Annotated in this window: 46 protein-coding genes and 1 pseudogene (1 of these 47 only partly in view); 18 read left to right on the top strand and 29 right to left on the bottom strand. The window is 59.8% G+C overall.

From position 1 onward, the window contains the following. Positions 1-98 precede the first annotated feature (98 nt). The gene (locus tag CKW20_RS11910) at positions 99-1,628 is read left to right on the top strand and encodes an FAD-dependent oxidoreductase (protein ID WP_095053082.1); all 1,530 of its coding nucleotides are present in this window, start codon (positions 99-101) and stop codon (positions 1,626-1,628) included. Positions 1,629-1,741: 113 nt separating this feature from the next. Here CKW20_RS11910 and hemB read toward each other — a convergent pair whose 3' ends face one another. Both hemB and CKW20_RS11900 read right to left on the bottom strand, forming a co-directional pair. After that, complete coding sequence (gene hemB / locus CKW20_RS11905; RefSeq protein ID WP_030131534.1) at positions 1,742-2,716, bottom strand: porphobilinogen synthase; 975 nt, start codon at positions 2,714-2,716, stop codon at positions 1,742-1,744. A gap of 218 nt (positions 2,717-2,934) precedes the next feature. Continuing rightward, positions 2,935-3,642, bottom strand: coding sequence for a glutathione binding-like protein (locus CKW20_RS11900; protein ID WP_095053081.1), 708 nt, complete (start codon positions 3,640-3,642; stop codon positions 2,935-2,937). A gap of 294 nt (positions 3,643-3,936) precedes the next feature. Here CKW20_RS11900 and CKW20_RS11895 point away from each other — a divergent pair, with 294 nt between their 5' ends. Next, complete coding sequence (locus CKW20_RS11895) at positions 3,937-4,611, top strand: histidine phosphatase family protein (protein ID WP_095053316.1); 675 nt, start codon at positions 3,937-3,939, stop codon at positions 4,609-4,611. A 91-nt stretch (positions 4,612-4,702) separates the two neighbouring features. On the opposite strand, the gene mnmH is transcribed toward CKW20_RS11895, so the two are convergent. Together mnmH and selD are read right to left on the bottom strand one after the other, a co-directional pair. Next, positions 4,703-5,806, bottom strand: a complete 1,104-nt coding sequence (gene mnmH, locus CKW20_RS11890; RefSeq protein WP_095053080.1) for a tRNA 2-selenouridine(34) synthase MnmH — start codon at positions 5,804-5,806, stop codon at positions 4,703-4,705. Continuing rightward, positions 5,806-6,840, bottom strand: a complete 1,035-nt coding sequence (gene selD, locus CKW20_RS11885) for a selenide, water dikinase SelD (RefSeq protein ID WP_095053079.1) — start codon at positions 6,838-6,840, stop codon at positions 5,806-5,808. Before selD ends, mnmH begins: the two co-directional genes overlap by 1 nt. A gap of 471 nt (positions 6,841-7,311) precedes the next feature. Between selD and CKW20_RS11880 the strand changes: the two genes are divergently transcribed. The 3 genes from CKW20_RS11880 (at position 7,312) to CKW20_RS11870 (ending at position 9,860) form a co-directional block, all read left to right on the top strand. Next, entirely contained in the window at positions 7,312-8,268 is a 957-nt protein-coding gene (locus tag CKW20_RS11880; RefSeq protein WP_095053078.1) for a nucleoside-specific channel-forming protein Tsx, read from the top strand. A 23-nt stretch (positions 8,269-8,291) separates the two neighbouring features. Beyond that, positions 8,292-9,326, top strand: coding sequence for a purine nucleoside permease (locus CKW20_RS11875; protein WP_095053077.1), 1,035 nt, complete (start codon positions 8,292-8,294; stop codon positions 9,324-9,326). Between the two features lie 306 nt (positions 9,327-9,632). Next, entirely contained in the window at positions 9,633-9,860 is a 228-nt protein-coding gene (locus CKW20_RS11870) for a DUF6555 family protein (RefSeq protein ID WP_095053076.1), read from the top strand. Positions 9,861-9,929: 69 nt separating this feature from the next. Here the strand turns inward: CKW20_RS11870 and CKW20_RS11865 are convergent, their stop codons facing one another. The 8 genes and pseudogenes from CKW20_RS11865 to CKW20_RS11835 form a co-directional block, all read right to left on the bottom strand. Then, a complete protein-coding gene (locus tag CKW20_RS11865) occupies positions 9,930-10,094 on the bottom strand; it encodes a metallothionein (protein ID WP_095053075.1) in 165 nt (54 codons plus the stop codon). 340 nt (positions 10,095-10,434) lie between these two features. Next, entirely contained in the window at positions 10,435-11,190 is a 756-nt protein-coding gene (locus tag CKW20_RS30170; protein ID WP_371857428.1) for a methyl-accepting chemotaxis protein, read from the bottom strand. Positions 11,191-11,292: 102 nt separating this feature from the next. Beyond that, positions 11,293-12,111, bottom strand: a pseudogene (locus CKW20_RS30165) (cache domain-containing protein); the annotation flags it as partial. Positions 12,112-12,295: 184 nt separating this feature from the next. Beyond that, on the bottom strand, positions 12,296-13,612 hold the full coding sequence (locus CKW20_RS11855) for a Na+/H+ antiporter family protein (RefSeq protein ID WP_095053073.1): 1,317 nt from the start codon (positions 13,610-13,612) through the stop codon (positions 12,296-12,298). A gap of 499 nt (positions 13,613-14,111) precedes the next feature. Next, positions 14,112-15,425, bottom strand: a complete 1,314-nt coding sequence (locus CKW20_RS11850; RefSeq protein WP_095053072.1) for a sensor histidine kinase — start codon at positions 15,423-15,425, stop codon at positions 14,112-14,114. Next, entirely contained in the window at positions 15,422-16,090 is a 669-nt protein-coding gene (locus CKW20_RS11845) for a response regulator transcription factor (RefSeq protein WP_095053071.1), read from the bottom strand. The genes CKW20_RS11850 and CKW20_RS11845 overlap by 4 nt, the downstream gene beginning before the upstream one ends. A gap of 3 nt (positions 16,091-16,093) precedes the next feature. Continuing rightward, positions 16,094-16,414 (bottom strand): PepSY domain-containing protein, encoded by a 321-nt coding sequence (locus tag CKW20_RS11840; RefSeq protein WP_095053070.1) that lies wholly within the window; start codon positions 16,412-16,414, stop codon positions 16,094-16,096. Then, positions 16,414-16,722 carry a PepSY domain-containing protein gene (locus tag CKW20_RS11835; protein ID WP_095053069.1) on the bottom strand — a complete coding sequence of 103 codons (309 nt, stop codon included), beginning with the start codon at positions 16,720-16,722 and terminating at the stop codon, positions 16,414-16,416. Before CKW20_RS11835 ends, CKW20_RS11840 begins: the two co-directional genes overlap by 1 nt. Before the next feature lie 297 nt (positions 16,723-17,019). Between CKW20_RS11835 and queD the strand changes: the two genes are divergently transcribed. From queD to codA, 4 genes are all read left to right on the top strand, one after another. After that, a complete protein-coding gene (gene queD / locus CKW20_RS11830) occupies positions 17,020-17,376 on the top strand; it encodes a 6-carboxytetrahydropterin synthase QueD (RefSeq protein ID WP_017736453.1) in 357 nt (118 codons plus the stop codon). A gap of 195 nt (positions 17,377-17,571) precedes the next feature. Next, positions 17,572-18,402, top strand: a complete 831-nt coding sequence (locus tag CKW20_RS11825; RefSeq protein ID WP_095053068.1) for an alpha/beta fold hydrolase — start codon at positions 17,572-17,574, stop codon at positions 18,400-18,402. A 181-nt stretch (positions 18,403-18,583) separates the two neighbouring features. Next, on the top strand, positions 18,584-19,855 hold the full coding sequence (gene codB, locus CKW20_RS11820) for a cytosine permease (protein ID WP_095053067.1): 1,272 nt from the start codon (positions 18,584-18,586) through the stop codon (positions 19,853-19,855). 13 nt (positions 19,856-19,868) lie between these two features. Then, positions 19,869-21,113, top strand: a complete 1,245-nt coding sequence (codA, locus tag CKW20_RS11815; protein WP_095053066.1) for a cytosine deaminase — start codon at positions 19,869-19,871, stop codon at positions 21,111-21,113. 97 nt (positions 21,114-21,210) lie between these two features. Here the strand turns inward: codA and CKW20_RS11810 are convergent, their stop codons facing one another. Continuing rightward, positions 21,211-22,203: a diaminopimelate epimerase gene (locus tag CKW20_RS11810; protein ID WP_095053065.1), complete on the bottom strand. Its 993-nt coding sequence runs from the start codon at positions 22,201-22,203 to the stop codon at positions 21,211-21,213. 168 nt (positions 22,204-22,371) lie between these two features. Here CKW20_RS11810 and CKW20_RS11805 point away from each other — a divergent pair, with 168 nt between their 5' ends. Continuing rightward, a complete protein-coding gene (locus CKW20_RS11805; RefSeq protein ID WP_095053064.1) occupies positions 22,372-23,523 on the top strand; it encodes an MFS transporter in 1,152 nt (383 codons plus the stop codon). Between the two features lie 94 nt (positions 23,524-23,617). Here CKW20_RS11805 and CKW20_RS11800 read toward each other — a convergent pair whose 3' ends face one another. The 3 genes from CKW20_RS11800 to CKW20_RS11790 all read right to left on the bottom strand — a co-directional run bounded on the left by CKW20_RS11800 (position 23,618) and on the right by CKW20_RS11790 (position 27,654). Next, complete coding sequence (locus CKW20_RS11800) at positions 23,618-26,041, bottom strand: TonB-dependent receptor (RefSeq protein ID WP_095053315.1); 2,424 nt, start codon at positions 26,039-26,041, stop codon at positions 23,618-23,620. A gap of 97 nt (positions 26,042-26,138) precedes the next feature. Then, positions 26,139-27,113, bottom strand: coding sequence for a FecR family protein (locus CKW20_RS11795; RefSeq protein ID WP_095053063.1), 975 nt, complete (start codon positions 27,111-27,113; stop codon positions 26,139-26,141). A 40-nt stretch (positions 27,114-27,153) separates the two neighbouring features. Next, the gene (locus tag CKW20_RS11790) at positions 27,154-27,654 is read right to left on the bottom strand and encodes a sigma-70 family RNA polymerase sigma factor (protein WP_038982346.1); all 501 of its coding nucleotides are present in this window, start codon (positions 27,652-27,654) and stop codon (positions 27,154-27,156) included. Positions 27,655-27,940: 286 nt separating this feature from the next. Between CKW20_RS11790 and CKW20_RS11785 the strand changes: the two genes are divergently transcribed. Together CKW20_RS11785 and CKW20_RS11780 are read left to right on the top strand one after the other, a co-directional pair. Continuing rightward, complete coding sequence (locus CKW20_RS11785; protein WP_095053062.1) at positions 27,941-29,068, top strand: HlyD family secretion protein; 1,128 nt, start codon at positions 27,941-27,943, stop codon at positions 29,066-29,068. Next, positions 29,065-30,657 (top strand): DHA2 family efflux MFS transporter permease subunit, encoded by a 1,593-nt coding sequence (locus tag CKW20_RS11780; protein WP_095053061.1) that lies wholly within the window; start codon positions 29,065-29,067, stop codon positions 30,655-30,657. The genes CKW20_RS11785 and CKW20_RS11780 overlap by 4 nt, the downstream gene beginning before the upstream one ends. A 159-nt stretch (positions 30,658-30,816) precedes the next feature. On the opposite strand, the gene CKW20_RS11775 is transcribed toward CKW20_RS11780, so the two are convergent. The 7 genes from CKW20_RS11775 to CKW20_RS11745 form a co-directional block, all read right to left on the bottom strand. Next, positions 30,817-31,146, bottom strand: coding sequence for a hypothetical protein (locus CKW20_RS11775; protein WP_095053314.1), 330 nt, complete (start codon positions 31,144-31,146; stop codon positions 30,817-30,819). A 356-nt stretch (positions 31,147-31,502) separates the two neighbouring features. After that, complete coding sequence (locus CKW20_RS11770) at positions 31,503-31,913, bottom strand: hypothetical protein (RefSeq protein ID WP_095053060.1); 411 nt, start codon at positions 31,911-31,913, stop codon at positions 31,503-31,505. A gap of 7 nt (positions 31,914-31,920) precedes the next feature. After that, a complete protein-coding gene (locus CKW20_RS11765) occupies positions 31,921-36,681 on the bottom strand; it encodes an RHS repeat-associated core domain-containing protein (RefSeq protein ID WP_095053059.1) in 4,761 nt (1,586 codons plus the stop codon). Positions 36,682-36,947: 266 nt separating this feature from the next. After that, positions 36,948-37,388 carry a carboxymuconolactone decarboxylase family protein gene (locus CKW20_RS11760; RefSeq protein WP_095053058.1) on the bottom strand — a complete coding sequence of 147 codons (441 nt, stop codon included), beginning with the start codon at positions 37,386-37,388 and terminating at the stop codon, positions 36,948-36,950. Between the two features lie 456 nt (positions 37,389-37,844). Then, positions 37,845-39,287, bottom strand: a complete 1,443-nt coding sequence (locus CKW20_RS11755) for a mechanosensitive ion channel family protein (RefSeq protein ID WP_095053057.1) — start codon at positions 39,285-39,287, stop codon at positions 37,845-37,847. 194 nt (positions 39,288-39,481) lie between these two features. Continuing rightward, positions 39,482-40,108 (bottom strand): isochorismate family cysteine hydrolase YcaC, encoded by a 627-nt coding sequence (gene ycaC / locus CKW20_RS11750; RefSeq protein WP_095053056.1) that lies wholly within the window; start codon positions 40,106-40,108, stop codon positions 39,482-39,484. Positions 40,109-40,235: 127 nt separating this feature from the next. After that, the gene (locus tag CKW20_RS11745) at positions 40,236-41,102 is read right to left on the bottom strand and encodes a pirin family protein (protein ID WP_095053055.1); all 867 of its coding nucleotides are present in this window, start codon (positions 41,100-41,102) and stop codon (positions 40,236-40,238) included. 108 nt (positions 41,103-41,210) lie between these two features. Between CKW20_RS11745 and CKW20_RS11740 the strand changes: the two genes are divergently transcribed. Then, positions 41,211-42,116 carry a LysR substrate-binding domain-containing protein gene (locus CKW20_RS11740; RefSeq protein WP_218227998.1) on the top strand — a complete coding sequence of 302 codons (906 nt, stop codon included), beginning with the start codon at positions 41,211-41,213 and terminating at the stop codon, positions 42,114-42,116. Between the two features lie 27 nt (positions 42,117-42,143). Here CKW20_RS11740 and CKW20_RS11735 read toward each other — a convergent pair whose 3' ends face one another. From CKW20_RS11735 to CKW20_RS11715, 5 genes are all read right to left on the bottom strand, one after another. Next, complete coding sequence (locus CKW20_RS11735) at positions 42,144-45,383, bottom strand: transporter substrate-binding domain-containing protein (RefSeq protein ID WP_095053053.1); 3,240 nt, start codon at positions 45,381-45,383, stop codon at positions 42,144-42,146. Further along, positions 45,384-46,010: a response regulator transcription factor gene (locus tag CKW20_RS11730; protein ID WP_095053052.1), complete on the bottom strand. Its 627-nt coding sequence runs from the start codon at positions 46,008-46,010 to the stop codon at positions 45,384-45,386. 54 nt (positions 46,011-46,064) lie between these two features. Further along, the gene (locus tag CKW20_RS11725) at positions 46,065-46,523 is read right to left on the bottom strand and encodes a response regulator (protein ID WP_141228938.1); all 459 of its coding nucleotides are present in this window, start codon (positions 46,521-46,523) and stop codon (positions 46,065-46,067) included. Positions 46,524-46,682: 159 nt separating this feature from the next. Beyond that, on the bottom strand, positions 46,683-48,020 hold the full coding sequence (locus CKW20_RS11720) for a lysine N(6)-hydroxylase/L-ornithine N(5)-oxygenase family protein (protein WP_095053051.1): 1,338 nt from the start codon (positions 48,018-48,020) through the stop codon (positions 46,683-46,685). A gap of 143 nt (positions 48,021-48,163) precedes the next feature. Next, on the bottom strand, positions 48,164-48,646 hold the full coding sequence (locus tag CKW20_RS11715) for a sigma-70 family RNA polymerase sigma factor (protein ID WP_095053050.1): 483 nt from the start codon (positions 48,644-48,646) through the stop codon (positions 48,164-48,166). Between the two features lie 334 nt (positions 48,647-48,980). Here CKW20_RS11715 and CKW20_RS11710 point away from each other — a divergent pair, with 334 nt between their 5' ends. Genes CKW20_RS11710 through CKW20_RS11700 form a run of 3 tightly spaced genes read left to right on the top strand, consistent with a single transcriptional unit; the run spans position 48,981 to position 53,529 of the window. Further along, positions 48,981-50,153 (top strand): efflux RND transporter periplasmic adaptor subunit, encoded by a 1,173-nt coding sequence (locus CKW20_RS11710; RefSeq protein WP_095053049.1) that lies wholly within the window; start codon positions 48,981-48,983, stop codon positions 50,151-50,153. Beyond that, complete coding sequence (locus CKW20_RS11705; protein ID WP_095053048.1) at positions 50,154-52,127, top strand: MacB family efflux pump subunit; 1,974 nt, start codon at positions 50,154-50,156, stop codon at positions 52,125-52,127. A 7-nt stretch (positions 52,128-52,134) separates the two neighbouring features. Then, positions 52,135-53,529 carry an efflux transporter outer membrane subunit gene (locus tag CKW20_RS11700; RefSeq protein ID WP_095053047.1) on the top strand — a complete coding sequence of 465 codons (1,395 nt, stop codon included), beginning with the start codon at positions 52,135-52,137 and terminating at the stop codon, positions 53,527-53,529. A gap of 164 nt (positions 53,530-53,693) precedes the next feature. Here CKW20_RS11700 and CKW20_RS11695 read toward each other — a convergent pair whose 3' ends face one another. Then, on the bottom strand, positions 53,694-55,322 hold the full coding sequence (locus CKW20_RS11695) for a PvdJ/PvdD/PvdP-like protein (RefSeq protein WP_095053046.1): 1,629 nt from the start codon (positions 55,320-55,322) through the stop codon (positions 53,694-53,696). Between the two features lie 283 nt (positions 55,323-55,605). Here CKW20_RS11695 and pvdM point away from each other — a divergent pair, with 283 nt between their 5' ends. Then, positions 55,606-56,976 carry a pyoverdine-tailoring dipeptidase-like protein PvdM gene (pvdM, locus tag CKW20_RS11690; RefSeq protein ID WP_095053045.1) on the top strand — a complete coding sequence of 457 codons (1,371 nt, stop codon included), beginning with the start codon at positions 55,606-55,608 and terminating at the stop codon, positions 56,974-56,976. Continuing rightward, positions 56,973-57,671 carry the 5' portion of an aminotransferase class V-fold PLP-dependent enzyme gene (locus CKW20_RS11685; protein ID WP_095053044.1) on the top strand. The gene runs 582 nt beyond the window's last position, so 699 of the gene's 1,281 nt are visible here — the first part of the coding sequence; the start codon lies at positions 56,973-56,975; its stop codon lies off the right edge, out of view. The genes pvdM and CKW20_RS11685 overlap by 4 nt, the downstream gene beginning before the upstream one ends.

Genomic DNA, 57,671 nt, shown 5'->3' with positions numbered 1-57,671 from the left:
GACCCGGAGCACGCTGTAGCGGCATTCCGTTAGGCAGCCGGCCGGCCGGTGCATCCGGGCTGAACCATACTTGATCCACACACCGAGGAGGACAGCTCATGAACCGTAGCGATGTGCTGATCATCGGCGCCGGCCCGACCGGATTGGTACTGGCGCTGTGGCTGAGCAAACTGGGAATTCGGGTGCGCATTATCGACAAGACGTCGGAACCTGGCACTACTTCACGCGCGCTGGCAGTACAGGCGCGAACGCTTGAACTGTATCGCCAGCTCGACCTCAGCGACACCGTTGTGCAAAACGGCCATAAAGTGGCCGCGGCGAATTTCTGGGTCAAGGGCGAACCCGTTGCACGCCTGCCGCTGAGCACCATTGGCGAAGGTCTGACGCCCTACGCGTTTCTGGAAATGTATCCGCAAGACGAGCACGAACGCCTGCTGATCGAACGCCTGAAGGCCTTCGGTATTACGGTGGAGCGCAATACCGAACTGGAAAATTTTGAAGAAACCGGTGATGGCATCACCACCCGGCTGCGCTTGCCCGATGGCCAGCAGGAAACCTGCCAGGCCTGTTACCTCGCCGGCTGCGATGGCGCCCGCTCGATTGTGCGCAAAACCCTGGACACTGGTTTTCCGGGTGGTACCTACCAGCAGATTTTCTACGTGGCGGATGTGCAGGCTCGCGGCCCGACGTTCAACGGTGAATTACATGTGGACCTTGATGAAGCCGACTTCCTCGCCGTATTCCCCTTGGCCGGTGAAGGTCGCGCCCGACTGATCGGCACCGTTCGCGACGAACGCGCCGAGCGTGCCGAAACCCTTCAGTTTGCAGACGTCAGCAGCCGGGCCATCGAGCATTTAAAGGTGCAGATCGATCAGGTGAACTGGTTCTCGACGTACCGTGTGCATCACCGGGTAGCGGATCACTTTCGCACGGGGCGCGCGTTTCTGTTGGGTGACGCCGCCCATGTCCACAGCCCGGCGGGGGGCCAGGGCATGAACACAGGGATTGGCGACGCGATCAATCTGGCCTGGAAACTCGCCGCGGTGCTCCGCGGTGGCGCCACGAGCAAACTGCTCGACAGCTATGAAACCGAACGCATCGCTTTTGCCCGACGATTGGTGGCGACAACCGACCGGGTCTTCAATTTCGTCACCGCCGAAGGACGAGTGGCCGACTTGCTGCGCATGCGCGTGGCGCCATTTCTGATCCCGAAAATGACATCGCTGGAGGCGGTTCGGGAATTCATGTTTCGCACGGTGTCGCAGACCACCCTCAACTATCGCGGCATGCCATTGAGCGAGGGGGTCGCCGGCGACGTTCACGGCGGTGATCGCCTGCCCTGGGCCCACGATGGTGAAGGGGACAATTTCGAGTCACTGAAAAACCTGACCTGGCAGGTGCATGTGTATGGCGACACCAGCGACGAGATGATCGCCTGGTGCACCGAGCATCATCTGTCGTTGCAGGTGTTCGACTGGCGGCCTGTATTTGAAACAGCAGGGCTGGCGCGCAACGGGTTTTACCTGCTGCGGCCGGATACCTATGTCGCGATTGCCGAGTACAGCGCCGATCCGAAGGTGATCGAGCGGTATTTCCGGGACCGTGGGATTCGGCCTTTCTTCAGCTGAACCCAAGATTAACGAGGCTGATTGTTCCCACGCTCTGCGTGGGAATCAAGCGTGACGCAGAGCGTCACAGGAGGCGTTCCCACGCGGAGCATGGGAACGATCTTTCAAAACAGTTAGATCCCGGCCAGGGCCAGGTCCATCGCGAAGTAGGTGAAGATCAAATCCGCCCCGGCCCGTTTGATCGCCCCCAGGCTCTCACGCACCACTCGGTCTTCATCGATTGCCCCGGCTTGGGCGGCGAATTTGATCATCGCGTACTCGCCACTCACCTGATACGCCGACAGTGGCAGACGCGAGGCTTCGCGGATGTCGCGGATGATGTCCAGGTACGCACCGGCCGGTTTGACCATCAGCGCGTCGGCGCCTTCCTGCTCATCCATCAGCGACTCACGCACCGCTTCGCGGCGGTTCATCGGGTTCATCTGATAGCTTTTGCGGTCGCCCTTCAGCGCACTGCCGCCGGCCTCGCGAAACGGACCATAAAGCGCCGAAGCGAATTTGGTCGAATAGGCCATGATCGCGGTCTGGCTGAAACCCGCTTCATCGAGCGCCCGGCGAATGGCCTGGACCTGCCCGTCCATGGCCGCCGACGGTGCGATCACATCAGCGCCGGCCCGAGCGGCCGCCACGGCTTGTTTGCCGAGGTTGATCAGGGTCTGGTCGTTGTCGACTTCGTGGTGGTGCAGCACGCCGCAATGGCCGTGGTCGGTGTACTCGCAGAAACAGGTGTCGGACATCACGATCATTTCCGGCACGGCGTCTTTGGCGATACGCGACATGCGTGACACCAGGCCGTTGTCGCTCCAGGTATCGCTGCCGCTGCTGTCCAGATGATGGGACACGCCAAACGTCATCACCGATCTGATCCCGGCCCGAGCGTAACGCTCGATCTCGCCGGCCAATTTCGACTCGGGAATGCGCATCACCCCGGGCATGCTCTTGATCGGCACGAAATCGTCGATTTCTTCCTCGACGAAAATCGGCAGCACCAGGTCGTTCAAGCTGAACTCGGTTTCCTGGAACAGGCTGCGCAGGCTCGCATTGCGGCGCAGACGGCGTGGACGTGCTTCGGGGAACTGACTGGGCATGGGTCTTCCTGAAAAACGGTGAATGAGACAAAAGTCGTAGGGGGCGAAGCTTATGCGCTGCAAGGCGCGGGGCACAAATCTCGATCGCTCAAGACTGCGTTACCGCAGCGGCAACAATCGGCCGCAACCCGCACAGAACCCCGTGGGAGCGGCGGTGCGGCGATCCGACTTGCCCGCGATAGCGGTATGTCAGTGACATCTCATTGGTGATGACGGATTCAAAGGGGTTGTTTGGGAATTTCCAGCCCGCGAATCACCGCCGGCCTCGCCAGAAAACGTTCCAGCACGCGGGTGACATTGGGGAAATTCTGGATACCCACCAGGTCACCGGCCTCATAGAAGCCGATCAGGTTGCGCACCCACGGAAAGGTCGCGATGTCGGCGATGGTGTAGCGCTCGCCCATGATCCAGTCGCGCCCTTGCAGACGGCCATCAAGAACCTTGAGCAAGCGCTTGCTTTCGTCGACGTAGCGATCACGGGGACGCTTGTCTTCGTAGTCCTTGCCAGCGAATTTGTTGAAGAAACCGAGCTGGCCGAACATCGGCCCGATACCGCCCATCTGAAACATCAGCCATTGAATGGTCTCGTAACGCGCCGCCGATTCCTGCGCCAACAGCTGCCCGCTCTTGTCGGCAAGGTAAATCAGAATCGCCCCTGACTCGAACAGTGCCAACGGCTGATCTCCCGGACCGTGAGGGTCGAGGATCGCCGGAATCTTGTTGTTGGGGTTCAGCGACAGAAATTCGGGGGACAACTGATCGTTGGTGTCGAAGCCCACACGATGCGGCTCGTAGGGCATCCCGATCTCTTCGAGCATGATCGAAACCTTGACGCCATTGGGTGTTGGCAAGGAATAGAGCTGGATCCACTCCGGGTATTGGGCCGGCCATTTTTGAGTGATGGGGAATGCAGACAAATCGGTCATAAGGGGCATCCACGAGAAAATCGAAGTGAAGATCATAATGGGGACGGGGCGCATATGTGTACCGCGTCCATAAATCCGCAACATCCTGTCGATAACCTTTCTTCCAATCCGTTCAAGGTTGCCGCTAAAGTGCCAGGCACTTCGCTCGGATCGAACCAAAGGGCTTCAGAGGACTCTGAGCATTGCCCTATAGGAAATGGAGCGAGTCAACGACATGGAAAACACCCGTAGCCATAAGCTCACGGTGTCAAGGTTTGTCAGCCTTAACCGAATGCGCTGAAGATGACCTATTCGATGATGAATCCACTGAAATTCGCCCAACGCTTCAAACATCGCGCCTATGTCTTACTGCCTGCCTTGTTGGCGGCCTGCGCCGTGTTTTTTTCGTTGGAGTCCAGCGAAAGCCGTGCCCAACCGGCGGACGGAACCCAGACGCTGGTGTTTTTACGCCACGCAGAAAAACCCGTCGGTGGCCTGGGTCAGCTCAATTGTCAGGGGCTGAACCGCGCCATCGACCTGGCCACCTTGTTGCCGGAAAAATTCGGCAAGGCCAACTACGTGTTTGCTGCCAATCCGACGCGCAATGTCGAGGAAGGCGAATTTGATAATTCCTACAGTTACATCCGCCCCCTGATGACCATCAGCCCCAGCGCAATCAAGCTCGGCTTGCCGGTGAACATCGAATTCTCGGCCAACGACACCAGTGACCTGGCGGATGAGCTGCTCCACGACAAGTATCACAACTCGGTCATTTATACGGCCTGGTCCCACGGCTACCTGCCCGAACTGATCAATAAAGTCGCCGGGGAAGCCGTCGGCAAGAAACAGAACATCACCGATGACTGGGCATCCAGCGACTACGACTCGCTGTACGTGCTCACGCTGACCTGGCACAACGGCAAGGCCAGCCTGCAGAGCCGCAGCTACAAACAAGGGCTGGATAACGGTCAGGAGACCTGTCCGACGTAAGCAGTCGGGCGCGCCTGTCAGGGCCTCTTCGCGGGCAAGCCTCGCTCCTGTAGGAGCGAGGCTTGCCCGCGAAGAGGCCAGTACCCCCCACCTAACCCCGCTGATTACCTCGCGCTCGCAGGTACTCAAGCACCGCACCCCGCTCCCCGACAAACTCGATTCGCGCCCCCTTCTTCTCCCGCTGAAACGCATACATCGGGTCGTAATACTCACGCAGCAACCCTTCGATCCAGCCCCGATGCAAATCCACCGCACCGCTGTTCGCCTGTTCTGCCAGTGCGTCTTCCATCAAGGTCAACATCCGCCGATGGCGTTCGCCACCCAGACGTTTCTGGACATTGTTCAGGCTCGCCAGCATCCGCTCGGAAAACAGCGCGAAGCCTTCATCGCCATGCACTTCGATGAACTCGGCGCACAAGTCCACCACGTAATCGCGCAAAATGCGCTCGACCCGCCCTTCCAGGCTATCTTCCAGCCAAACCATCGGAAACTGCTGCATGCCCTGATATAGCTGCAGCGGCAAGGCGCAACTGCCGATCGCGCGGCTCTCGTCTTCCAGCACGAACTGTTCGATACCACGGGCGCGCTTTTTCAACACGTCCACCGCCAGGCAGTTTTCAAAGTCGATGTTGGAGGGTTGGCCGGTGGCGCGTTTGCCGAAGCTGGAGCCGCGATGATGGGCATGCCCTTCCAGGTCCAGCCCGTTGCTCAATTGCGTGAGCACCTCGGTCTTGCCGATGCCGGTCATGCCGCCCAGCAAGACGAAATCACATTGGGTAATGGCTTGATCGAGCGTATCGAGCAGGAAGGTGCGCATGGCCTTGTAGCCGCCGCCGACTCGCGGATAGTCAATACCGGCTTCGTCCTTGAGCCACTGCTGAACGATCTGCGAACGCAGCCCGCCACGAAAACAATACAAATACCCATCCGGATGAGCCCGGGCAAAATCGGCCCAGGCCTGGATGCGCTCAGCCTTGATCTCGCCAGACACCAATTGATGTCCCAGGGTGATGGCCGCTTGCTGACCTTGCTGCTTGTAGCAAGTGCCGATCCGTTGCCGCTCGAGATCATTCATCAGCGGCAGATTGACCACGCCGGGGAATGAGCCCTTGAGGAATTCGACCGGCGCGCGAGTATCCATCATCGGCCGGTCGTTGAGAAAGATGTCGCGGTAATCGGTGAAGTCGATGGACATCAAAACACCTCTACCGCGTTAGTCTGTCGCTCAACCAGTTCGCCGATCGGCTCAAGGGTCAAGCCGAGTTCGGCTGCCACCACCAAAAACTGTTCATTGCCCTCAGGCGTGACCGCAATCAGCAGGCCACCGCTGGTCTGCGGATCGCAGAGCACACGTTTGTGCATTTCCTGAAGCCGCCCCAGTTTGCTGGCGTAACTGTCGAAATTGCGCAGCGTGCCGCCCGGCACGCAGCCCTGATCGAGGTAATACTCGACACCCGGCAGGAGCGGCACTCGGTCATATTCGATGCAGGCAGTCACGTTGCTGCCGTCGGCCATCTCCACCAAGTGCCCGAGCAGGCCAAAACCGGTGACGTCGGTCATTGCGGTCACGCCGTCGAGTTTGCCGAAACGGCTGCCGGGTTTGTTCAAGGTGCACATCCAGTCACGAGCCAGGCCAATGTCGGCATTGCGCAACTTGCCCTTCTTCTCGGCCGTGGTGAGGATACCGATGCCCAAGGGTTTGGTGAGGTACAGCAAGCAACCGGCAGTGGCGGTGTCATTGCGCTTCATGTGGCGCTTTTCCACCAGCCCGGTCACGGCCAGGCCGAAGATCGGCTCTGGTGCATCGATGGAATGGCCACCGGCCAACGGGATTCCCGCTTCATCGCAGACCGAACGCCCGCCGCGAATCACTTCCCGGGCAATCTCCGGCGCCAGCACATTGACCGGCCAGCCGAGAATTGCAATCGCCATCAACGGATCGCCGCCCATGGCGTAAATGTCACTGATGGCGTTGGTGGCGGCGATGCGGCCGAAATCGAACGGATCGTCGACGATCGGCATGAAAAAGTCAGTGGTCGAGACCACGCCGCGTTCTTCGTCGATGGCATATACCGCCGCGTCATCGCGCGAGGCGTTGCCGACCCAGAGTTTCGGGTCCAGGTTCTGCGCGCCGCTGCCGGCCAGAATCACCTCCAGCACCTGGGGTGAAATCTTGCAGCCACAGCCTGCGCCATGGCTGTATTGGGTCAGACGAATCGGCTCGCTCATCGGGTGTGCACCTTGTGAAGTCAATGCCGAGGATTCTACAGCAACCCTTTGGCGAGAGGGCTTGCCCTAATGCCTGTCAGTTAAGCGCCCCCTGTAGGAGCGAGCTTGCTCGCGAAGACGCAGGCGCAGTCAATATTGATGTCGCCTGACACACCGCTTTCGCGAGCAAGCTCGCTCCTACAGGGTTCCGTGTCTTAGCTGACTGGCATTGGGGGCTTGCCCCCGTTAGGCCAATCGACACCATTTTGGTGCATATCCCCGCCAGATCCCCCTTCGCCCTGAAACTACTCTTTCTGCTCATCCCTCCAAATCCTTGACCAAAAGGACAGAAAAACCAGCAATTCCCACTATTTTTCAGTGCATTAAACAAACTGGTATGTCTTATGCAAACGTTTGCTAGTCGCCGATACCGGCCTGTTCGCCACCTACCCGCACCACCGGGTTTTTGATCCGTACGAAAAGGGACTTTTAATGCATTGCACTTCCCGTCGCGTGACTTGCTCGCGCACTTTTGCTGTTTCCTTGCTGCTGGCCAGCGTTACAGGACTACTCAGCAGCCATGTTCTGGCCCAACCGGCCACCGCCGAAGAATCTGCCCAGGGCGAAGCTCTCAGCCCTGAAGCCAGCCCGCCGAAAAAAGGCGCCTACCTGTCGGACTGGTTCAACCAGGACCTGACTATCATCGGCAGCAAAGACATCAGTTTCGGCCCGCAACCGGCCGACGATATCTACCTGGAATATGAATACTTCGGCCGCAAGGGGCCGTTCGAGTTGTACGGCTACATCGATATTCCGAAGATCTTCGACATCGGCAACAGCCATGACAAAGGCGTGTGGGACCACGGTTCGCCAGTGTTCATGGAGCACGAACCGCGGATTTCCATCGACTACCTGGCCGGCCGCAGCCTGGCCATCGGGCCGTTCAAGGAGTGGTATGTAGCGTTCGACTGGATCTACGACCACGGCAGCAACAGCGCCAACCGCGCCAACACGCTGTACAGCGGCCTCGGTACCGACATCGACACCCATTCGCGGGTCAACCTGTCGGCCAACTTCTACGGTCGCTATCAGTGGGAAAACTACGGCGCCAGCAATGAGTATTCGTGGGACGGCTACCGCGCCCAGCTCAAATACATCGTGCCCATCAGCAGTTTCAGCAACGGCGCTTCGTTGACCTACATCGGTTTCACCAACTTCGACTTCGGCTCCGACCTGCACAAGGACAACCCGGCCCGCACCGCCAACGCCACCGTGGCCACCAACGTGTTGCTCTACGCCTTCACTCACTTGCGTTTCACCCTGGTCGGCCGTTACTTCCACAACGGCGGCAACTGGGAGGATGGCAGTGAATTGAATTTCGGCGACGGTGACTTTCGCGCCCGTTCCAACGGCTGGGGCTACTACGCCGGTGTCGGTTATCAGTTCTAAGGCTTATTGAATCTGGAGGTTTTATGAATGCAATGACGCGTATTTCCCTGTCTGTCGGTTTTGCGGTAGGCACCCTGCTCTCTTGCGCTACATGGGCGACTGAAGCGCCGATCCAGCCGAAAGTAATGCTGATCACCATGTTCGCCCCCGAGGCGCAGAACTGGATCGATCGTCTGGAGCTCAAGCAAGAAGTCCGCGTGCCGGGTCTGTCCGCCGAGTACCCGAACATTCGATGCAACACCCGACAGGTGTGCCTGATGGTCACCGGCATGGGCCAGACCAATGCCGCGGCTTCTACCCTGGCCCTGGCCCTGTCGCCGAAATTCGACCTGCGCAAAAGTTACTTCCTGATCGCCGGGATTGCCGGCATCAGCCCGCACCATGGCACCATCGGCACCACCGCGTGGGCACACTATCTGGTGGAGTTCGGCACCCAATGGGAGCTGGATTCCCGGGACGCACCGAAAGACTGGCCGACCGGTTATCTGGGCATCAACACCCAAGGCCCGAACGAAAAGCCACCGCTGGATTACAAGACCGAAGTCTTCGAGCTCAATCCGAAGTTGCAGGCCAAGGCGTTCGCCCTGAGCCACAAGGTCCAGCTGAGCGAAAGCAAGGAATCGGCGGCATGGCGTTTGAAGTATCCATCCGCGCCGGCCAATCAGCCGCCCGTGGTGACCCAATGCGACACGCTGGCGGGCAATACCTGGTTTTCCGGGACGCGGTTGAGTGAACGGGCGGAAGTCTGGACCAAGCTGCTGACCAATAACGAAGGGGTCTATTGCACAACTCAGCAGGAAGACAATTCCACCTATGAAGCGCTGCTGCGCGCCAGCCGCGAGGGGCTGGTGGATGTCCGGCGCCTGGCAGTGGTGCGCGCAGGCTCTGACTTCGACCGGCCGGCGCCGGGACAGAGTGAGGTGGATAACCTGCTCAAATACGCCGATCAAGGTGGGTTTGTGCCGGCGCTGGAGAATCTGTACCGCACGGGGAACCCGCTGGTGCAGGAAATTTTGCAGAACTGGTCGGCTTGGGAGAAAGGCGTGCCTGAGGTCTGAGTTCGGCTGGAGGACGCCTTCGCGGGCAAGCCTGCTCCTACAGAGGTCTCACAAATCATGTGAGCGGCGCAAATCAACTGGGAGCGAGCCTGCTCGCGATAGGGCCAGAACATTCAACATAAATGCCGACTGTGATGGTTCCGCCGGCGCACCTTGGGCCATAGACTAGGATCATTGGGGGTCAGGAAGGCTCCATGATAACGAAGCGTCCGGCTGTCGCCAGTCACTGTCACCGTCCGACAAACCGACTGAATTTTCCCCGCGCCTCGCGATCCTTCTATAACTACAGGGAGGAATACAGGCTTTATGAACAATGCAAAACTTTTCGTTATTGAATACACCCTTCATGGCCAGCCCAAGTCTTTCATTATCCGCCTGGACAAAATGGACAATGCAGAGGCTTGGCACTGGGCAAGTTGCGACGCAGGGATCGGCCGGATCCCGCGTTTTGGCCGTGAGCGGGTGCAAAAGACCAGCAAACCGCTGGCGGAAAAATTCGGCATCGAGAATGTGACCTGGCGACCGGCCAGTTGAGCGTCAAAAAGGAGGGGAAAGATTCAAACCGAAGTGGAGCCTGGACGGCTCCACTTTTGGGTTGAACAGTCAGTGTTGAGCACACTTGCAGCCTTTGGTGGAGCATTCTTCGCCATGTTCGTGGTGCTTGGCGCAGGCTTCACAGCAATAGTGCTTGCCGTGACGCGCGATCGGATGTTCGCCCAGTTTGCAGGAACATTTGGGGCAGTCGCAGATACTTTCACTGTCGATCATGAGTCTGACTCCATTGTTGTGGTCGTCAAGGTGCCGCGGGTGCGCGCCACCTGAAGCAAATGACCGCCCGTTCCGGATACGGGTTCAAACCAACGCTTGGACGGTGCTTGCTTACTAATGAGGGTAGTCGCGATGCTGCTATTCAGGGACGAACACTGCCCTGTGGCGTGGGGGGAAGCACAGCACCTGTAGGAGCGAGGCTTGCCCGCGAAGAACGATGACGCGTAATACCTGAAAAACCGCGGCGCATTCTTCGCGGGCAAGCCTCGCTCCTACAGGTTCTGCGTCCTGATTTACCGGCATTGGGGGGCAAGCCCCCACGCCACACGAGCACTATCAATCAAATACGGAATTGCCCGACCAGTTGCCCCAGGCGTTGACCAAGGTCGGCCAGGCTGCGTGAGGTCTGGGCGCCAAGTTGGGTTTCGTCGGCGACGTTGTCCACAGCCACGGCAATCTGATGCACGCTGCGGTTGATTTCTTCGGCCACGGCGGTTTGCTCTTCGGCGGCGCTGGCGATCTGGGCGTTCATCGCGTTGATGGTGCCGATCAATTGGGCCATGGCGTCCAGCGATGCCCCCGCTTCATTGGCCTGGGCCGACGTGCCGTCGCCGGCCTCGCTGGAGCGGCGCATGGCTTCGACTGCCGATTGGGTGCCGGCCTGCAAGCGGTCGATCATGCCCTGGATTTCCTGGGTGCTGATTTGCGTGCGACTGGCCAATGCACGCACTTCGTCGGCGACCACCGCAAAACCACGCCCGGCCTCACCGGCGCGGGCCGCTTCAATGGCGGCGTTGAGCGCCAGAAGGTTGGTCTGCTCGGCAATCGAACGGATCACCCCGAGCACGCTGACAATCGACGACACGTCTTTTTGCAGGCTGTCGAGGGACACGCCGCTGCTGCGAATGTCGTTCACCAGCGCATGAATTTTCACGATACTGCCAGCTACCACGCGCTTGGCGGCCTGGCCTTCTTCGTCGGTCTGCTGGGCAGCGACCGCCGCGTTTTGTGCGCTTTTGGCCACTTCCTGAGCCGCCGCTGACATTTCGTTGATCGCCGTGGCTACCTGATCGGTCTCGTGACGTTGGCGTTCCATGGCCTGATCCGAGCGTTGGGCCTGATCGGAGACCTGATTCACCAGCCCGGTCAGTTGCGAGGTCATTTCAGTGATCTGGCGTACCAAGCCATGAATTTTGTCGACGAAACGGTTGAACGAGCCGGCCAATTCGCCGAGTTCATCCTGGCTGGTGATGGTCAGGCGCCGAGTCAGGTCGCCCTCGCCCGCCGCGATATCGTCGAGATTGGCTTTCATCAGGTGCAGCGGACGCAGGATGGTGTTGGCCAGCAGCATCCCGGCGGCGGCAATCACCAACAGCACCACCACGGCAATCCCGACGATGCTCAGCACCACGCCTTGCATGCGTTCCTGGACCTTGGCCTCGACCACCGCCACTTGGGCTTCGATGCCGTCAAGGTTGACCGAGGTGCCGACCGCCATGTCCCACTTGGGCAGGTATTCGGTGTAGCCGAGCTTGGGCACCAGCACTTGGGTGTTGCCGGGCAACGTCGAGCTGTATTGCAGGTAGTGGGTCCCGTCCTTGGCGACTTTCACCAGGTCGCGATTGACGTAGACCCCGTTCGGGTCGCGGTTGTCCTTGAAGCTCTGGCCCACGCCTTCGGGGCTGCTGGCCTTGAACAGGCGCACGGTGTTGGAGTCGTAGCCGAAGAAGTAGCCGTCCTTGCCATAGGTGATGCTCGACAGCAACTTGATCACTTGCGCCCGCGCCGCGTCATCGCCGGGGGCGGCCGCGTCGTAGAGCGGTTTGATCGTGGTCATGGCCACGGCGACGTAACTTTGCAGGGTCGCCTTGGCATCGCTGAGCAGGCGCTGACGGGTTTCCTCGACTTCCTTGCGAGCCTGCTCCTGCAGAATGAACAACGTGGTCAGGCTGATGACCAGCGCAAAGAGCAGCACCGGGAGGACGGCAAGGGACAGGACTTTAGCCTTCAGGCTCATGCGCATGACGTTCACTCTTTTGATTTTGTTGGCGTGGTTAAAGGCTTTAACGGCAGGCCAATTCAAAAGTTGAACGCGGTCATTGTGGGAGCGTGGCTTGCCCGCGATTCAGGCGCCGCGGTTTATCAGGCACACCGCGTAATCGTTCATCGCGGGCAAGCCACGCTCCCACAGGTAAATGTGGTTACAACACCATCGCTGCTACCCAGCCAAACGCCAGCAACGGCAGGTTGTAGTGCAGGAAGGTCGGGACCACGGTGTCCCAGATGTGGTGATGTTGACCGTCGATGTTCAGACCGGAGGTCGGGCCCAGGGTCGAGTCCGAGGCGGGTGACCCGGCATCGCCCAACGCGCCGGCGGTGCCGACGATGCAAACGATGGCGATCGGGCTGAAGCCCAGTTGCACGCACAACGGCACGAAAATCACCGTCAGAATCGGTACGGTGGAAAACGACGAGCCGATGCCCATGGTCACCAACAGGCCCACCAGCAACATCAGCAGCGCACCGATAGCTTTGCTATGGCCGATCCACAAAGCCGAAGTCTCGACCAGTGTTTGCACCTGTCCGGTGGCTTTGATCACTTCACCAAACCCTGACGCGGTGATCATGATGAAGCCGATCATCGCCATCATCTTCATGCCTTCGGTGAAGAGGTCATCGGTTTCACGCCATTTAACGATCCCCGATAGCGAAAAGATCAGGAATCCCGCCAGCGCCCCGATAATCATCGAGTCCAGCAGTAGCTGAATAATGAATGCCGCGGCAATCGCCAGGCCGGCCACCAGCAGGCTCATTGGGTTGTACTGCACCGCGACCTGTTCGACTTTCTCGATCTTCTCCAGGTCGTAAACGCGCTTCTTGCGATAGCTGATGAACGCTGCCGCCAGGCCAAATACCATGCCCAACGCTGGAATACCCATAGCATGGGTGACATTGATGCCACTGATGTCCACGCCACTACGGGCGACGTTGGCCAGCAGGATTTCATTGAGGAAGATGTTGCCGAAGCCCACAGGCAGGAACATGTACGGCGTGATCAGACCGAACGTAATGACACAGGCGATCAATCGACGGTCCAGTTGCAGTTTGGTCAGCACATATAACAGTGGCGGCACCAGCAACGGGATAAAGGCGATATGAATCGGCAAAATGTTCTGGGAGGCGATGGCCACCACCCACAGCAGGCCGATCAGCAGCCATTTGACATTTCCGCCACCGTTGGCGTGCTGGCGATCGACCATGGCCAGGGCTTTGTCGGCCAGCGCATGGGCCAGGCCGGACTTGGCGATGGCCACGGCGAACGCGCCGAGCAAAGCGTAGGACAACGCAACCGTCGCGCCGCCGCCGAGGCCGCTGTTGAAAGCTTTCAGCGTCGCGTCGATGCCCAGGCCACCGGTCAGACCGCCCACCAACGCGCCGACAATCAGCGCGATTACCACATGCACGCGGGACAGGCTGAGTATCAGCATGATGCCGACCGCGGCAATTACTGCATTCATTGTTGTTACCTCAAAAGCAGCGCGGTGAGACAATCACCGCCAAACGGAATGAGTCCGGCCGGCAGTCTGTATGAGCGCCGCCAGCGGATGGAGAAAAGGGTTTTATTAGAGGGCGCGCACTGTGCCGGACCGCTGCTGCCTTGTCAAAGCCAACACCCCGTTTAGACCGGGGACATGGTTTACATCTGTGACGAGGGAGCTTGTCGGAACGCCGCATCGCCCCGTTCGGCTGCGAAGCAGTCGCAAAACCAGAGATCAATAACAACGTGGCGACCATTCGGGATGTGACCGAGTCGCTGTCGGGCAGGCCAACGAATCGGCACGGGTGAGTCAGTCGCTTAACAGCTTGGCGAATCAGCAACAGAGCTTGATGGATCAGTTTCGGGGCTGATTCAACGCATGATCGTTCCCACGCTCCGCGTTCCGCTTTGGGATGTGACGCAGAGCGTCACGGGATGCATTCCCACGCAGAGCGTGGGAACGATCGACTGGAGGGAAATCAGCGTTTGGGCAACTCGATCGTGACTTTCAACCCGCCCCACTCGCTTTCCTGCAACTTCAACATCCCGCCCCACGTATCGACGATGTCGCGCACGATGCCCAATCCCAAGCCATGCCCATCGGTCTGTTCATCGAGCCGTGTGCCACGACTGAACACCTGAGCGCGCTGGTCTTCGGGAATCCCCGGTCCATCGTCTTCCACGCTCAACTCAAACCTTTCTGCCGTTTCGACCACGCTTAACCGAACCTCGGCATCCGCCCACTTACAGGCGTTATCCAGCAGGTTGCCGAGCAATTCCAGTAGATCTTCGCGATCCCACGGCAGTTGCAGACCGGACGGTGCGCGGTAGCTCAGGTCGAGGTGTTCGCCGTGAATCATGCTCAACGTGGTCAGCAACCCCGGCAGTTCCGCATCGCAATCAAACAGCGCCCCCGGCAGTGCATCGCCGGACAGCCGGGCACGGTTGAGTTCGCGATTGAGCCGTTGCTGAACCTGTTCCAGCTGCGCCTGCATGACTTTGCGCAGCTGCGGGTGAGCATCGAGTTTTTCGCTGGAAGCCAGGCTCAACAACACCGCCAATGGAGTTTTCAACGCATGGCCGAGATTGCCCAAGGCATTGCGCGAGCGCTTGAGGCTGTCTTCGGTGTGGGCCAGCAAATGGTTGATCTGCGCCACCAGCGGTTCCAGCTCCAGCGGCACTTCTTCATCGAGTTGCGAGCGCTGGCCCTGCTGCAACTGGGCGATTTGCTCGCGGGCCTTTTCCAGCGGGCGCAAGGCGCGGCGCACGGTGATCCGTTGCAACAGCAATATCAGCAACAGCCCCGCCAGCCCCAACCCGAGGCCGACCTGTTGCATGCGCCGGAAGCTTTCGCGCACCGGGGTGTAATCCTGGGCCACGCTGATGGAAATCGCCTGGCCCAACCGACGGTAGTCCGAACGCAATACCAGCAGCTGCTGCCCTTCCGGCCCCAGTTGCAGGTTGCTGTGCAGGCCTGGGTGTTCGAGCAGTGGCAGCTCCTGATCCCATAACGAGCGGGAGCGCCAATGGCTGTCAGCAAAATCGATGCGGAAGTAATGCCCGGAAAACGGTCGCTGATAAACCGGCGACAAGTGCCGCTCATCCAGTTGTAATCCCTGCGGTCCGCGCACCAGCGCCACCAGCAGGTTTTCACTGTCGTTGCGCAGCCCGGCTTCGAGGTAGCGCTGCAAACCCATTTCGAACAGCCACAGGCTGGTTTGCGCCAGCACCAGGCCTACGATCACCATCACGCTGATCAGGCCCAGGCTCAAGCGGCGCTGGATCGACCTCACTGGGCTTGCCCGCCGAACAGGTAACCCTGACCGCGACGGGTTTCGATCACTCTGCGGCCGAGCTTGCGTCGCAGGTGATTGACGTGGACTTCCAACACGTTGGAATCGCGCTCGGTTTCACCGTCGTAGAGGTGTTCGGCAAGATGACTTTTGGAAAGTATCTGCTCGGGGTGCAGCATGAAATAGCGCAACAGGCGGAATTCGGCGGCGGTGAGCTGGATGTCGGCACCGTCGCGGGTCACGCACTGACGACCTTCATCCAGATGCAAACCGGCGGCCTTGAGCGTCGGCTGATTGGCGTGGCCGTGGGAGCGGCGTAACAATGCCTGGACTCGCAGGTGCAGCTCTTCGGGATGAAACGGTTTGGTCAGGTAATCATCGGCACCGGCCTTGAGGCCTTCGATTCGCTCGGCCCAGGAACCGCGCGCGGTGAGGATCAGCACTGGCGTGGCCAAGCCGCCGGCCCGCCATTGCGCCAGCACGTCGAGCCCCGGCAAACCCGGCAGGCCGAGGTCGAGAATGATCAAGTCATAAGGCTCGCTGCTGCCCTGGTACACCGCATCACGGCCATCGGCCAGCCAGTCCACGGCGTAACCCTGCCGGTTGAGGCCGGCCATCAGTTCGTCGGCCAGCGGCACGTGGTCTTCCACCAGAAGCAAACGCATCGGTCAGTCTTCCTTGTCTTTCAGTAATTGGCCGGTGGTGGCGTCGAGGTCCAGCTCGCGCACCACGCCTTCGGTGGTCAGCAGCTCGACTTCATAAATGTAAACGTCGTGTTTTTTCTCAAGCTCGGCTTCCAGCAGCTTGGCCCCGGGATAGCGGTCCAGCGCTTGCTGCAAGAGCTGCTCCAGCGGCAGGATCACACCTTGTTGGCGCAGGCGCAGGGCCTCGTCCTGATCCAGGTCGCGGGCCATGACCACCGAGCAAAAAGCCAGGAGCGCCAGCGCCATTCGACTGCTGGCGCGTCGATTCAAACCAAACACCTTCATTATGTATCCTGATGATCCTTGAGAACCTGCCCGTTGACGGCGTCCAATTCCAGGTCCCACTCAAGGCCCTGCGGGTCGCGCAGTTCCACCTGATAGATGTACTTGCCGTACTCTTCTTCGAGCTCTGTTTCGCTGATTTTGGCGCCGGGGTGTTTGGCCAATGCCGTGGCGTTGAGCTTCTCGAAGGGCACAATGGTACCAGCGTCGCGCAATCCAAGGGCTTCGTCGGGGCCGAGGTCGCGTGCGTGAGCGATGCTGGCAGTCATGGTGATGAGGGAGGCGGTGAACAGGGCAGTCAGGATTTTCATGGGTGTCTCCGTATTTTTTTATGTGTTGCTACGAGAGCTACCTTAGTGATTCGAACTTAACTGAAACTGAATTGCCATCACTGGCAATTGCAATGCGACATCACCGGCACACACAAATCCCGGTAGGAGCCAGACATCGAGACCGGTATGACCGCGACCACATCAAACTGGCCGCCAACGGTCGCCTTGGCGAGCGCTTGCTGACCCTTTAGTCAGTGTTTTGCCCAGCGCTCTGGTAAACTCGCCACCTGCCCCCATCGCCGCGGCGATCGCCACCTGACAGAGCTGAACATCACTGTGGAAATCTTCAAAGAATTTACCTTCGAGTCTGCCCACCGCCTGCCCCACGTGCCGGACGGCCACAAGTGCGGTCGCCTGCACGGTCACTCGTTCAAAGTGGCGATTCACCTGAGCGGCGACCTCGATCCGCACACGGGCTGGATCCGCGACTTCTCGGAAATCAAGGCGATCTTCAAGCCGCTCTACGAGCGCCTCGACCACAACTACCTGAACGACATTCCCGGCCTGGAAAACCCGACCAGCGAAGTGCTGGCCAAGTGGATCTGGACTGAATTGAAGCCCCTGCTGCCGGAACTCAGCGCGATTCGTATCCACGAGACCTGCACCAGCGGTTGCATCTATCGCGGTGAATAAACCGCTGTAGGAGCGAGCTTGCTCGCGAAGGCGGCATGTCAGGCGACATCGATGTTGACTGTGCCGCCGCCTTCGCGAGCAAGCTCGCTCCTACAGAGAGGAAATGCGTTTCGTCAGTGAATAGAGAAACAGCCTTCAATGGCTGTTTTTTTATGCCTATGCTTCTTGGCTCGCACATGCCAAGAGGACGCTCCCATGGCTGACTGGCCGCAGGCTCAGACCTATCGCTTCAACGGACACTCCGTTCGCTTCGCCGTACGTGGCGACGGCCCGCCGCTGGTGTTCGTGCATGGCACGCCCTTCTCTTCTTATGTGTGGCACCGGATTGCGCCGCACTTCATCACCACCCACCGCGTGCACTACTTCGATCTGCTGGGTTACGGGCTATCCGCACAGCCGGACGGCGATGTGTCGCTGGGCGTACAAAACCAACTGTTGACGCAATTGTTGGAGCACTGGGGCCTGGAACGGCCAGACGTGGTGGCCCACGATTTCGGCGGTGCCACCGCATTGCGCGCCCATCTGCTCAACGGCAAGGATTACCGCAGCCTGACACTGATCGATCCAGTGGCGCTGTCGCCCTGGGGTTCGCCGTTCGTGCAGCATGTGCGTCAGCATGAAGCGGCGTTTAGTGGACTGCCCGATTACATTCAGCAGGCGATTGTGCCGACCTATATTCGTGGCGCGATCAAGCGCGAAATTCCCGATCACGAATTGGCGCCCTACGTGCGACCCTGGCTCGGAGATCAGGGGCAAGCGGCGTTCTATCGGCAGATCGCGCAGATGGATGAACGTTTTACCCGCGAGATCGAAGGGTTGTACCCGACGGTTCGCTGCCCGGTGCAGATTCTTTGGGGGGAGGACGATCAGTGGATTCCCATCGAGCGCGGACGGGCGTTGCATCAGATGATTGCGGGGTCGCAGTTTCATGCCATTCCCAATGCCGGGCATCTGGTTCAGGAGGATGCGCCGGAGGCGATTGTGGCGGCGCTGTTACGGTTTTTGCCGTTTGCACAGAACGCCTGATCGATGGACCCCCCTCGCCACAAGCTCGCTCCCACATGGGTACATGTGCTCCTTCAGATGCACCGCTTTCGAGCCCTCTGCGGGCCAAATCCGCCTGTTCGTCTATAAATAACAACACCCTCGCGCCATTGGCACGAGCACTGCAACACCCTCCGCGTCTCCATCCAGCAAGGAACGCCACATGACGCAGAACGATCCCGGCAACGATTACCCTCTCAGCGAAGTCCCGATGCATGCCCGCAAGGGACTTGCCTCCACCGCCATGGTGCTACTGGGTTTTACCTTCTTCACCGCGACCATGTTTGCCGGCGGCAAGCTCGGTGTGGCGTTCAGTTTCGGCGAGATGATGGCGGTGATTATCGTCGGCAATCTGCTGCTGGGGATCTACGCCGCGGGGCTGGGCTACATCGCCTTCAAAAGCGGCCTCAATTCAGTGTTGATGGGACGTTTCTGCTTCGGTGAAGTGGGCAGCAAACTCAGCGACCTGATCCTCGGCTTCACCCAGATCGGCTGGTACGCCTGGGGCACGGCGACCGCGGCCGTCGTACTCGGCAAGTATTTCGAACTGAGTGAGGGCACCGTTCTGGGCTTGATGGTGCTGTTCGGCCTGGGCTTCTGCGCCACGGCATACATCGGCTATCGCGGGCTGGAGATTCTGTCGTACATCGCCGTACCCGCGATGATGTTGCTGCTGATGCTGTCGATGTGGGTCGCGACGGTGAAGGTCGGCGGGCTTGAGGGCTTGCTCGCAGTGGTTCCGACAGGAACGCTGGATTGGTCGACCGCGATTACGCTGGTGTTCGGCACGTTCGTCAGCGGGGCGACGCAAGCAACCAACTGGACACGCTTCTCCCGTTCGGCGCGGGTTGCGGTGCTGGCGAGCCTGATCGGCTTCTTCGTCGGCAACGGTCTGATGGTGTTGATCGGTGCCTACGGCGCCATCGTCTATCAGCAACCGGACGTGGTCGAAGTGCTGCTGTTGCAAGGCTTCGCCATGGCGGCGATGGCGATGTTGCTGCTCAACATCTGGAGCACCCAGGACAACACCATCTACAACTTCGCCGTCGCTGGTTGCAACCTGCTACGTACGGGCCGGCGCAAAACCGTGACCCTGGCTGGCGCGGTGATCGGCACGCTGCTGGCGCTACTGGGCATGTATGACATGCTGGTGCCCTATCTGATTCTGCTGGGCACGGTGATTCCGCCGATTGGCGGAGTGATCATGGCCGACTTTTTCTTCCGCTATCGTGGCCGCTACCCCCGCCTGGCCGACACACAGTTGCCCGCGTTCAACTGGCCGGGTCTGAGCGCTTACGCGGTCGGCACAGTCGCCGCCTTCAGCTCGCCGTGGGTCGCGCCGCTGGTAGGGATTGCCGCCGCCGCGCTAACGTATGTGCTATTGACCGGGGTACTGGGTGCCCGTACCGCCGACGCACCACTACAAGATCTCTAAAAGGATTCGCCTGATGCACATCATCAACGCCCGCCTACGCAACCAAGAAGGCCTGCATGAGTTGCACCTGGAAAACGGCCTGATTCATACCATCGCCCGGCAAACCGAAGCTCCGTCCCTGGGGCCTGATGACCTGGACGCCGGTGGCAATCTGGTGGTGCCGCCCTTCGTCGAGCCGCACATTCACCTCGATGCCACCCTGACCGCCGGCGAACCGCGCTGGAACATGAGCGGCACGCTGTTCGAAGGCATCGAGTGCTGGGGCGAGCGCAAGGCGACCATCACTCAGGAAGACACCAAGACCCGCGCCAAGAAGACCATCCAGACCCTCGCCGCCCATGGCATTCAGCATGTGCGCACCCACGTCGACGTCACTGACCCGGAACTGACCGCGCTCAAGGCGATGCTCGAAGTCCGCGAAGAAAGCCGCCACCTGATCGACCTGCAGATCGTCGCGTTTCCTCAGGAGGGCATCGAGTCGTACCGCAACGGCCGGGAGCTGATGGAAGAAGCGATCCGCCTGGGCGCCGATGTAGTCGGGGGCATTCCGCATTTCGAGTACACCCGGGATCAGGGCGTGAGCTCAGTGAAGTTCCTCATGGACCTGGCCGAACGCACAGGTTGTCTGGTGGACGTGCATTGCGACGAAACCGACGACCCGCACTCACGCTTCCTTGAGGTGCTTGCCGAAGAGGCCCGCAGCCGCGACATGGGTTCGCGCGTCACCGCCAGCCACACCACGGCCATGGGCTCTTACGACAACGCCTACTGCGCCAAACTCTTTCGGCTGCTCGGGCATTCGGGGATCAGCTTTGTCTCCTGCCCGACCGAAAGCATTCACCTGCAAGGACGCTTCGATAACTTCCCGAAACGCCGTGGCGTGACCCGGGTGAATGAGTTGCTCGAAGCGGGGATGAATGTGTGCTTCGGCCAGGATTCGATCGTCGATCCGTGGTATCCGCTGGGTAACGGCAACATCTTGAGGGTGCTCGAGGCTGGGTTGCACATCTGCCATATGCTCGGTTATCGCAATCTGCAAAGTGCGCTCGACCTGGTGACCGACAACAGTGCCAAGGCCATGAACCTGGGCGATCGTTATGGGCTGGAACAAGGGCGACCGGCGAATCTGTTGATTCTGTCGGCGGACAGTGATTATGAGGTGATTCGCAGCCAGGGTTTGCCGCTGTATTCGGTTCGCGGGGGCAAGGTGTTGATGAAGCGGCAGATGCCGGTGGTGGAATGGGCGGATCAGCTTTAGAAAGTCGCTGACCAGACGGGCCTCTTCACGGGCAAGCCTCGCTCCTACAGATCTGCGCTAATCCTTGTAGGAGCTTGCCCGCGAAGGGATCTTGAATTCAACCCATCAACCGCGCCGTACCAAACAACCTCACCCGACTCAATTCGCCATCTATTTCTTCCAGCAAAATCGGCGCCGTGCCGCCAGGCATGACCACCTTCACCTCACCCGCCGCCACCCACCCCACTCGCCACGCCGCGCACGCCACCGCACTGGCGCTGGTGCCCGACGACGCGGTCGGCCCTTCGCCGCGCTCGAACACCCGCGCAACGATTCGCCCCTCGGATTCAAGCATCGCCCATTGCAGGTTCACACCCGCCGGACACGGCTGCCCTGCCCCGGTCGGCATGGTATAGGCGATGCAGGTCAATCCTTCGGCCAACGCCGACTCGCGCATCTGCGCGTTACTCGGCAACGCATCGGCGTCTGTCACCAACGTCACGCAATGCGGATTGCCGATACGCACGAACTGGCTGCGGTTCCAGGCAGGATCGAGCGCGGACAATGGCCGTACATGACTGACTTCGCGCCCCTTCAACATCACGGGTTCCACGCCTTGCGCGCCCACCGCTTCAGGCCCGAACGATGGCTGTCCCAGGTCCAGCCAGAACCCTTGCACGCCATCGATTTCAGCGGGTTTCACTGAAGTCTCCACCGGCGAAACCGCATCGCTCTTGTCGTGATGAACCCGGAGCAGACAAGCCTCTTTCGTCGGCATCAGCCCTTGCTCACCAAGGGCCTGGGAAAAAATCGTCAGCCCATTGCCACTGCGCTCGGCCAAGGTGCCATCGGTGTTGACGATTAACAGGTCAAAGGGCGGCGCAGCTTGAAACGGCCCCACCAGCAGACCGTCGCAGCGATGCGCCTTGCTGCCGGGCGGTTGTGTACCGGGAACCCAGCTGCAGAACGCCTCTACGGCCGACGACGCCCAGGCCTCACGGGTTTGCGCGGCATGGCTGGCCAGTTCAGGCAGTTCGATACCACTTCTGCGCACATCGTCCGGCGTCACGACCGCGTAGATATTGCCTCGAGCATCGTACATCCGCGTCATGGCATCTCCTGTATGAGCAATTGATCCGTCGACAATATCGCGAAACAGCGGCTGGCTGTGCAAGGATGTCAGCCTGCCTGACTGCAACCCCATCCGGACGTGATGATCGAACCCAGTGCGATTGTTCACTGTCCCTCGGGGACGCGATGTTTTTTGCCAAGGATCGATATGACCAACCTCAACACCCAAGCCTCATTCGTCCCCGGACGTCTGGAACAGATGTCCACACGCATCGCCTTTTTCATCGCCGGCTTCGGCATCGCGGCCTGGGCGCCACTGGTGCCTTACGCCAAGGCGCGGGCCGGGCTGGATGAAGGAACCCTAGGGCTGTTGCTGCTGTGTCTGGGGGTGGGCTCGATTCTGGCGATGCCCATGGCCGGGATTCTGGCTTCGCGTTTTGGCTGCCGTCGGGTGTTGAGCGGCGGGACCTTGTTGATCTGTGCGGCATTGCCACTGTTGGCAACGGTGTCTTCAATCCCCGCGTTGATCGCGGCGTTGTTCATGTTTGGCGCGGGCCTGGGCACGGTGGATTCGACGGTGAACCTGCAAGCGGTGATCGTCGAACGGGCCAGCGGCAAGACCATGATGTCGGGGTTTCATGGGTTGTTCAGCCTCGGTGGAATCGTCGGCGCGGCGGGTGTCAGTGCCCTGCTCGGCTTGGGGATGTCACCGCTGGGGGCGATGCTGGTGGTGATCGTGCTGCTGGTGGTGGCGTTGCTCAAAGCCGCGCCGCATCTGTTGCCCTATGCCAGCGAAAGCTCCGGCCCGGCATTTGCCGTGCCGCATGGCATCGTGCTGTTTATCGGCGGGATGTGTTTCATCGTGTTTTTGGCCGAAGGCGCGGCGCTCGACTGGAGCGCGGTATTCCTGGCGCAGGAGCGCGGGCTCGACACGGCGTATGCAGGGTTGGGTTACGCGGCGTTTGCGCTGACCATGACCGTCGGGCGCTTGACCGGCGATGCCATTGTCCGGCGCCTCGGTGCGACACGAGTGATAGTGTTTGGTGGATCGACGGCCGCCGCAGGCCTGGCGCTGGCGACGTTCGCACCGAGTTGGGAAGCGGCGCTGGTGGGTTATGCACTGCTAGGGGCAGGCTGTTCGAACATTGTGCCGGTGCTTTATACCGCCGTGGGCAAACAGACCGTCATGCCGGAAAGCATTGCCGTGCCGGCCATTACTACATTGGGCTATGCAGGGATTCTTGCCGGGCCTGCAGTGATCGGCTTTATCGCCCATGGCAGCAGTTTGAGTTTTGCCTTTGGGTTGATGGCGGTGTTGCTGGTAGCCGTGGCGATTGGCGGGAAGGTGTTGAAGGTTTAAAGCGAAAAGATCGCAGCCTGCGGCAGCTCCTACAGGGGAAACGCATATTCCGTGTAGGAGCGGCCGAAGGCTGCGATTTTTTGATCTTCAATCGTTAAAAACCGACGCTGGCCTGCACGAAGAACGTGCGCGGTGCGCCGACGTACCTCCCCGAGTTGTTGTCGCTGGAGCGGGTGAAATACTGCTTGTCGAAAATGTTCTTCACCCCCGCTCCGACTTTCAGGTTCGACAGTTGCGAGCCGAAGTCATAACCGCCACGCACGTTCCAGGTGACGTAACCCGGGATGTCGCCGTACTGACCGTCCGCGCTGCCTTCGGTGATGTAGTTGCCGCTGAAACTGCCATCAGCGTTCACCGCGGTGCCCGGCGAGCGCTGTTTGGACTGGGCAAATGCATCGAGGTTGTAGGTCCAGCGGTTGATGTCGTAACGCAGGCCGGCAGTCGCCACCTGACGTGAGTAGAACGGTAGGTCACGGCCCTTGAAGCCTGGAATCTCGCCTTCATAAACGGCGCGCGTGTAGGTGAAACCGGCATTGGCGGTCAGGCCGTCGAGCCGTGGGTCCAGCGCCGCCATGTCGTAGTGCACCGAGGCTTCAAGGCCTTGGTGTGTGGTGGCGCCGAGGTTGGTCCAGCCCACATCGTTGCTGATGTACTGCAACTCTTTATCGAAGTCGATGTAGAACAGCGTCACTTCCCCGCCCCACACGTCATCGTTGTAGCGCGTGCCGATCTCGTAGGTCTTGGCCTTTTCCGGGTTCAGGCCGTTGGCGGTGTTGTCACCCGAGCCACCCTGACCGAGCTGGAAATATTGCAGGCTGCCGAACGAGGTTTCGTAGTTGGCGAACAGTTTCCAGGCCTCGGACATGTGATACATCACGCTCAGGGTCGGCAGCGGTTCGTTGCTGTCGATGCTGCGGCGTTTTTCCTGCACAGGCTTGCCAGCGGTGTCGAGCACCGGTCGGTCGTGCCATTCGGTACTGATGCTTTCAAAACGGATGCCGGGGGTCACGGTCCAGTTGCCGACGTCGATCTTGTCATCGATGTAAACAGCATGGGCTTCGGTGCCCCCGGTGCGATCCTGGAACACATGACCATCGGAAGTTTTGGTGACCACCGGCTGATTGTTCACCAGCGCCAGACGGCTCGCCTCTTCGTGCATGCCTTCTTTCAAGTAACGATAACCGACGCTGGCTTCCTGAGTGGTCGGGCCCAGATCGAACACATGGGACACACGCGGTTCGATGCCGAAGGTGTAGTAAGTGCGCGGATAGGAACTGAGAGTTTTCTGGTCGCGAGCGGCGATGGTGCTGCCACGGAAGCTGTCGGAATAGTAGGTCAGCACTTCGGCCTGGGTGCGGTCGTCGATCTGCCGAATCCACTTGAAAGACACATCCTTGCGGCGGCCGCTGAAGTTGTCATGGTCACGGTCGGACTGGAACGGATCGGCGTCGTACTGCTTCTGCGTCAGGCCGCCGGGCATGTCGGCGCTGGCGTCGTAGTAATGGAAATTGAGGCTGAAATCGTCCTGATCGGTGGGCGCCCAGTGGGTTTTGAGGATCACGTCGTCGATGTCATTGCTGTTGTTGCTTTTGCGATAACCGTTGCCGTTCACGCCGGAATACAACAGCGCCACGCCCATGCCGTTATCGGCGGTGCCACCGAGAAACGCGGTGTCGATGTGTTTCCAGCCACCGCGCTGGGTGGTTTCCAGGGTGGTGCCGATTTCACCGGTGGCTTTCTCCGGGATCGCGCGGGTGACGAAGTTGATCACGCCACCGACGTTCTGCGGCCCATAACGCACCGAGCCGGCGCCACGCACCACGTCAATGCTGTCGAGGTTGCCGGAAGAAATCGGTGCCATGGACAGCTGCGGTTGCCCATAAGGGGCGAAGGCGGCCGGCACGCCGTCGATCAGCACGGTGGAGCGTGGCGACAGGCGCGAGGTCAGGCCGCGCACGCCGACGTTCAGGGAAATGTCGCTGCCGCCGGTGCCGTTGGCGTCCTGCACTTGCACGCCGGGTACGCGACGCAGCACGTCACCAACGTTCATGGCGCCCTGCTCGACCATGGCTTCACGACGGATCACCGTGCGCGCGCCGGGATGGTTTTGCACCACGGCGGCGTCGGCGTCACCCAGCCAGTCGCCGACCACTTTGATGTCGGTCACGCCCAACTCCAGCGGGCCATTGGCAGCGGAAGTCGGGGCTGGCATCAGGGTCACCGAGCCTTCATCAATCTGATATTCCAGACCGCTGCCTTGCAGCAATTGGCGCAAAGCCTGTTCCGGCGAGAGATTACCGTCGACTGCCGGAGCCTGTTTGCCGGCCACCAGTTCCGGGCTGAAAAAAACCTGCAGCGAGGTTTGCTGACCCAGCTGACTCAAGGCCTGACCTAGCGGCTGCGCCTGAATATGAATGGCATCGGCAGCGAACGCTTGGGGCAGCGCCGAGCTGACCGCCAAGGCGAGAGCGAGGGGCAGCCAGGATGCTTTGTTATTTTTAGCGGTGGTTTTCTTCACGTCGAACATTGTCCTGTGGATCGCTAGAGTGTGCGCCTGTTAATGCAAACCAGTTGCAGTTGGACAAGAAGACGAAGAACTCGAAAAAAACCTGAATCTATCGGGCAATTATTTCCTGACTGCCGTTATCGAGGGTCCGAATGGCTACCGGCAGAATGCTCGGCAAGGCCTTGAGCAATGCGTCGGTGTTGTCGGATTTGAACACGCTGGTCAGGCGCAGATTGCCCACTTTGGCATTGTCGACCGTCAGCGGTTTTTCCCGATAGCGCGACACCTCTTCGGCCACTTCACTGAGGCTGGCGTTGTTGAACACCAGTTTGCCGCTGCGCCATGCGGTCAGTTCTGCAGGATTGACCGCATAAGCGGCAGCGACAAAACCCTGGGCATCGACGCGAGTACCGAGGCCGGCGGTAAGGCTGACGAAATCGGCGCCATTACCTTGAACCTTGACCGTGCCCTGCTCCACCGCGACCCGGGTTTCAGCGCTGTCGCGACGCACATCAAAACGGGTGCCAGTGACCGTGACCTTGCCGCTGCCCGCTTCGACCACGAACGGTCGGCGGCTGTCGTGCTCGACGCTGAACATTGCCTCGCCTTGCATCAATTCGATGCCGCGACGGTGCTTTTCATAGCGAACCTGCACCCGGCTGCGGCTGTTCAGATCTATCACCGAACCGTCCGGCAACGCCACATGGCGACGCTCGCCAAGGGCCGTGGAATATTCAGCCGTGTAGGTCGCCGGCTGGTTCAAGCCACTGAACAACCCCAGGCCGAGCGCCACCGTCAACACACTGGCAGCCACCGCGTAACGCACCAGCGGATGACGTGTGCGGCGTGCCGGCGGGGTTTCGCACAAAGCATGCAAACGCTTGGCCGGCAGCAGATCCGCCGCCGACCACAGGCTCTGGAGCATTTGATATTCGTCGCGATGCTGAGGATGTTCGTCCAGCCAGATTTCGAAGCCTCGCTGCTCTTCGGCGTTGACGGCGGGTTCCTGCAAACGCACAAACCACCGCGCCGCGTCGTCGCGAACCGTTGTTCGCCCGCACGCACAATCACGAGTATCCATCATGGAAAGTCCTGTTTGGCCGGGGATGAGAAGACGCAGCGAATCATGGTTGTAACCCGTCCAGACGATCACGCAAATGCCGCAGGGTGCGGATCATATACTTTTCCACCATGTTCTTGGACAGCCCCAGGCGCTCGGCGATTTCAGCCTGGGTCAGGCCTTCGATCTTCTGCCAGACGAACACCTTGCGACAGTTGACCGGCAGCTCGGTGAGCGCCCGTTCAATGGAATCCGCCAACTGGATCGCGTGCATGAAATGCTCCGGGTCGCCGGACGACGACACACTGTGATCGATCGCCTCCGACTCCATGGCACCCCGCCGATCCTCACGCCGATAACCGTCTACCGCAATATTGCGCGCGGTCTGGTGCAAATACGCCCGAGGTTGCTGCACCGCCGCCGAATCGGACTCAAGCACCCGCACGAAGGTGTCATGGGCCAGGTCCTCGGCCTGCTGACGATTTCTCAGGCGACGGGTCCAGGTGCCGATCAACTCTTCGTAATGCTCGAAAAAACCGGGTCTGCGGGGCAGCTTGGGGGTCATTGCGGTGTGCTGTGGAGAGGAGGCGTGAATAGTAATGCTTCCTATTAACTGGAAGCAATGGATTCCCTCTATCCCCGTGTTGTGGCCCCGTCGGAAGACTGGATGGGATGTTGAATCAGAATCAAAAACCGAGGGCGGGCGCCAAGGCGTTCGATAAAAGAAGTCCGCGAACGTCCTATAACTCAAAGCCAACCTGACGACCGGCAGCCTAAACCCATTGTCAGAAAATATTACCTACGTCATATTACACGCGTAATAAAGCATCGTTTCTCACAGGTACTTCTCTATGACCAGCATGCCCAGTCTTGAACCCGACCTTGCTGTCGCGGTGACCACCCCCAAGTCTCCCCTGCTTAAAAGGTTGCTCTTGCTGACGGCGGCCATCGCGGCCCTGGTGTTCATCGGGCTGTACGCAGCCCATTGGTGGACCGCCGGGCGTTTCATCGAAGAAACCGACGATGCCTACATAGGTGGTGACGTCACGGTGATCGGGCCGAAAATCGCGGGGTATATCGAAGAGGTGCTGGTCACCGACAACCAGAAGGTCAAGGCCGGTGATGTGCTGATCCGCCTCGATGCTCGTGACTATCGCGCCAACCTGGTCAAGGCTGAAGGGGCAGTGGCCGCTGAAGAAGCGCTGCTCGCCAACCTCGACGCCACCGAACAGCTGCAATACGCGGTGATCGGCCAGGCCCGTGCCGGCATTGATGCCGCGGGCGCCGAAACCGCGCGCTCGCGGGACGATAACGCCCGCTACAAACGCCTGGTGAACAGCAATGCCGTCTCGGTGGAAAGCGCGCAACGGGCCGATGCCACCTTCAAGACTGCACAGGCGCAGAGTGCCCGGGCTCAGGCCGAATTGCTGGCCGCGCAACGCCAATTGAATGTGATTGAAACCCAGAAACAGCAGGCGCGCGCCGCGTTGATACAGGCGCGGGCCGAGCGTGATCTGGCGCAGTTGAACGTCGGTTACACCGAGTTGAAAGCCCCGGTCGACGGCGTGATCGGCAATCGTCGGGCACGGGTCGGCGCTTACGCCCAGGCCGGTTCGCAACTGCTGTCGGTGGTGCCGGCCAGCGGGCTGTGGGTCGATGCCAATTTCAAGGAAGATCAACTGTCGCGGATGACGCCGGGCCAGCGCGTGATCGTTCATGCGGACGTGCTCAAGGGACGTGAATTCCACGGTCATCTGCACAGCCTCGCACCGGCCAGTGGTTCGCAATTCAGCGTACTGCCACCGGAAAACGCCACTGGCAACTTCACCAAAATCGTCCAGCGAGTACCGGTGCGAATCCTGCTCGATCCCGCTGACGGCGTACTCGGTCATCTGCGTCCCGGTTTGTCAGTGACGGCTGAAGTGGATACCCGCACCGAGCCCGAAGCTGAATCCCCGGCCGTAGCCAGCGCGCCATGAACCGCGTCCTCGCCGCCCCCGCGCAACCGTTCAATGCCGCCAACATGGCGACGGCGACCAAGGTGTTCGCCTTCGCCACGATGTGCATCGGCATGTTCATTGCGCTGCTGGACATTCAGATCGTCTCGGCGTCACTGCGTGACATCGGCGGCGGGCTCTCGGCCGGCACCGACGAAACCGCCTGGGTGCAGACCAGTTACCTGATCGCCGAAATCATCGTGATTCCGCTGTCCGGCTGGCTGTCCCGGGTGTTCTCGACCCGTTGGCTGTTCTGCGCCTCGGCGGTGGGTTTCACCCTGGCCAGCCTGCTCTGCGGCGCGGCCTGGAACATCCAGAGCATGATCGTCTTCCGCGCCCTGCAAGGATTTCTTGGTGGCTCGATGATCCCGCTCGTATTCACCACCGCATTCTTTTTCTTCACCGGTAAACAACGGGTAATCGCCGCCGCAACCATCGGTGCCGTGGCCTCGCTGGCACCCACATTGGGGCCGGTGATCGGTGGCTGGATCACGGACATTTCGTCCTGGCACTGGCTGTTCTACATCAATCTGGTGCCGGGGATTTTCGTCGCGGTGGCAGTGCCGATGCTGGTGAAAATCGATCAACCGGAACTGTCGCTGCTCAAGGGCGCCGACTACCTGAGCATGCTGTTCATGGCGGTGTTTCTCGGCTGCCTGGAATACACCCTGGAAGAAGGCCCGCGCTGGAACTGGTTCAGCGACAGCACGATTCTGACCACTGCCTGGATCAGCGGCCTGGCCGGATTGGCGTTCATTGGTCGCACCCTGCATGTGGCCAATCCGATCGTCGATCTGCGTGCCTTGAAAGACCGTAACTTCGCCCTCGGCTGCTTCTTTTCATTCGTCACGGGGATCGGCCTGTTCGCGACGATTTACCTGACGCCGCTGTTTCTCGGCCGGGTGCGCGGTTACGGCGCGCTGGACATTGGCCTGGCAGTGTTTTCCACCGGGGTGTTCCAGATCCTGGCGATTCCGCTGTACGCCTTTCTGGCCAACCGCATCGACCTGCGCTGGATCATGATGACCGGCCTTGGATTGTTTGCCCTGTCGATGTGGGATTTCAGCCCGATCACCCACGACTGGGGGGCCAAGGAATTGATGCTGCCACAAGCCTTGCGCGGGATCGCTCAACAACTGGCAGTGCCGCCCGCGGTAACCCTGACCCTCGGCGGGTTGGCACCGGCACGGCTCAAACATGCCTCAGGGTTGTTCAACCTGATGCGCAACCTCGGCGGCGCGATGGGCATCGCCGCCTGCGCGACCATCCTCAATGACCGCACCAACCTGCACTTCACCAGGTTGGCGGAGAACCTCAACAGCACCAACGAAGCGCTGAATCAGTGGCTGTCCCAGGTTGGCAATAATTTTTCCGCCCTCGGCCAGAGCGGCGACATCGGCGTCACCGCCAGCCTGCGTCAGCTATGGCTGCTGACCTACCGCGAAGCGCAGACGCAAACCTACGGCGACGCGTTTCTGATGATCATGGTCTGCTTCATCCTCGCCACAGCGATGGTGCCCTTGATGCGCAGGGTGCAACCACCGGCCGCGCCGAGTGCCGATGGGCATTGAGGCTTGCCCCCGTTGGGTCGCGAAGCGGCAAGCCTGGCTCTCCTACAGCCTCTTGCGTCATTCGCAATACTCACAAACGACACAAAACCCTGTAGGAGCGAGGCTTGCCCGCGAAAAGGCCCGCTCAGGCACCGCAAATTCCCAGGGACTAATCCGTCACTAGGCATCGCCCGAAGGCCGTGCCCTTAACCGCCGCCCAATCACATCCAGCACATCACACCCATCCCTCAGAGGAATGGCACAGAGCAAGGCGAAGTCGCTGAGGATGATCGAGTCGCACTCGACCGAGCCGCGCATGGACATGTTTTCGAGCACCTGAGTGACTGCGCGAATTCGATAGCTGGCGGCGTCATACAAAACATCGAGCGGCGCGTGGGTATCGACGAACAGGGTGGGTATGTCAGTGCAGTTGCTGGTGAGCGCCATGAAGCGGCTTTTGGGGTGGGGCATTGGTTTTTCGTAGGGTGGATCGGGGTGAAGACTTTTCATATTGAAACCTCTGGTAGTAATGGGCGCTACCATCGGCCTTCCTACAGGCTTGGGTGGCAGCTATACGCGGGGTAGGAATATCGAGACCAGAGAACTCGACCACACCGAAGCGTGCCCGCGCACAGCCGCCGCAACTGATCTTACGGACACACGTTGATGGCCGCAATTCAGGTGTCGACGCCAAAGCGTCCTCTCTAGTCTTGAAGGGTTCCTACACCCTGCCACTGAATTTTCAGTGACCACCAGAGACTATCGTTGGAAAACAATTCACACCAGTTCATGGAAACCGCTACGAGTTGAAGGAAACTTCCGACGAGCTTGTCCAGAAATTTCGCCGCCACACCATCAATTTCAACTTACCAAGTGGACTGATCTTCGAGACTGGCTTTTTGAAGGTCGTTTTTCCATACCACGGTTGCTAACCGAAAAATATCTTCAAAAAAAGCCCGTGTATTTTCCATTTCGTCCCACCCATCAGGAAATGAAGAAAAGGCTTCTGGGTCATATGCCAACAGCGACTGAAAATCATATGTTTCGTCCTGAAGAGCCTCCTTCAGACATTTATAAATCAGAAATTTGTGCCGGTACGTCTTTCTTGTAGGCAAACAGTATTTAACTATTATTTTTTCTCTATCAGTCGGATCATTGGGATCAAGTTTTTCCAGTTCTTCCCCTAACGTTTCTTCACGATCATAAATATCAATCCCCGCCAAAAAAAAAGCGGGTGTCGGAAGGTATGGCTGCCCATCATCTGGATCAATAAACATTTACCACCTACTTAATAGGATATAGCGTAAACGGTACGCCAGTTACAGGATCGAATTTCATTTCAAACCCATTCATTTCAATCAATTTCGGATTTTTTTCCGACTTAGCATTGGGTATATAACCCTCTCCTGCGCCAGGAAGTCTCATCCTCACAATATCTGCCTGCTGAGAATCTTTTCCTGTAAACCGCGGCAAGCCTTGTTCCACCCTCGTTGTTCCAAGATTGTATGCCCTTTGCATAATCACCCAACTAGAAAACCTAGAGCTCGAATTACCTCTTCTTTTTCGCGGTTTTTTACCAGTAATAGGATCCGTACCATCAATAGCTCGTTGTTTCAATGCGGCATCTGGAACCTCTGGACCATGCTTCCCCACCATATGCATGCCCTGACTGTCGTTTAATCTCTTAATTTCTTTCTTGGCAAGCTCCTCAGCACTTAACTTGGATTTCGGTAACTCAGGCTCACCCTCATCAACTTTAATCCCAGTCGTATCATCCGGCGCCTGACACCCAGGCTTATTCGGCGGCGGGCAATTTCCGCTCAACCCCAACGGATCAACCCACCCCGTCGGATTCGGGGTGTATTGATACTGGTTCAGCCCACCCGCCACCTTGATCGGGTCCGGCGTCAGGTACCGGCCAACCTCCGGATCATAGTACCGATGCCGGTTGTAGTGCAGACCGCTCTCGGCGTCGAAGTACTGCCCTTGAAAGCGTAGCGGTTGCTCAAGCTGCTCGCCCCCGCCCAACGCCAGATGCGTGACTTTGCCGTAGGCGTTGTACTTCGCCGACCACACGATCTCGCCACCAAAATCGGTCAGTTCCTGCGGCGTGCCGAGGTGATCGAGTTGGTAGTAAAACGGGCAAGCCTGGCGCGGACCTTTGCCGTCAAGCATGGCCAGCGGGCGGAAGCTGCCGGGCTCATAAACGTAGCTGCGGTAATGCTCGCTGCTGCTTTCAGCAACGAGGTTGTCGCCCTGCCAGAAAAACTCGGTGGTTTTGCCATCAACGGTTTTGGCAATGCGACGGCCGAAGGCGTCGTAGCGGTAACTGGTGCAACGACCGTCCGGAGTGGTGACGCCGACCAGTCGGTGCTGGCAGTCGTAGCGGTACTCGGTGACGAGTTTCTGCGCGGTGCCGCGGCGTTCGTGGGTCAGGTTGCCGAAGGCGTCGTAGTCGTAATGGCGGTCGCCCTGCATGAGCAGGCGATTACCCTTGACGGTAGTCGGGCCGGGCCGATCCTGCATCAGCAGGTTGCCGGCCAGGTCGTGGGCGAAGGACTCAGGTGGGTCGTCGCGGGTGTGACGCAAGCGGGTCAGGCGGTCGAGCGGGTCGTATTGGTAATTGCGCTGGCCGTGGCGGGTGTCGGCGATTTGGTCGAGATTGCCGTTGAGGCCGTAGGCATAGTCGCGGCGGTAGAGGTTTTTTTGCTGTTGGCTGACCGCATGAGCCTTCAAACGGCCTTGGTCGTCGTAGGCATATTCACTGAGCAACAGGCCTTGCTGGCGCTGCTGTTCGCGGCCGGATTTGTATGTGTGGGTTGTAAGACGTGCGCCGTTGAGATCGATGGCCGTCAGCGCGCCGCCCTTGGCGTGGTGGTAGTCGAGTTTGCTGTTGTCCGGCAGGCGCAGTCGCTTGAGCTGGCCGCAGGCGTCGTAGCCATAGCGCAAGGTGCCCCAGCCCTGGTGCTCGGTGATCAGGCGATCCTGCTGGTCGTACTCGAATTCCAGCGGGTGATCGTGGCCGTCATCGACGCTGGTCAGTCGGCCGAGGCGATCGTAACGGTACTCGACCTGAATGCCATCGGGCAGGGTCTTGACCAATAGGCGTCCGGCACTGTCGCGCTGATACCCGGTGATCAGCTGCGAGCCGTCATCGCCAAATTCGGTTTTTTCCAGCAGGTGGCCGTTGAGGTCGTAGACGTAGGCAGTGCGGCGGCCGTCGAAGCCGGTTTCCTGTCGGATCAATCCGCTGGGCGTGTAGTCCAGCTGATATTTTTCGCCGGATTCGTTTTCGATTTCCGTCAGCAATAGCTGCGCGTTGTCATAACGATATTTGAGCTGGGTGCCATCAGGATTAATCCGGCGGCTGACCAGGTGCAGGTCGTCGGCGTATTCGTAGCGGGTGATTCGGCCCAGTTCATCGCGTTCGGCGGTGATCTGGCCGTAGGCGTTGTAACTGAACCCGCGAATGGCGCCGGTAGGCAACGTCGTCTGGAGCAGTCGTCCGACGGCGTCCCACTGGTAACGGGTGAGTGCACCGTGTTCGTCCTGACGGGTCGTCTGCCGCCCCAGCGCATCGTAGGAAAAGCGCCGCAGCCCACCGTCCGGCAGGGTCTCTTCGAGCAGTTGCCCCAAGGCATTCCAGACGAACACATGCCGGCTGGTATCCGGATAGCGGATCGATAGCAGGCGCCCCTGAGGGTCGTAGTGGTAATGGGTGATATGGCCGTCGGGATCGGTGGCCTCGGTCACATCCCCCTGCGCATTGCGCTGGTATTTCCATACCGCTTTGCCGCGATAGCGCGCATGCAGGAAACCATTGCGGTATTCGTAGGCCGTTGGCTCGTCTTCCGGTGGAATCAGCGCCACCAACCGTCCGACTTCGTCATAACGGTATTCAGTGACGGCCCCCAACGGATCCTGCTCGGCCACCAAGCGGCCCTGATCGTCATAGACCTTGAGCTGTTCGCCACCGTCCAGCCCGACCTTGCGCACCAGCCGCGCCCGGTCGTCGTGCTCGTAAACTTCTTCACTGCCGTCGGCGTTTTTAACCACCACGCTGCCGTGGTCATCCCAGACATACCGCGCATCCATCTGCGCAAACGATGCCCAGTGCCGGACGCAGCGCGCCGCCTTGCCGGAGCGTTCCCACGCCCAGAAGAAACTCGCGCCACCGGCCAGTTGCCGCTGCAGGATGACGTGCCGGTCGTCGTAGTCGTAACGCTCGCTCTCCCCGGCGGCATTGCTCGCTTCGATCAGTTGATCGCGTTCGTCGTAGCGGTAACTGACCAGCGTTTGTTCGGTTTGCCAGGCTTCGTCGAGGGTCTGCGCCGGGACAAACACCTGATAGTCGACGGCGATCAGATGAGCGCGGTCATAGCGCAACAGCAAGGCGCGGTCGGCGCCGTTGTCGAGGCGTTGAATACGCTCCTGACGGTCGCGGGTGATGCGCAAGCGGTTGTCGTAGGCGTCGCTGATCGCCGTCAGCCGACCGTTGTGAAAGTGGTAGAAACGCGCGTCGTCGCCGGCCTGGGCGAGGATCAGCTCCTCGGGAACAGCCCCGAGATAAATCGCGGCGCGTGACAGGCTGTTGTGGATCGCCGAACGCTCAATAGATGGCAATGGGAACGTCGTGCGACGATTTTCGTGGTCGATCCAGATGACCTGATCACCCTCCATCTCCAGTCGATGGGCGAGCGAATGGCTCCAGCCAAAACCCAGCCCGCAGTCGATCTCGGCAGCGCTGGTGCGATAGAACCGGATGAAATCGAACGGCAGAATCCCATCCAGCGCACCGTCGGTGAGGGTCAGTAGTTCTTCGCCGGTGACCATCGACACCGGGCATTTGTTGGTCGCGGTTTTATCGGCCGAGTCGGCGCTGTCGCCGTTGGGGTTGGTGGCCTGTTTCGAGACGTCGTCGCGGTGTTCGTTTTGCTTGAGCGTGGTGTTGCGTTGAGCATCCCAGCGCAGTTGCATCCGGCCTTTTTTCAGGCCCGCCGCGATGCCCCGCGCGGCGACCTTTTTGTAGCGGTCGACGTAGCTCATGAAGCTGTCGATGATCGTGAAGATCGCTTTGACCAAGCGCAGCACGGCATCGATGATCCGTGCGCCGTAGTTGGCCAGGCGCATGCTCAAGTAGGCGATCCCGGCGCCGGCCCCGGTGAACGTCAGGACGATCCCGATCAGAATGTCGAGCAGCAATTGCACCACGCCCGTCGACACCGCCTCGGCGGTTTTACCGGCGACCTCGCTGGGCGGCAGCATTTCCAGCCACAGGCTGGCGGTGCGCAGCAGCAAACACAGCGCCGCTTCGTCACTGGCCAGCAGCTGGATCTTTTCCATCACCTGCGGTGATTTTTCTGCCAGCTCACGCAACTGATCGGCACCGCTGCCTAAGCGATCAGCGAACTGGCGGGGATCCTGGAGAATGTCCGACAGCAGGCTGATGCTGTCCCACACGCCCTCGATCGCCGCCCAACTTCCCGCGAGCATTCCGTTGCCCGCGGCCACCAAAGTCGACTGTGACCACTGCGGCTTGAACCCCTCCCACTCGCTACGCAGCCAAGCTTCCAACGCCTTGCTCAGGCCGTCGTAGGAGGAAAACAGCTCGCTCACCTGATCCGGGGTGACTTCACTCTGAACATGAACGCGGTAGCGCTTGCCCTCTTCCCCTCGGAACATTCCCTTGCCGTTTTCATCGAGCGTGACCGGCGTCGACTTCCCGCCCTCCATGGCGATCACATCGACCTGAATGTTCCCCAACGGAATGTCGTAAACCGATTCGAACTTGCTCTCGATTTCGAGTATTCCGCCTTTCGGGCACTGGACAACGGTGGAGAGAAAATCATCGTCGCCGCTGCTGACAGCGGTGCTGGAGCTGCCGAATTTGATGATCCGCTCCATGCCCATCAGTGACGGCAGATCCGCCACGTGGCTGGCCTTGTCGGCGGACTGGCTGAGCCAGTGATTGAGCTGTTCGCGATAGAGCGAGAGGGTGTGCGGGAAGCTGTCGAGTTCTTCCTCGATGCGGGTGACGTGCTCCATCAACGCACCCAAAAGTACGGTGTTGTTGGAGAAAAGGAGTCGAACATGAGCAATCCCTTGCGCAGAAAATTAGCCGCGGGGACTTTGCGGGGGATCGATCAGGAAAGAAGTCGGGAAAGGTGGAAATGGATGTAGGGGGATTCGCTGATTAACAGCGAGTAAATAACGAGCAAGACACAAGCGGGCTTGCTCGCAAAGACGGCTAATGGGTGACACACCGCTTTCGCGGGCAAGCCCGCGCCTACAGGCATTAGAAATGCCAGACGTTACGCCTGAGGCATTTTGCGAAACCCCACGGCCAGGCGATTCCAGCTGTTGATGGTGGAAATCGCCACGGTCAGGTCGACCATTTCCTTAGGGCTGAACTCGGCGCTGAGCAGCGCATAGTCTTCATCCGGCGCGTGGGTCAGGCTCAGTTGGGTCAAGGATTCGGTCCAGGCCAGCGCGGCGCGCTCACGATCGGTGAAGAACGGTGCCTCGCGCCAGGCCGTCACGGCGAACAGTCGACGTGGCGTTTCCCCGTCCTTGATGGCATCGGCAGTGTGCATGTCGATGCAGAAGGCACAGCCGTTGATCTGCGAAGCACGCAACTTGACCAGTTCGATCAGCGACTTTTCCAGCGGTAGTTTCGAAACGGCAGCTTCCAGGGCCATCATGGCTTTGAGTCCGTCCGGGGAGGCCGTGTAGAAATCGATACGAGGTTGCATGGTGAGCTCCAATGACCAGTGGGATTGGCGCTACGTTAATGCCGACCTGGCGTTGAACAAATAGCCAATTATTGGGAAGTTGAGGATGCCAATGGATAAGCTCGATAAATAAGCATCATGGGTAATTGCCATCACCTCATTAGCAGTACTAGAATGCGATTCATTCTTGATTACGAGGCCAGGATGCCCGAAATGAGTATCTGCCCATGTCACTCTCATCCCGAATGTCGTTGTCCTGCGCCCCTTCGTCGCCCCCTGAAACGGCGCATAAAAAGCCGCTGACACGTCGACAAACCCTTGTTCGTCTGGGCCTGTTGCTGGTGGTTGGTCCCATCGGCATAACATTGCAACATGTGCCGTTCGAGCACTGGAACACTCAAGGGCGCACCTCGGTCGGTGAACAGCAGCCTGTTGAAGGCCAATCCGAATGCACCTATGCACATGACCTTCGACTGCCTAAGCCCGACTGCGCAACCACTGCAAAAACCCTTTCTTCGCCACCACCTTAGGCACTTCCTGAATCAGCGTCTGAGCCGTATACATACGGAAATCCAGCAAGGCCTTCATCGCTTCGCTGATGTCATGGCGAGCATCCAGGCAGGGTTTGAGGTATTCCTTCTCGATGCGATAAAGCGTGCAAAAAGTCTTGGCCGAAAAGTCGGCGAGCGCCGATTCATCGGAAAGAATCCCGGCCTCGCCGATCACCTCACCCGGCCCCATGCGCCCGGCCTCGAACTTTTTGCCACTGCGGCTCAGGGCGACCGACACCACACCAGACTCGATGATGAACAGGTGATCGCTCACCTCCCCCGCCGGCAGGATCATTTCCCCGGCACGGAAGGTTTGCAGCTTCATGTTCTGGCTGAAGGTTTCTTTCTCTTCCTGACGCAGGGTCGAGAAGATGTTCGAGCTATCCAGCAACGCCCGCTGTCGTGACAGCGCAGCAGGCACGTTGGGTTCGACGCTCGACAACAGGCTGACACCGGACGCCTGCAAATGCCGGAACGCCAGGTCAAACAGCAGATTACGCACCATGCGCTTCTGATCCATGGAGACCACGAAGCCGCTGATTTCGTATTCCACGCCGGTGCTGCCGGAGCTTTTCAACGACACGCTCGGCGCCGGTTTGGCCAGCAGGAAGCGGCACCCTTGCATGGCCCGTTCCAGTGCATCGATCACCGTTTGCGGACGCGCGTGGGGGCTCACTTGCAGGCTGATCGACACCCCGAAAATGTCACTGGGCCGGCTGAAGTTGACGATTTTGGCCTTGGCCGCCAGGGAATTGGGAATCACCGCCATGCTGCCTTGCGCGGTCTGCAGACGCGTGGCGCGCCAGTCGATGTCGGTGACCCGGCCTTCGGTACCGTCGATGGAGATCCAGTCATCCAGTTGATAGGGTTTGGTGGTGTTCAGGACAATCCCGGAGAACACGTCGCTGAGGGTGCTTTGCAAGGCCAGGCCGACGATGATCGCCAACGCGCCGGACGTTGCCAGCACGCCCTTGACCGGCAATTCGAGTACGTACGCCAGGGCGGCGATGACCGCGATCAGGAAAATCACTGCGCCGAGCAGATCCTGCAACAAACGCCCGGTGTGCCCGACCCGTTGCATCATCACCGCGCCGATCAATACCGTCAGGGTGCGCGCGGCGAACAGCCACCAGCCAATTTGCAAACCGGTCGCCGCCAGGTGCAACGGCACATTATCGGCCCAGGGCGCCGGCTCCATAGGGTTCAAGCCTTCGTTGAACAGCAGCACGCTGAACAGCGAAAAAATCACCAACCGCACCGCCAGTTTCCAGTTGCTGCCGCTGGCGGTGAACAAACGCCACAACCCCAGATCGATCAGGATCAGAATCAGCGCGCTGAGCAACGGGTGATCGGTAAGCAGTGACAGCATCAAGCAACTCCAAGCGATTGATCTCTGTAGGAGCCAGGCTTGCCGTCAGATAAGTGAATGAACCGCTTTTCGTAAGGGCCAGGCTTGCCGGCGAAGGCGGTTTCAAGATCGCTTTCGCCGGCAAGCCTGGCTCCTACAGGTCCGATTTTCCCTTAACTGACCGGCAAGCCTGGCCCTACAGAGGGTATGTCAGGTTACTTGGTATTGGTAAGGGTGTTGTAGCTGGTCATCAGGTTGCGGTAGTCCGGAATGTGGTTGGAGAACAGGGTCGCCAGACCTTCCACGTCGTTGCGCCAGTCGCGATGCAGTTCACAGGCCAGGCCGAACCAGGTCATCAGCTGGGCGCCGGAGGACGACATGCGATCCCACGCCGATTGACGGGTCAGTTCGTTGAAGGTGCCGGAAGCGTCGGTCACCACGAACACCTCAAAGCCTTCGGCCAGCGCCGACAGCGCCGGGAATGCCACGCAAACTTCGGTTACCACACCGGCGATGATCAGTTGTTTCTTGCCGGTGGCCTTGATCGCCTTGACGAAGTCTTCGTTATCCCAGGCATTGATCTGGCCTGGGCGCGCGATGTACGGCGCATCCGGGAACAACTCTTTGAGTTCCGGTACCAGCGGACCGTTGGGGCCGGTTTCGAAACTGGTGGTCAGAATCGTCGGTAGCTTGAAGTACTTGGCCAGGTCGGCCAGGGCCAGCACGTTGTTCTTGAAACGATCCGGATCGATGTCGCGCACCAGAGAAAGCAGACCCGCCTGATGGTCCACCAGCAGAACGGCGGCGTTATCTTTGTCGAGACGTTTGTAGGAAGTAGTCATGGAGTAATCCTCGCTTTTTATCGATGCCGAACGGGCCGGCGTAAGTGAACTCTGTTTTTTCGTTTAAACGTGGCCAGGCAAGCGTAGTCAGGCAAGCCCGGCACGTCACAGCGTTACAACATTGATTTCAACCGGGCATCCGACCGAAGTGACCGGACTGGAAGTCGGCAAAGGCCTGGTGAATCTCCTGCTCGCTGTTCATCACGAACGGGCCGTGGCCGACGATGGGTTCGTCGATCGGCTCGCCGCTGAGTAGCAGCACCACGGCGTCGTTATTGGCTTCCAGGCTGAGCTGATTGCCATTGCGCTCGAACAACGCCAACTGCCCTTCGCGCACCAGTTCCTTCTGGTTGACCTGCACCGTGCCGCGCAGCACCACCAGTGCGGTGTTGCGTCCTTCGTGCAGATCCAGGGCCAGCAACTTGCCGGCCTTCAAGCGAACGTCCCACACGTCTATCGGCGTGAAAGTCCGCGCCGGGCCTTTGTGGCCGTCGAATTCACCGGCGATCAAGCGCAGGCTGCCAGCGTTGTTCTTGAGTGGGAGGCTCGGGATATCACCGTCGAGAATCGTCTGGTAACCGGGCTCGGCCATTTTGTCCCTGGCCGGCAGGTTGACCCACAGCTGCACCATTTCCAGGGTGCCGCCGCTCTTGGCGAAACCTTCGGAGTGAAACTCTTCATGAAGAATCCCCGAGGCCGCGGTCATCCATTGCACGTCGCCGGGGCCGATCTTGCCGCCGCTGCCGGTGGAGTCGCGGTGTTCCAGTTCGCCCTTGTAGACGATAGTCACGGTTTCGAAACCGCGGTGCGGATGCTGACCAACGCCACGACGCTCGGTGGTCGGGGTGAATTCGGCAGGGCCGGCGTGATCCAGCAGCAGAAACGGGCTGATGTGTTTGCCCAGGTTGTCGTAGGAAAACAGCGTGCGAACCGGAAAACCGTCGCCGACCCAATGGGTCCGTGGGCTGGTGTAAATACCGATGATGTTTTTCATCTTTTGCTCCAAATCTGTTGTGTGACGCGATGGACAAAGCTTAAAACCGGAGCCTTTGCTGCGCTAGACTGCAAAAATCAGCCTTAGCGTTCTATTTGGAGAACGATGATGGAAGACCTCAACACCCTGTACTACTTCACCCAAGTGGTGGAGCACCACGGTTTCGCCCCGGCCGGGCGCGCGCTGGACATGCCCAAATCCAAGCTCAGCCGACGCATCGCCGAGCTCGAAGAACGACTTGGTGTGCGGCTGCTGCACCGCACCAGTCGGCATTGCTCGTTGACTGAAATCGGCCAGGCGTATTACCAGCGTTGCCTGGCCATGCGGGTGGAAGCCGAAAGCGCCGCCGAACTGATCGAACGCAATCGTTCCGAACCCCAGGGCCTGGTGCGTATCAGTTGCCCGACCGCGCTGCTGAACACTTGGGTCGGGCCGATGCTGACCCGCTACATGCTCAAATACCCGTTGGTGGAGTTGTTCATCGAAAGCACCAACCGCCGGGTCGATCTGATCCACGAAGGGTTCGATATCGCTCTGCGAGTGCGCTTTCCACCGCTGGAAAACACCGACATGGTGATGAAGGTGCTGGGCAACAGCACCCAATGCCTGGTGGGCAGTCCGGCGTTTGCGCAGCGTTTGTCGTCACCGGCCACGCCGGCTGATCTCAGCGGTCTGCCAAGCGTGCATTGGGGTGGCGCGCAGCGTGAATATCAGTGGGAATTGTTCGGCGCCGACGGTGCCAGCGCGCTGATTCGTCATACCCCGCGGATGGTCACTGACGATTTGCTGGCCTTGCGTCACGCAGTGCTCGCCGGCATCGGCATCGCCCACCTGCCCAACGTGGTGGTGCGTGATGAGATTGCCGCCGGACGGCTGGTGGAACTGATACCGGGCTGGACCCCGAAGTGCGGGATCGTGCATGCGATCTTCCCCTCACGACGCGGATTGTTGCCGTCGGTGCGGACCTTGATCGACTTTCTCGGGGAGGAATTCAGTCACAGTGACATCGCTTGAGGCAGGCGATAGACGGGAGATCAAGCCTCAGCCCTGTTCAAGACTGTGGTCCAGGCGCGTCATGGCTTGATGCAACTGATCGACGGCTATATCAATCAATGCGGCATCGCCCTTGCCACATGCACGCTCCAATTGTTCGCAACACTCGACCAGGCTCAGCGCCCGGACCATCTGCGCCCCGCCCTTGATGCGATGTGCCAGGTCCTGCAAGCCGTGGTGATTGCCGCTGGCATGTTCTTGCAGCAGGCGTTCGCGATCATCGCGGTTGGTCACGGCCAGGTCGTGCAACAGTTGGGTGATCAGTTCATAGTCGGCCCCTGTGTATCGCTGCAGCCCGCTTAAATCGATTTCGACCATGGAAAGGCCTTCGGTCGCGTCTGCCGGTTCGCTGGAAAATCTCGTGGCCAACCATGCACTCAGGTCGATCAATCGAATCGGTTTAAACAGGCAATCGTCCATACCTGCTTCAATACAACGGGTTTTCACCTCGGGTTGCGCATTGGCGGTGAAGCCCAGAATCACGGTCGGTTGCCCCACTTCAAACCGTTCCTCATCGCGGATCGCACCCGCCAGTTCATAACCGCTGACCAGCGGCATGTTGCAGTCGGTGATGACCAGATCGAAGGTGTGTTCACGCCATTGCTTGAAACCTTGCTGACCATCCTCCGCGACTCGAACGTGGTGCCCCAAATAACTCAGTTGCCGCGAAAGCAACAACCGATTGGCCGGGTAATCATCGACCACCAGAATCGTCAGAGGGCGGGTCTTTATCTGTGATTCACTCTCCGACATTTCAATGACGGGCAACGTGTGCAATGCGACCACTTCAAGGCTGATGTCCACCCGGGTGCCGTGCCCCAGAAGGCTGTCGAGCTGCAAGCGCCCCCCCATCATTTCGCACAACGTGCGGCTGATCGCCAGCCCCAGACCGGAACCCTGTCGGCCTGTTTGCTGACTGTTCCCTGCCTGCACGAAAGGGCTGAACAGTCGTTGCTGGTCAAAGGCGCTGATACCGATGCCGCTGTCCTCGATGCGCACACTGACCACGAGACGATCAGGCGGCGCGGGCACAATCCGCATGCTCAGACTGACCTCGCCTTCGTGGGTGAACTTGATTGCATTGCTCAATAGATTGGACAGCACCTGTTTGAAACGCGTGGGGTCGATCAACACATCACGGTCGCTGTGCTCGTCCAGTTCGACCCGCCACTGCAGATTCTTCTGCCGTGCCAGGCCTTCAAAGACCCGGCATACCGACACTACCAGCGCCTGCAAATTGGCCCGCTCCGGCGACAGCGACAGATGTCCGGACTCGATACGGGCGATGTCCAGAATGTCGCCGATCAATGCCAGCAACTGCTGCCCGGCATTTGACGCCACCTCGATGGCCGCGCGGTCGGTAACGCCCTCATCTGCCCGTTTCAGCGCCAGTTCAAGCATGCCGAGCAGTGCATTCATCGGCGTGCGGATCTCATGGCTCATGGTGGCCAGGAACGTGGTCTTGGCCCGGTTGGCATCGTCGGCGGCGTCCTTGGCGTCCTGCAGTTGTTTGAGCCACTGCTGACGCTGACGAATCTGCCGACGCTGCCAGACGATCCAGGCCAGGGCGAGCAGCAACAAGGCGCCGGCCACGACGAAGGCCTGGAGAATTTGTTGGCGATGACGCAGCCAGTAGCTTTCCTCCAGCATCAGGTCATTGCGCCAATACTGAGTCATCTCGTCGATCTCTTCGGGGGCGATACTGAGCAGCGCCTTGTCCAGTATCGAATGCAGCTCGGGGGCGTCCCGCCCGGTCGCCAGCGTGCTGCGAGCGGGATCGACGCCAACGGTGCTTGTCACTTGCAGACGACCGCGATACAGCCGGGAAATCATGTAACGGGCGCCGATCAACGAATTGATACCGCCGTCAGCCTTGCCTTGGGCGACCATTTCCATCGCATCTGCCGTCAACGGTGCATTGACCAGCCGGATTTGCGGAAAATGCTGACGGATGAATTCGCCAGCACTGTTGCCCTGGGTAACGGCCAGGGTTTTGCCTGCCATATCATCAAGCGTCACGGGGCTGCCCGGCTCTGCGCGAGTCACCAGTACATTCGGGCTGGTCAGAAACGGGCGAGTGAACTGCAACTCGGCTTCACGTTCGATGCTGGGGCTGATTCCTGCCACCAGATCGACCTGCCCGGTCTTGATCCACTCGAACATTTCAGCGACGGACTTTGTCGGTCGTATGTCGAACGTCAAGCCTGTGCGCAGGCTGATTTTCTCCAATACATCAGCGCCAATACCGCGAAACCTGCCTTCGCTGTCGAAGAAGGAAATCGGCATCAGATTTTCATTGATCGCGACCCTCAAATGCGGATGCTGCTGGAGCCAATGCTGCTCGGTCACGCTGAAATGCAACGGCTGAGTGCCCGAAATAGAGGCACCTCCACCTCCCCAGCGGCGCAAGATATTCATTTGTTCATTGGTCGTGATCGCCGTCAGCGCCTGGTTGACGATACGCAACAACCGGCGATTATCGCGGGCCATGGCAAAGGCAAAACGGCCAGGCTCCATGGCAGAAAAATCAGCCAGCTGGACGTTGTTCAGGTAGTTTTTGCTGATCAGGTATTGGGCGCTGATCGCATCGCCCAGATAGACATCCGCCTGACCGAACGCCACGGCCCCTACCGCCCCCAGCGTCGAAGGAAAGAGCTCGACCCGTGCCTCGGGATAAAACTGCTGCACGTATTGCTCGGGCAAGTAGTGGTACAGCATCGCCAGGCGCTTGCCGGCCAGTGCCGGGGTCAGCGTGTAAGGCGAATCGGTGCGGGTCACCAGTACCGGTTGATCGACGGCATAGGCGCTGGACTTCTGTAGCTGCGGATCCTGTGCCTCATAACTGTTAGCCGTTCCCAGCAGGTCGGCCGTCCCTTGTTTGAGCGCCTGGAGGGCCTCTTCTCGCGACCCGTAGCGTTGAACGTCGATCTCCACCTGCAAAAGCTGTTTGAGCAAACCGGCGTAGTCCGCCGTAACCCCCTCCAACGCATGGCCCGTGGTAGTGATGTCGAAGGGGGGATAGTCCGGGGCAGAGACGGCAAGCACCAACCGGCCCTTTTGCTGCAGCCAGCGTGAATCGGCCTCCGACAGCTTGACCGTAGACCCTTGCGCGTAGGAACGACCCAGCAAGGTCAAAGTTTGCGGCTGGGCACTGACATACGACATCCATAGGCCAAGCCCCAGGAACAGCAGGCTTTTCAGGCAGCGCAAGTGTCGGAGGGTGTTCATTCAGATCAGATGATTGCGTCGGGCAAGATCACGCAGATGCACCGACGATTCCACGTTGAGTTTTCCGATCAAACGGGTTTTGTAGGTACTGACGGTCTTGTGGCTCAAATGCATGATTTCAGCGATGACCTTGTTGCTCACGCCCCGTGCCAGATGCTGGAAGATCGTCAATTCGCGGTCCGACAGATTGTCGATCATCTGCTTTTCGCTGCGCTGCAACATACTCAAGGACACTGAACTCGAGGGCAGCTGTGTGAAATAGGTGTATCCCCCCATCACGGCGTGCACGGCTTTGTGCAGATGCTGCAGATCGTTGGTCTTGGCGACATAGGCCGCAGCACCGGCGCGCATGCATCGATCCTGATAAAACATGGGCTCCTGGGACGTGAAGACCACGATGCGACACCGCACCTCGCCAGCCTGAATCCGTGCCAGCACATCCAGCCCGTCGAGGGATGGAATGTTGAGATCCAGCACCACCAGTTCAGGCTTGTGTTCGCGAATCATCGGCAAGACCTCATTACCGCTGGAGGCTTCGTAGATGCGTTTGTATCCCTCAAGCTTGAGTACGATTTCGACTGCTCTGCGAATCACCGGATGATCGTCCACAATCAACGCTGACTTCATGGCAACTCCCTAGGCAAAAACACGAGCACTCACTGCCCATGGGCAAGGTCCGGATTAGACGCAGTAGCTGCGCATGGACTTTTGCATGGAATGCCGGTCTGAACTACCTGACAGAAATGATAGTTCAGACGAACGGTCCTGCGGATCAACGAACGCCATCAAACGTTGAATTGATGCGAGGTCAGGCAAGATGTGACTGACCTGAATCTTCTGTTGCCCCCTGGCTGGCAGCGGTGGCAACCAGGCCTGTTGGCCGTCGTAGATCAGCACACGCTCCAGTTGCCGGTTATCGAGGCAATAATCCACCAAGTCCAGAGTCCCACCCGCCAGCGCGGCATCGATGACCAACAGATCGAAGGGTTCGCGACCGTACTCCACCAGGGTCAGCAACTCTTCCAGGCTTTGCACCGGCGCTACCCGGTAATAACCGAGCTGGTTGAAACAACGCTCGATTCTCAGCCGGTTAAAGTGTTGTTCGTCAGCGATCAGGATGCGAAAGGACTTGTTCGACAATGGCGCCCCCCTGAAGGGTGTCAGATTAATGAGGGCGCAAGGCTACGGAAGACCTCTCGGGCTTTCTGTAGGACTTTTCTGAAATGCCGTACCCCTTTCGGACGCGCTCCTGTAGTAGGCGTTGCGGCAGACTGTGATCTTTTCAGGAGCGACTCAATATCAGCTCGCTGTGGCCAACAACACGTCCATCACCGACCGGCCATGCCCAGGGGATTTGCCATGGTCATACAACGAGCCGGCAATTTCATCGGCGCGGATCGGCAGGATCGACAGCAAGGTGTCGCTCAAGCCGTGACTGGCCTGGCAGAAACCCTGCATGTAGATGCCGGCCTTGCAACGCTCGTCGGTGATCAATTTGTAGTTGCGATCAACCTCGAAATCACCCAGGTACTGTTCCAGCGGCGCCAGCAGTTTGCGGTGCATTTGGCGCTCGTAACCGGTGGCCAGCACCACGGCGTCGTAGCAGCGAGCCTTGACTGCACCGGTGGCGTTGTTGCGCATCACCAGCTCGATGCCGCGCTCGGTGGCGGTGGCTTTTTCGAGGGTGGTCAGGGTACGGAACGCGTGGCGCGCGATGCCCGAGACTTTCTGCCGGTAGAAGATACCGTAGATGCGTTCGATCAGGTCGATGTCCACCACCGAATAGTTGGTGTTGTGGTATTCGTTGACCAGGCGCTCGCGTTCGCTGCTGGCCTGCTGGAACACCAGGTCGGTGAACTCCGGCGAGAACACTTCGTTGACGAAGGGGCTGTCATCAGCCGGTTTCAGGGCCGAGCCGCGCAGGATCATATCCACCTGCACCGACGGGAAGCTGTCGTTCAAATCGATGAAGGCTTCCGCCGCACTCTGCCCGCCGCCGATGATCGCGATGCTCATCGGTTGGTTGTTCACGCACGGCTGCTTGGCCATGCGCTCCAGGTACTGGGAGTGGTGGAACACCCGGCCGTCATCCTTCAGCGCCTTGAACGCTTCAGGAATGCGCGGTGTACCGCCGGCGCTGACCACCACCGAACGGGTGGTGCGCACATGCTGCTGACCTTGAGTATCGCGCGAGATCACCCGCAGTGCTTCAACCTGCTGGTGATGCAGCACCGGCTCAATGGTCAGCACTTCCTCACCATAGCGGCTCTGTTGGGTAAATTGCCCGGCGACCCAGCGCAGGTAGTCGTTGTATTCCATGCGACACGGGTAAAAGGTGCCGAGGTTGATGAAGTCCACCAGACGACCGTGGTGCTTGAGGTAGTTGACGAAGGAATACGGGCTGGTCGGGTTACGCAGCGTCACCAGATCCTTGAGGAAGGAAATCTGCAGTTCGCTCTGGGTGACCAGGGTGTTGCCGTGCCAGCGATAGTCCGCCTGCTTGTCGAGAAACAGCACATCCAGCTCGCCCTGGCTCGGCCCGCGCTCTTGCAGGGCGATGGCCAGAGCCAGGTTCGAAGGGCCGAAGCCGACGCCGATCAGGTCGTGAACGATGGGCGATGCAATTGCCTGTGTCATTTCCAGTGTCCTCTGGATGAACCCCGGAGCAGCGGGGATAAAGCCTGGGTGACCTGACCGGCCTTTTCGGCAGCAGATCGTCTGTTGAATAGGAACGAGGACAATGAAAAAAAATTTAACGTGGCTGGCTTAAACGATGCCGATCAATGGGCGTCCCACTGGCGCATGCGCACCCGGCAATGCTTCATGGCATTGACGATGTGCTTTTCCACCAGCGCCCGGGAAATACCCAGGTGCTCGGCGATTTGCGGGTGCGACAAGCCGTCGATCTTGCGCAAAAGAAAACTCTCGCGACACAGCCGTGGCAACTCCGCCAGTGCGCGCTGGAGCATGTCCAGGCGTTGACCGTGATCGATACTGTTATGGGGGGATGGCGTGAAGTAGCGTTCTTCGCTGTCGAGCACGTCCAGGGATTCGACCTGACGCAAGGCATTGCGGCGGTGGTCGTCAATCACCAGATTGAGCGCGGTGCGATAAAGAAATGCCCGGGGTTGTTCGATCGGCGTCTCACTGGAACGCTCCAGCACCCGCAGATAAGCGTCATGCACCACATCTTCGGCCACCTGACGGTTGCCTAGCTTGGCGTTCAGGAAACACACCAGCTCGCGATAGTAGTTTTCCAACATGACTCCCGGCCGCAAAGGGTGCGGTTTCTATCCTTGAACCAGATCCGCGACCGCGGGGTAGGCAGTGGCACGATGGTGGCAGTTTCGAGCGTGTAATTTATAGTAATTCTCATATAGATTTAAAGCGCTGTTTCTATTTGCCTGATAAATAGTGCTGTCCTATACCTGTAAACCTTGCCTGTCCTTCCAAGCGTCCGCGGTTAAATTCCCCGCCTCTTCCATCGTTTACAGGACAGCTCCCCGTGTCTGTCGGCCCTTCCGACAGCGTCCAGCTGTCGCCAGATTTTGCGCGTCACCTGAGCGACGGGCCGAATCCCATTGGCCGGAACCCTGCATGAAACGTCCCCGTCATACCCGACGCGCCCTGCTTGTAGCCCTTTGTCTGATCCCCATTATCGCTGTCGCAGCCTGGCAGGTCCTGCCTCCCGGCCGTGACCGGTTCGCCACCGTCCAGGTCGCCCGCGGCGACATTGAAAGCAGCGTCACGGCCTTGGGGACCCTGCAACCGCGGCGGTATGTCGATGTCGGTGCCCAGGCCTCGGGGCAGATTCAAAAGATTCATGTGGAGGTCGGTGATGTCGTCAAGGAAGGCCAGTTGCTGGTGGAAATAGACCCTTCCACCCAGCAGGCCAAACTCGACGCCGGGCGATTTTCCATCGACAACCTCAAGGCGCAGCTTCAGGAGCAACGTGCACAACACGACCTGGCCCGGCAGAAATATCAACGCCAACAGAACCTCGCCGCCGGCGGCGCCACACGCGACGAAGATGTGCAAACGGCCCAGGCCGAACTGCGTACAACCCAGGCGCGCATCGACATGTTCGAGGCGCAGATCCGCCAGGCCCAGGCCAGCCTGCGCAGCGATCAGGCCGAACTCGGCTATACGCGCATTTACGCACCGATGAGCGGAACGGTCGTCGCCCTCGATGCCCGGGAAGGCCAGACCCTCAACGCCCAGCAGCAAACGCCGCTGATCCTGCGCATCGCCAAACTGTCGCCCATGACAGTCTGGGCCGAGGTTTCGGAGGCTGATATCGGACACGTCAAACCCGGTATGACCGCCTGGTTCACCACGCTCAGCGGCGGCAATCGGCGCTGGAGCAGCACGGTCCGGCAGATCCTGCCAATACCACCCAAACCACTGGATCAAACCAGTCGGGGTGGTGGCAGTCCGGCCAGCGCCAATAAGAGCGGCACCGGTCGCGTAGTGCTGTACACGGTGCTGCTGGACGTCGACAACACCGACAACGCGCTGATGGCGGAAATGACCACCCAAGTGTTCTTTGTCTCCCACCAGGCAAAAAATGTCCTCACCGCGCCGGTCGCGGCCTTGCAGGGCGGCCCGCAAGCGGACAGTCAATCGGCTCGAGTCGTCGCCCAAAACGGTGACATCGAGCAACGGACCGTGCGTACCGGCATCAGCGATCGCCTGAAGGTGCAGATCCTCGACGGGCTGGACGACGGCGATCACCTGTTGATCGGCCCCGTCGACGGCAGCGGAGGCTGAATGCAAACGTCTCTGATCGACCTGCAAGACATTCGTAAATCCTACGGTGGCGGCGACGCACCTGAAGTCCACGTATTGCGCGGTATCGACCTGTCGATCCACGCCGGGGAATTCGTGGCCATCGTCGGCGCTTCCGGCTCCGGCAAATCGACGTTGATGAACATCATCGGCTGCCTCGACCGGCCAACCTGCGGCGAGTATCTGTTCGCCGGCGAAAATGTCGCCCGACTTGATAGCGATGAACTGGCCTGGCTGCGCCGCGAAGCGTTCGGTTTCGTGTTTCAGGGTTACCACCTCATTCCGTCCGGCTCGGCCCAGGAAAACGTCGAGATGCCGGCGATCTACGCCGGCACTCCGGCGACCGAACGCCATGCCCGCGCCGCCGCCCTGCTCGATCGTCTGGGCCTGGCGTCACGCACCGGCAACCGTCCGCATCAGCTCTCCGGCGGGCAGCAGCAACGGGTGTCCATCGCTCGCGCCTTGATGAACGGCGGCCACATCATCCTCGCCGACGAACCCACCGGCGCCCTCGACAGCCACAGCGGCGCCGAGGTCATGGCGCTGCTCGACGAACTGGCGAGTCAGGGCCACGTGGTGATCCTCATCACCCACGACCGCGATGTGGCGGCGCGGGCCAAACGCGTCATCGAAATCCGTGACGGCCTGATCATCAGTGACAGCGCCAGCGACAACCCCGCCGCCCAGACCTCGGCCAATCCCGGTGCGCTGCAAGCGGTGGATTTGCGCAAGCGGCTGACCGAAGGTGCCGAGGCCTCCGGCGCCTGGAAAGGCGAACTGGTCGATGCCATACACGCGGCCTGGCGGGTGATGTGGATCAATCGCTTCCGCACCGCCCTGACGCTGTTGGGGATCATCATCGGCGTCGCCTCGGTGGTGGTGATGCTGGCCGTCGGCGAAGGCAGCAAGCGTCAGGTGATGGCGCAGATGGGGGCATTCGGTTCGAACATCATTTACCTCAGCGGCTCCGCCCCCAACCCGCGCACACCGCCGGGCATTGTGACCCTCGATGACGTCGCGGCGCTGGCCAGCCTGCCGCAGGTCATGCGGATCATGCCGGTCAATGGCGCACAGGCCGGAGTGCGTTTCGGCAACCTCGACCATCTGAGTTATGTCGGCGGCAATGACACCAATTTTCCAACGATTTTCAACTGGCCGGTGGTTCAGGGCAGCTACTTCACCGAGGCCGATGAACACAACGCGGCGGCGGTCGCAGTGATCGGCCATAAGGTTCGCACCAAGCTACTCAAGGATGTCGCCAACCCGATCGGTCAATACATCTTGATCGAGAACGTGCCCTTTCAGGTCGTGGGCGTGCTCGCTGAAAAAGGCGCCAGCTCCGGCGACTCCGACAGCGACAACCGGATCGCCGTGCCCTACTCGGCGGCCAGTGTCCGGCTGTTCGGCACCCAAAACCCCGAATACGTGACCATTGCCGCGGCCGATGCGCGCAAGGTCAAAGAGACCGAAAAGGCCATCGAGCAGTTGATGCTGCGCCTGCACAACGGCAAACACGATTTCGAACTCACCAACAATGCCGCGATGATTCAGGCCGAGGCCAGCACACAGAATACGCTGTCGCTGATGCTCGGTTCGATTGCAGCGATCTCGCTGCTGGTGGGCGGGATCGGGGTGATGAACATCATGCTCATGACCGTGCGCGAACGGACCCGGGAGATCGGTATCCGTATGGCCACCGGAGCCCGCCAACGCGACATTCTGCGCCAGTTCCTTACCGAAGCAGTGATGCTTTCGGTGGTCGGCGGGATCGCCGGCATCGCCCTGGCGCTGATCGTCGGCGGCGTATTGGTGCTCAGCAACGTCGCGGTCGCCTTTTCCCTGGCGGCCGTCATCGGCGCGTTCGCCTGCGCACTGATTACCGGCGTTGTCTTCGGCTTCATGCCGGCCCGCAAAGCTGCCCGGCTCGACCCGGTCACGGCCCTTACCAGTGAATGATCGATCTATGAAACCGCAATTGAGCCTGTTGACCCTTTGCCTGTTACTCGGCGCGTGCAGCCACCCCGCTCCGCGCCCGGCCAGCGGCATTCAACCCCCGCTGGCCTGGCAATCACCACACCGCGAAAGCGCTTCCCTAGCGAATCGGCAATGGTGGACGCAGTTTGGCAGCCCGCAGCTCGATCACCTGATCGAACAGACCCGCGTCGGCAGCTATGATCTGGCCGCCGCTATCGCTCGAGTGCGCCAGGCTCAGGCCGACACAGTGATTGCCGGCGGCTCGCAGTTACCAGAGGTCACGGCCGGCATGAACGCCAACCACCAGCGACTGCTGCACGGCAACGGCTACCGCCAACTCGATGCCAGCAGCAGCGATAAAGCCGTGGACTACTTTGACGCCAGCCTCAGCGCCAGTTACGAAATCGACTTCTGGGGCGGCAAGCGCGCGTCCCGAGACAGTGCGCAGTTCGGGCTGCGCGCCAGCGAGTTCGATCAGGCTACGGTCGAGTTGACCTTGCTCAGCGGGGTTGCCGACAGCTACGCGCAAACCTTGGCGCTGGGTGAACGAAGTCGCATTGCCGAGCTGAACCTGGCCAATGCACAGAATGTCCTGAAACTGGTGCAGACCCGTTTCGATTCAGGCTCGGCCACCGCACTGGAACTGGCGCAACAGAAAAGCCTGGTGGCGGCGCAACAACGGCAACTGCCGCTGATTCGCCAGCAAGCCGAGGACGCCCTGATCAGCCTCGCCGCCCTCCTTGGCCGGCCGGTTCAGCAACTGTCGCCCAGCCAGGAGTCCTTCGATCAACTGCAGTGGCCTGCCATCGGGGCCGGGCTGCCCAGCGAACTGCTCAGCCGCCGCCCGGACATCGCCCGCGCCGAAGCGCAACTGGCCGCCGCCCAGGCCGACGTCACTGTCGCTCGCGCCGCGATGCTACCCGCCGTGACCCTGAGCGCCAACATCGGCTCGGGTGCCAACACGGCCAACGATATTCTGCGCAGCCCGTTCTATAACCTCACCGCCGGGCTGGTCGCACCGATCTTCAACAACGGCCGCCTCGGCGCTGAGCGTGACAAGGCCATGGCCCGTCAACAAGAACTGCTGGAAACCTATCGAGGCGCGATCATCAACGGGTTTGCCGACGTCGAAAAAGCCCTGAACAGCATTCGCGGCCTGGAGGAACAGCGGGAATGGCAACGCGAAGAATTGAACCAGGCGCAGACCGCGTTCAACATTGCGCAAAGTCGCTATCAGGCCGGAGCCGAGGATTTGCTGACGGTGCTGGAAACACAGCGCACGTTGTATGCGGCGCAGGATTCGAATGTGCAACTGCGGTTGTCGAGGTTGCAGGCGAGCATTGCCTTGTACAAGGCGTTGGGTGGGGGATGGCAGGTGCTTTGATCGAGGTTATCTGTACGCCCTATGTGGCGAGGGAGCTTGCTCCCGCTCGACTGCGCAGCAGTCGCAAAACCTGTGCATTCGGTGTGCCTGACACTATGTGACTGCAGGTTTAGGGCCGCTTCGCGGCCCAGCGGGAGCAAGCTCCCTCGCCACAAGTGCCCGTCTTACGACCTCAGCGGCTTGACCTTCAGATTCCGCGCATACCACGGCCGTTGCGGCACGCGGCGAAACAACTCGGCGAGTTTCTTTTCGTCAGTGCCAAAGGTAATGCGCAGCGCCAGCTTCATCGTTTCCGGGTCCATTTCCACCGACTTGCCGACCTGCAATCCCGGCGTGGTGCTGCAACCGTGGGTGCTCGGGCCGAGCCACGGATCATCGACTTCAACCCAGCGCCCCGGGGCGAACCAGGGCACGCCATTGACCTCGAGCCGGCTGACCTCCCCCGGATGGAAACGCTCATGGGCGCGGAGCCAGTCTTCCAGACGGTCATCGATCCAGCCGTGGAAGTGCCAGAACACCGGGTTCACATGAGAGGAAAACGGGTCACCGAGGAAGTCGTTTTCCGGCGCATACCAACGCGCGGAAAAGTCCGCCGGATCCCGGGCAAAAGGCACCGGCTGACCGTTGGAGGGATCGCGTGGCACCGAGGCCCAGCGCATGTGCAGCCAGTCGTGCAGGCCTAGCTCGATCTCGGAACCGAACTGCCCCAGGGTCAGCTTCGACAGATAACGCGGATCGCTGTAGCGCGATTCCCAAACCTGGAAATTACTGTGATAGGTCTCGGCCGTCTTGATGTCGCTGACCCACCGGGTGTACTCGGTGTCTTCGGCGGCCAGCCAGGTGGGCGGCAGCGCCGTGCCATCGTGATTATCGAAATAGCGGGCAAAGCCCTGGCGGTCGCGTTCAAGTTCCGGCTGTGGCATCGGGAAGCTCGGCCAGGACGGCAGGTCCTGCATCGAACGCGCAGTGCCAAGCATGTGCCGATGCATGAAGAAAAAATCCACCCCCGAGCCATTCCGGTCTTTGCGCGGCCCACGGGCATCGCGCTCCTCGCCCCGCGGACCCGGCTGCCAACCGATACCACGCAAGGCACCGCGCTGGTCTTCGGTGAGTTTGTGCCATTTGTCCCGCGTGGCATGCCAGAGCTGATGGAACAAGCGGTGTTCGGGGGAAATCAGCCACGCCAGTAACGGCGGATTCAGACCGACACGCTCGCGGGCTTCGGGAAACAGCCGTTTACGCGCGACAAATCGATTGTCCAGTTCCGGCAAGCCGAGCGGGCGATCCAGACGCAGAATCCGCCCGCTGAGCGTGCCACTGCCGGCATTGCCGAAATCAGCCCAGACCTCATCGAGCGTGACCGCCAGTTCATAGGCCGGTGCGCCGTTGGCCGATCGTGTATCGACCAGACGCCAGTACAGCTGACTGGCGTCGGGCGAAACCAGATCGCCGATCACCCGGTAACGTGGCTCGGCTTCGCCACGTAAGTGCTGCGCCGTATCGAGGCAACCACGCAGGCCGCGGCCGCGCTGGGCGATGTCGAGAAACAGTTCCAGCCCGCTCTGCGGTAAACCGTCGAGGCCCGCGCGGGAACCTTCGAAGCGGATATCCCAGATGCCTCGCAGCGAGTTGGCCAACTGCTGACCCGCGGTATCCGCCAGATCGACCGTCGCTTCACCCGGGGTGATCGTCGGGTCTGGCTTCGTCCATTCGCGATGCCCATAAAAAGCCGCAGGCACAGCAGCGCCAGTCAGCGCCAGGCCTGCCATGAACCATCGTCGAGAAATCGTCATTGCCCTACCTGTGTCAGCCATGAAGCAGGCTTTATCCAAGCTAGAACGTTTGTTGGGTCCGGAAATTTAAAAGCTTCGCGGGCAAGTCGGATCGCCGCACCGCTCGCTTCTACAGGTTGGTGGTGGATCACAATGATGTGGACGACACAAAACCTGTAGGAGCGAGGCTTGCCCGCGAAGAGGCCCGCAAGCTCACCTAAATTTCCCGGCCAGCCACTCGTTCCACCCAGATAGCAAAGGCCCCTGCGCCCGCACCGGGGCGGCGAACCTGACTGAGATGGCAATGACAAAACCACGTTCGAAAAAGGCTCTTTACATCGGCCTGCCGCTGGCCCTGGCGATCACCGCCAGCGCAGGCTTCGCGGTCTGGTATTACGGGTTCAAGGACAACCTCGGTTACCCGATCAAGGTGATGAAACAGGCCGACGAGTTGCACGAGCGCATGCTCTCCTTCGATAGCCACATCAGCCTGATGCAGAACTTCGGCACGCGGGGCAACGAGGCCGACAAGGATGGCAAAGGCCAGTTCGACCTGGTCAAGGCTAACCGCGGACATCTGTCCGGCGCGGCCCTGACGATTTTCGGCTGGCCCGAACTGTGGAATGGCGCCAACGCGCCGCACCGGCCCACCGCCGGTTTCGTCGAAGAGGCACGCAACCAGCAGGAAATCCGCTACAAGATTATTTCCGGCATGGTCCGCGATTTTCCCAATCAGGTTGCCATTGCCTACACCCCCGACGATTTCCGTCGATTGCACGGAGAAGGCAAGTTCGCGATTTTCATCAGCATGCTCAATGCCTATCCACTGGGCCATGACCTGAACCTGCTGGACTTGTGGACGGCGCGCGGCATGCGCATGTTCGGTTTCAGCTACATCGGCAATAACGACTGGGCCGATTCTTCGCGTCCCTTGCCGTTTTTCAACGATTCGCCAGATGCCCTCGACGGCCTCTCGGACCTGGGCAAGCAAGCCGTGCATCGCTTGAATGACCTGGGCGTGATCATCGACGTGTCGCAAATGTCGACCAAAGCCCTGGAACAAGTCGCGCAATTGAGCCGCACGCCGATGGTCGCTTCGCACTCGGCGCCACGGGCGATGGTCGATATCCCGCGCAATCTCAGCGACAAGGAATTGCAGCTGATCAAGAACAGCGGCGGCGTGGTGCAGGTGGTCGGGTTCTCCCAATACCTGCGACCGCTGACCCAGACCACCCAGGACAAACTCAACGAACTGCGCCAACAGTTCGACCTGCCGCCGCTGCCGAACCTCGCCATGGCGTTGATGCCGGGTGATCCGGTCATCGCCGCCTGGTCCGAGAAAAAATTCGGCCAATACGCCAGCCGTCTCTACGCGATTCTTGAAGAAGAACCCAAAGCCACCCTCAAGGACCTCGGTGACGCCATCGATTACACGGTGCGAAAAATCGGCATTGATCATGTCGGCATCAGCTCCGACTTCAACGAAGGTGGCGGGGTCAAGGGTTGGAACAACGTCGGTGAAATTCGCAATGTCACCGCGGAACTGATCTCGCGCGGCTACTCCGAAGCAGACATCGCCAAGCTCTGGGGCGGTAACTTCCTGCGGGTCTGGGATCAGGTACAGAAAGCCGCCAAGCCGGCGCTGATTTCACATCAAGGCACGAGCAAACCATGAGCGATCGTCGAACCTTTCTGAAACAGGCCGGGATCCTCGCCGCCGGCCTGCCCCTGACTGCCGGCCTGCACAACGTTGCCAGCGCCACGCCACAGCCCTCGCTGCCAGGGGACAAATGGGCGCAACTGCGGCAGCTGTTCGACCAGGATCCGGACTACCTGCACTTTTCCAACTTCCTGATCACCTCGCACCCCAAACCGGTGCGTGAAGCGATCGAGATGCACCGCGCCGCCCTCGATAAAAACCCTGGGCTGGCCATGGACTGGGACCTGGGGGTTATCGAGCAACGCGAAGAAGAGGTGCGCGTCTGGGCAGGTCGTTACCTGCAAGCCAATGCCAAACAGATCGCGCTGACCGGCAGCACCACCGAGGGCCTGGCGATGATTTACGGCGGCGTGCATGTGCGACCGGACCAGGAAATCCTCACCACCGCCCACGAGCATTACGCGACCCATACGATCCTCAATCTGCGCACCCAACGGGACGGCACCCGGGTGCGCAAGATCAGGCTGTTCAAGGATCCGCAGACGGCCTCCAAAGCCGAGATCCTTGCGTCGATCGACCAGAACATCAAACCCGAAACCCGTGTACTGGGCATGACCTGGGTGCACTCCGGCAGCGGCGTGAAACTGCCGATCGCGCAAATCGGCGCGCTGGTGGATAAGCACAACCGCCACCGCAGCGAGCAGGACCGC

Source organism: Pseudomonas sp. Irchel s3b2, assembly GCF_900187445.1.
Taxonomy (GTDB): domain Bacteria; phylum Pseudomonadota; class Gammaproteobacteria; order Pseudomonadales; family Pseudomonadaceae; genus Aquipseudomonas.
The sequence above is the reverse complement of the archived record's forward strand: the minus strand, read 5'-3'. Positions and strand labels throughout refer to the sequence as shown.

What these genes read in the sequence shown, in the direction of transcription:
- CKW20_RS11910 (WP_095053082.1), top strand. Translation starts at nt 99, where the DNA reads ATGAACCGTAGCGATGTGCTGATCATCGGCGCCGGCCCGACCGGATTG.
- hemB (WP_030131534.1), bottom strand. Translation starts at nt 2,716, where the DNA reads ATGCCCAGTCAGTTCCCCGAAGCACGTCCACGCCGTCTGCGCCGCAAT.
- CKW20_RS11900 (WP_095053081.1), bottom strand. Translation starts at nt 3,642, where the DNA reads ATGACCGATTTGTCTGCATTCCCCATCACTCAAAAATGGCCGGCCCAA.
- CKW20_RS11895 (WP_095053316.1), top strand. Translation starts at nt 3,937, where the DNA reads ATGATGAATCCACTGAAATTCGCCCAACGCTTCAAACATCGCGCCTAT.
- mnmH (WP_095053080.1), bottom strand. Translation starts at nt 5,806, where the DNA reads ATGTCCATCGACTTCACCGATTACCGCGACATCTTTCTCAACGACCGG.
- selD (WP_095053079.1), bottom strand. Translation starts at nt 6,840, where the DNA reads ATGAGCGAGCCGATTCGTCTGACCCAATACAGCCATGGCGCAGGCTGT.
- CKW20_RS11880 (WP_095053078.1), top strand. Translation starts at nt 7,312, where the DNA reads ATGCATTGCACTTCCCGTCGCGTGACTTGCTCGCGCACTTTTGCTGTT.
- CKW20_RS11875 (WP_095053077.1), top strand. Translation starts at nt 8,292, where the DNA reads ATGAATGCAATGACGCGTATTTCCCTGTCTGTCGGTTTTGCGGTAGGC.
- CKW20_RS11870 (WP_095053076.1), top strand. Translation starts at nt 9,633, where the DNA reads ATGAACAATGCAAAACTTTTCGTTATTGAATACACCCTTCATGGCCAG.
- CKW20_RS11865 (WP_095053075.1), bottom strand. Translation starts at nt 10,094, where the DNA reads ATGATCGACAGTGAAAGTATCTGCGACTGCCCCAAATGTTCCTGCAAA.
- CKW20_RS30170 (WP_371857428.1), bottom strand. Translation starts at nt 11,190, where the DNA reads ATGGAACGCCAACGTCACGAGACCGATCAGGTAGCCACGGCGATCAAC.
- CKW20_RS11855 (WP_095053073.1), bottom strand. Translation starts at nt 13,612, where the DNA reads ATGAATGCAGTAATTGCCGCGGTCGGCATCATGCTGATACTCAGCCTG.
- CKW20_RS11845 (WP_095053071.1), bottom strand. Translation starts at nt 16,090, where the DNA reads ATGCGTTTGCTTCTGGTGGAAGACCACGTGCCGCTGGCCGACGAACTG.
- CKW20_RS11840 (WP_095053070.1), bottom strand. Translation starts at nt 16,414, where the DNA reads ATGAAGGTGTTTGGTTTGAATCGACGCGCCAGCAGTCGAATGGCGCTG.
- CKW20_RS11835 (WP_095053069.1), bottom strand. Translation starts at nt 16,722, where the DNA reads ATGAAAATCCTGACTGCCCTGTTCACCGCCTCCCTCATCACCATGACT.
- CKW20_RS11825 (WP_095053068.1), top strand. Translation starts at nt 17,572, where the DNA reads ATGGCTGACTGGCCGCAGGCTCAGACCTATCGCTTCAACGGACACTCC.
- codB (WP_095053067.1), top strand. Translation starts at nt 18,584, where the DNA reads ATGACGCAGAACGATCCCGGCAACGATTACCCTCTCAGCGAAGTCCCG.
- codA (WP_095053066.1), top strand. Translation starts at nt 19,869, where the DNA reads ATGCACATCATCAACGCCCGCCTACGCAACCAAGAAGGCCTGCATGAG.
- CKW20_RS11810 (WP_095053065.1), bottom strand. Translation starts at nt 22,203, where the DNA reads ATGACGCGGATGTACGATGCTCGAGGCAATATCTACGCGGTCGTGACG.
- CKW20_RS11805 (WP_095053064.1), top strand. Translation starts at nt 22,372, where the DNA reads ATGACCAACCTCAACACCCAAGCCTCATTCGTCCCCGGACGTCTGGAA.
- CKW20_RS11795 (WP_095053063.1), bottom strand. Translation starts at nt 27,113, where the DNA reads ATGATGGATACTCGTGATTGTGCGTGCGGGCGAACAACGGTTCGCGAC.
- CKW20_RS11790 (WP_038982346.1), bottom strand. Translation starts at nt 27,654, where the DNA reads ATGACCCCCAAGCTGCCCCGCAGACCCGGTTTTTTCGAGCATTACGAA.
- CKW20_RS11785 (WP_095053062.1), top strand. Translation starts at nt 27,941, where the DNA reads ATGACCAGCATGCCCAGTCTTGAACCCGACCTTGCTGTCGCGGTGACC.
- CKW20_RS11780 (WP_095053061.1), top strand. Translation starts at nt 29,065, where the DNA reads ATGAACCGCGTCCTCGCCGCCCCCGCGCAACCGTTCAATGCCGCCAAC.
- CKW20_RS11775 (WP_095053314.1), bottom strand. Translation starts at nt 31,146, where the DNA reads ATGAAAAGTCTTCACCCCGATCCACCCTACGAAAAACCAATGCCCCAC.
- CKW20_RS11770 (WP_095053060.1), bottom strand. Translation starts at nt 31,913, where the DNA reads ATGTTTATTGATCCAGATGATGGGCAGCCATACCTTCCGACACCCGCT.
- CKW20_RS11765 (WP_095053059.1), bottom strand. Translation starts at nt 36,681, where the DNA reads ATGGAGCACGTCACCCGCATCGAGGAAGAACTCGACAGCTTCCCGCAC.
- CKW20_RS11760 (WP_095053058.1), bottom strand. Translation starts at nt 37,388, where the DNA reads ATGCAACCTCGTATCGATTTCTACACGGCCTCCCCGGACGGACTCAAA.
- CKW20_RS11755 (WP_095053057.1), bottom strand. Translation starts at nt 39,287, where the DNA reads ATGCTGTCACTGCTTACCGATCACCCGTTGCTCAGCGCGCTGATTCTG.
- ycaC (WP_095053056.1), bottom strand. Translation starts at nt 40,108, where the DNA reads ATGACTACTTCCTACAAACGTCTCGACAAAGATAACGCCGCCGTTCTG.
- CKW20_RS11745 (WP_095053055.1), bottom strand. Translation starts at nt 41,102, where the DNA reads ATGAAAAACATCATCGGTATTTACACCAGCCCACGGACCCATTGGGTC.
- CKW20_RS11740 (WP_218227998.1), top strand. Translation starts at nt 41,211, where the DNA reads ATGGAAGACCTCAACACCCTGTACTACTTCACCCAAGTGGTGGAGCAC.
- CKW20_RS11735 (WP_095053053.1), bottom strand. Translation starts at nt 45,383, where the DNA reads ATGAACACCCTCCGACACTTGCGCTGCCTGAAAAGCCTGCTGTTCCTG.
- CKW20_RS11730 (WP_095053052.1), bottom strand. Translation starts at nt 46,010, where the DNA reads ATGAAGTCAGCGTTGATTGTGGACGATCATCCGGTGATTCGCAGAGCA.
- CKW20_RS11720 (WP_095053051.1), bottom strand. Translation starts at nt 48,020, where the DNA reads ATGACACAGGCAATTGCATCGCCCATCGTTCACGACCTGATCGGCGTC.
- CKW20_RS11715 (WP_095053050.1), bottom strand. Translation starts at nt 48,646, where the DNA reads ATGTTGGAAAACTACTATCGCGAGCTGGTGTGTTTCCTGAACGCCAAG.
- CKW20_RS11710 (WP_095053049.1), top strand. Translation starts at nt 48,981, where the DNA reads ATGAAACGTCCCCGTCATACCCGACGCGCCCTGCTTGTAGCCCTTTGT.
- CKW20_RS11705 (WP_095053048.1), top strand. Translation starts at nt 50,154, where the DNA reads ATGCAAACGTCTCTGATCGACCTGCAAGACATTCGTAAATCCTACGGT.
- CKW20_RS11700 (WP_095053047.1), top strand. Translation starts at nt 52,135, where the DNA reads ATGAAACCGCAATTGAGCCTGTTGACCCTTTGCCTGTTACTCGGCGCG.
- CKW20_RS11695 (WP_095053046.1), bottom strand. Translation starts at nt 55,322, where the DNA reads ATGACGATTTCTCGACGATGGTTCATGGCAGGCCTGGCGCTGACTGGC.
- pvdM (WP_095053045.1), top strand. Translation starts at nt 55,606, where the DNA reads ATGACAAAACCACGTTCGAAAAAGGCTCTTTACATCGGCCTGCCGCTG.